Raw genomic sequence first — 54,969 nt, forward strand, 5'->3', positions numbered from 1 at the left:
GCCTACAAGCAGGGCCGCCCGATCATCGACGTCGCCCTGGAACACACCGAGCTGTCGCGTTCCCAGCTGGAAGTCCTGCTGGATCCGGAGAAGCTCACCGCCGGCGGTATCTGATACCGCCGCCTACCGCTTTGGAGGTTCGCCATGCAGCACTGGAAACGTACCACCGAGATTGCCAACCGCCTGTTCAACCAGGGCGACCTGGTCGATGCCCGCGAGTTGTACCTGCAGGCCCTGGCCCTGGCCCAGGTGCTGTTCGAGCGCTGGCATGACGCCGACGAAGCGGTAGCCGCCTGTGTGATTTCCCATCACAACCTGGCCGACCTCCACCTGCGCCTCAAGCAGCCCCAGGAAAGCGCCGAGTATCTCTGCGCGATCCACCAGCGGCTGCTCACGGCCAGCCAGGACCAGCGCCTGCCCGAGTCCTTGCGCCAGGCGGCGTTGCGCCAGAGTGGCAAGACCTACACCGAACTCTTGAGCTTCATCAGCGAGTACGGCCAATACCCGCGCACCGAGCGCCTGCTGTACCGGCAGGAGCCGCAACCCGGTGTGCTGGCCGGCCATGACCCCGTGATCACCCAAGCCATCCAACAAGGAATTCACTGATGCCACATACCTTGCCTGCATTGCCTTACGCCTACGATGCGCTGGAACCGCACATCGATACCCAGACCATGCAGATCCACCACACCAAGCACCACCAGACCTACATCAACAACCTCAATGCCGCCGTCGAGGGCACCGAGTGGGCCGAATGGCCGGTAGAGAAGCTGGTGGCAGCGGTCAAGCAACTGCCGCAGAACCTGCAGGCGGCGGTGATCAACCAGGGCGGCGGCCACGCCAACCACACCCTGTTCTGGACCGTCATGTCGCCAACCGGCGGCGGCGTGCCACAAGGTTCGGTGGCCAAGGCCATCGATGAGCAACTGGGTGGCTTCGAGGCCTTCAAGGACGCCTTTACCAAGGCGGCGCTGACCCGCTTCGGCAGCGGCTGGGCCTGGCTGAGCGTGACCCCGGAGAAAAAAGTCGTGGTGGAAAGCAGCGGCAACCAGGACAGCCCGCTGATGAACGGCAACACGCCGATCCTCGGCCTGGACGTCTGGGAGCACGCCTACTACCTGCTGTACCAGAACCGTCGTCCGGAATACATCAATGCGTTCTATAACGTCGTCGACTGGGCTGAAGTCGAGCGGCGCTACCTTGCCGCCGTGGCGTGAGTGACAAGCGAATGCGCTCGGATGTCTTGTCCGTAAGTAGCGTGCGCTTGTTTCGCCTGGCGCTGGGCACCCTGTTGCTGCTGGTGGGCACCGCCTTGCTGGTGGCCCAGGGCATCGCCTGGCTCGACCTGGAACCGCGGATGATGCGGGCGCTGGAGGGTGGGGCGCTGTGTGCCCTGGGTACGGCGCTTGGCGCGGTGCCAGTGCTGGTGATCCGCAGCATGCCGGTGGCGCTGGCCGATACCCTGCTCGGGTTTGGTGCTGGCGTAATGCTGGCGGCGACCGCGTTCTCGCTGATCATCCCGGGGCTGGATGCCGCGCAGGCGGTGGGCTTCGGCAAGTGGGGCGCGGGCGGGTTGATCAGCTTCGGCCTGCTGTTCGGGGCGATGTGCCTGTACCTGGTGGATCGCCAGGTGTCCGGTGCATCGCCCGAGGCGCTGGTGGCGTCCGGAACCCAGCCGGTGATTCCGGCGCGGATCTGGATCTTCGTCATCGCCATCATTGCCCACAACATTCCGGAAGGCATGGCCATCGGCGTGTCTGCGGGTGGTGGCATGGCGGATGCGGACAGCCTGGCGATGGGTATTGCCTTGCAGGATGTGCCGGAAGGCCTGGTGATCGCCCTGGTACTGGCCGGGGCCGGGATGGCGCGCTTCAAGGCGTTCCTGATCGGCGCCGCGTCGGGCCTGGTTGAGCCGGCAGCAGCGCTGGTCTGTGCCTGGCTGGTGAACGTGGCGGAGCTGCTGTTGCCGCTGGGCTTGGCCTTCGCGGCCGGGGCGATGCTGCTGGTGGTGACCCAGGAGATCATTCCCGAGTCCCGGGCCAATGGGCATCACCGGTTGGCCAGCCTGGGGCTGTGCGTCGGGTTCTGCCTGATGATGGTGATGGATACCGCGCTGTCCTGATAGAGGCTGCGAATAACCTTGTGGGCTGGCTTGCCAGCGATGGGCATGGGTATCTACACATCTCGGGCTGATGGCCGACGCAGTTCAGGTAGGAGCGTGGCTTGCCCGCGAAGGGCCGCAAAGCGGCCCCAAAACCATCCAGCACGAGCTATGTGGGGGACGCTTTTCTGGATTCAGCGCCTGCTTGGCCTTGGAGCCCCAGATGCTCGGCGTGGCAGGTTTTGGGGCCGCTTTGCGGCCCTTCGCGGGCAAGCCACGCTCCTACAAATCCGCCGCAAGCCCAGAGATACCTATGCAGCGATGAGGCCGGCAATGACAGCACCGTTGTCAGGTCCGGCCAATCGCTGGCAAGCCAGCTCCCACAGTGTCCGCGTGGTGCTTTGGAATTTTCCTACCTCAGTTTTCCTGGGGTAGGACAAATGAAGAGGAAGTCAGCGGCTTGTTCCATCCTATACAAAGGCACAGGATTCCCTGTCTGTAGCGCCAGCGAGTAGGGTGTTGTTGATGGAAGAGAATCTATTCAACCGTCTTGTTGAAAGCATGATCGAGATGGATAGGATTCACAGGGAAGAGCTTGTGTATTCCCGAAAACTCGCGGTCGACCCTGCCCTTGTAGGAGCTGGCTTGTCGGACCGCCGCACCGCTGCGATGGAGCGCGAAGCGGTCCCGAAATCATCCAGCGAGAATCTGCCATGAAAAAGCCCGCCTAATGGCGGGCTTTTTCATTGAAGGGTGGCGACTTCACTCACCCTCATCAAAGCGATTATTGATCAACTCCACCAACGCCTGAATCGCCTCCTTATCCTGCTCGCCTTCCGCAAACAGGTGCACCGTCGTCCCTTTGCCCGCAGCCAGCATCATCACCGCCATGATGCTCTTGCCGTCGACCAGCTTGTCCGGCGCGCGTCCAACCTTGACCGCACAGGGAAACTTGCCCGCCACGCCGACGAACTTGGCAGCCGCACGGGCATGCAGCCCCAGCTTGTTGATGATCTCGATTTCAATGGCGGGCATCGCGGGTGGGATCCTGTGGACTAGAGGTCGCGGTGGCGGACCTGGACGTTCTTCAATATGGGTTGCAGCAACTGGCCCAGGCGTTCGGTCAGGTAGACCGAACGATGGTGACCGCCCGTGCAGCCAATGGCAATGGTGACGTAGGCGCGATTGCTGGCAGCGAAGCGCGGCAACCATTTCAGCAGGTAGGACGAGATGTCCTGGAACATCTCTTCCACATCCGGCTGCGCAGCGAGGTATTCGATGACCGGCGCGTCCAGCCCGGAGTGCTCGCGCAGCTCAGGCTTCCAGTACGGATTCGGCAGGCAGCGCACGTCGAACACCACATCGGCATCCACCGGCATGCCCCGCTTGAAACCGAAGGACTCCACCAGGAAGGCGGTCCCGGGTTCCGGCTGGTTGAGCAGGCGCAGCTTGATCGAATCACGCAGCTGATACAGGTTCAGGCTGGTGGTGTCGATCTTCAGGTCGGCCAGGTCGGCGATAGGCCCCAGCAGCTCGCTTTCGACCCGGATCGCTTCGCCGAGGGAGCGGTCCTGATTGGTCAGCGGGTGACGCCGGCGGGTCTCGGAAAAACGCTTGAGCAGGGTGTCTTCGTCAGCGTCCAGGTACAGCACGTCGCACTGGATATGCCGGGAGCGGGCCTCTTCGAGCAACTCGGGGAAACGGCTCAGGTGGCTCGGCAGGTTGCGCGCGTCGATCGAGACCGCCACCCGCGGTTGCAGCAATTCGGTGTTGATCAGCGCGCTTTCCGCCAGTTGCGGAAGCAGACCGGCGGGGAGGTTGTCGATACAGTAGAAACCATTGTCTTCCAGGACATCGAGGGCGGTGCTTTTGCCGGATCCGGAACGGCCGCTGACAATGATCAGGCGCATGCTCAGGTCTCGTTCTGTGCGTCCAGGACAACCTGGTACAGGGCGGCACTGCTGTCGGCAGCCCGCAGCCTGTCGCGAACGTCCTTGCGGTCAAGCATGCTGGCAATCTGGCGCAGCAGCTCCAGGTGCGCATCGGTGGCGGCTTCCGGGACCAGCAGGACGAACAGCAGGTCGACCGGGGCGCCGTCGATGGCGTCGAAATCGATGGGGGCATCCAGGTGCAGCAGGGCGCTGACCGGGCTTGCGCAGCCCTTGAGGCGGCAGTGAGGAATGGCGATGCCGTTGCCGAAACCCGTGGAGCCGAGTTTTTCCCGGGCAATCAGGCTTTCGAACACTTCCTGTTTTTCCAGGCCGGGAACGTCCGTCCCGATCAGGTTGGCGATCTGTTCAAGTACGCGCTTTTTACTGCCGCCCGGCACGTTCACGAGGGAACGGCCGGGGGTCAGGATGGATTCAAGTCGGATCATGGATGAGGGGGATCAGCGGGCCGCTGCGCCTTGCAGCAGGCTTTGCTGTTTTTCCTTGTGTTTTTTCAGTTGGCGGTCGAGCTTGTCGGTCAAGGAGTCGATGGCGGCATACATGTCGGCGTCTTCGGCATTCGCCACCACCTCACCACCGGGGATCTGCAGGGTCGCCTCCACTTTCTGCTGGAGTTTCTCGACCTTCATGATGACCTGGACGTTGGTGATGCGATCGAAATGACCCTCCAGGCGCTTGAGCTTCTGCTCGACGTATTCACGAAGCGGAGGAGTGACTTCTACATGTTGTCCACTGATGTTGACTTGCATACTGCTTCTCCTTTATTGCCGTGCATAAAGAGGCAGGTGTTGCGCCTGCCACTGAATTGCGATGGCACATCTCAGGGAATGTCACATCAATCGCTTGCGTTCACTCGAAGGTGCAATGCCGAGGGACTCGCGGTACTTGGCGACGGTGCGACGTGCTACCTGGATGCCTTGTGCCTCCAGTAAACCAGCGATCTTGCTGTCACTCAATGGCTTTTTCTGATTTTCCGCAGCAACCAGTTTCTTGATGATCGCGCGAATGGCGGTGGAGGAGCATTCCCCTCCTTCGGAAGTGCTGACGTGGCTGGAGAAGAAGTACTTCAGCTCGTAGATTCCGCGAGGTGTGTGCATGTATTTCTGCGTGGTCACCCGGGAAATGGTCGACTCGTGCATGCCCACCGCTTCGGCGATGTCGTGCAGGACGAGCGGCTTCATGGCCTCGTCGCCATGGTCGAGGAAACCGCGCTGGTGCTCGACGATCTGGGTCGCCACCTTCATCAGGGTTTCATTGCGGCTTTGAAGGCTCTTGATGAACCAGCGCGCTTCCTGCAACTGGTTACGCATGAAGGTGTTGTCGGCGCTGGTGTCGGCGCGGCGGACGAAGCCGGCGTACTGCGGATTGACCCGCAGGCGTGGCACGGCTTCCTGGTTCAGCTCGACCAGCCAGCGCTCGTTGTCCTTGCGCACGATCACATCGGGCACCACGTACTCCGGCTCGCTGGATTCGATCTGCGAGCCAGGGCGCGGGTTGAGGCTCTGGACCAGTTCGATGACCTGGCGCAGTTCATCTTCCTTGAGCTTCATACGGCGCATCAGCTGGCTGTAGTCGCGGCTGCCGAGCAGGTCGATGTAGTCGCTGACCAGACGCTGCGCTTCGGTCATCCACGGCGTATTGCCAGGCAACTGGCGCAGTTGCAGCAACAGGCATTCGCCGAGGTTGCGTGCGCCGATGCCCGCGGGCTCGAACTGCTGGATGCGGTGCAGGACGGCTTCGATCTCGTCCAGTTCGATGTCCAGTTCGGGGTCGAAGGACTCGCAGATCTCTTCCAGGGTCTCGTCGAGATAGCCCTGGTTGTTGATGCAGTCGATCAGGGTGACGGCGATCAGCCGGTCGGTGTCCGACATCGGCGCCAGGTTGAGCTGCCAGAGCAGGTGGCTTTGCAGGCTCTCGCCGGCCGAAGTGCGGGTGGTGAAGTCCCACTCGTCGTCATCGTTGCTCGGCAGGCTGCTGGCGCTGGTCTGGTAGATGTCTTCCCAGGCGGTGTCGACTGGCAATTCGTTGGGGATGCGCTCGTTCCATTCGCCTTCCTCGAGGTTTTCCGCCGTCGGCGCGGATTGTTCGAAGCTGCTTTCCTGAGACTCGGCGACGGGCTTGCTCTCGGCGTTGTCGGCCATGGGGTCGCTGTTGTCGAAGTCGTCGCCGTCTTCCTGACGTTCGAGCATCGGATTGGACTCCAGGGCTTCCTGGATTTCCTGCTGCAGGTCCAGCGTGGAAAGCTGGAGCAGACGGATGGCCTGTTGCAACTGCGGGGTCATCGTCAGTTGCTGGCCCATTCTTAGGACGAGCGATGGTTTCATGGCTGGGGCTTTAGACCTTATTCGCCGGCGCGCATGCGCCATCTACTACACGGGCGCTGGGCGCCAATTTTAAGCAAGATATATGCCTGAAATTGTAGCGTTTGCCTAGAGCGCTGTAACAATTAAGCCGGGATAATGGCCTAACGCCAGCGCTCCGTCACTCCGGTATTGCGGCTTACAGGCGGAACTCGTGGCCGAGGTACACCTCTTTCACCAACTGGTTGGCCAGGATGGTTTCCGAGTCGCCTTCGGCGATCAGTTGGCCGTCGTTGACGATGTACGCGGTTTCGCAGATGTCCAAGGTTTCACGGACGTTGTGGTCGGTGATCAGGACGCCGATGCCCTTGGCCTTCAGATGATGGATGATCTGCTTGATGTCGCCGACCGAGATCGGGTCGACACCGGCGAAGGGTTCGTCGAGCAGGATGAACTTGGGCGCGGTGGCCAGGGCGCGGGCGATTTCAACGCGGCGGCGTTCACCACCGGACAGGCTCATGCCGAGGTTGTCGCGGATATGGCTGATGTGGAATTCCTGCAGCAGGCTTTCCAGCTCCTTGCGCCGGCCGTCGCTGTCCAGGTCCTTGCGGGTTTCCAGGATCGCCATGATGTTGTTGGCTACCGACAGCTTGCGGAAGATCGAGGCTTCCTGGGGCAGGTAGCCGATACCGGCACGGGCGCGGCCGTGCATCGGCTGGTTGCTGACATCCAGGTCGTCGATCAGCACGCGGCCCTGGTCGGCCTGGACCAGGCCGACGATCATGTAGAAGCAGGTGGTCTTGCCGGCGCCGTTGGGGCCGAGCAGGCCGACGATCTGCCCGCTGTCGATCGACAGGCTGACATCGCGCACGACTTGCCGGCTCTTGTAGCTCTTGGCCAGGTGCTGGGCTTTGAGGGTCGCCATTACTCGCCCTTCTTCTTCGGCTGGATCACCATGTCGATACGCTGGCGTGGCGTGGTGACGCCCGGTGCGCGACCGGCGGTAGCGACCTGGGTCTGGGTGTTGTAGACGATCTTCTCGCCTTCGGTGGTGTTGCCTTCGTTCACCACCTTGGCGTCATCGGTGAGGATGATGGTGTCTTTCTGGGCCTGGTACTGGATCTGCTTGGCCCAGCCTTGCATCTTGTCCGGCTTGGCGGCGGACTGCTGCTGCTCGAAGTAGGCGCGGGTACCCACCGACGTGACCACGTCGATATCGCCGTTGGCGGCGCGGGTCAGGGTCACGGTGTTGCCGGTGATCTTCATCGAACCTTGGGTGATGATCACGTCACCGGTGTAGGTGGCGATGCCTTTCTTGTCGTCCAGCTGGGCGTTGTCCGCCTGGATCCGGATAGGCTGCTCGCGATCGTTCGGCAGAGCCCAGGCGCTCGCGCTTCCCAGTGCCGCGCTCAGGCTGAGCAAATAGGGGAGGGTTTTAACGAGCCTCATACTGTCCTCTTACGTTGGACAGCAGGTCCATCCTGCCGTCTTTCAAATACGCTTTCATTCCCTTGCCCGTAGTCACGCCACCGGCGCCGTCGATTCTAACGTCTTGCTCGGTTTGCGCATATTGCTTCTGCGGGAATACCGTCATGCGGCTGGAGGTAATGATGGTGGTGCGATCCTTGTCGTCGGTGCGGGCGACCCGCACCGAATCGATCAGCTCCACCTCGGTACCGTCCGGATTGACTTCGCCGCGCTCGCTCTGCACGTGCCAGGGATACGCGGTGCCGCGATACATCTGCAGGTCCGGCTTGGTCAGCAGGGTGACCTCGCTGGCCTTGAGGTGCTCGACCTTGTCCGCAGTCATTTCATATTGCAGCTTGCCATCGGGCAGGAACTGCACACTGTGGGCATTGATCGCATAGTAGTCGATGGCACTTTCGTCGACCTGCGCCGCAGGCTGGTCGAGGAAGCGCTCGGGCACGATGTTCCAGTAGCCGATCGCCCCGAAAATCAGGGCGATCACGCCGAACAGCGCGATATTGCGGATCTTCTTGCTGAACATGACGTGCTCTACAGATAGTGGGCGTTTGCTGCTTCCAGGTTGCCCTGGGCTTGCAGGATCAGTTCGCAGAATTCACGGGCCGCGCCTTCACCGCCGCGGGCCTGGGTCACGCCATGGGCATGCTGGCGGACGAACGCCGCGGCATTGGCGACCGCCATGCCCAGGCCGACCCGGCGGATTACCGGCAGGTCGGGCAGGTCATCGCCCAGGTAGGCGACTTCTTCATAGCTTAGGCCGAGCTGGGCGAGCAGTTCGTCCAGCACCACCAGCTTGTCTTCACGACCCTGGTACAGGTGCGGGATACCGAGGTTCTTCGCCCGGCGCTCGACCACCGGGGTCTTGCGCCCGCTGATGATCGCCGTGGTCACCCCGGAGTTCATCAGCATCTTGATGCCCTGGCCGTCGAGGGTGTTGAAGGTCTTGAACTCGCTGCCGTCCTCGAGGAAGTACAGGCGCCCGTCGGTGAGCACGCCGTCCACATCGAAAACCGCCAGCTTGATCGCTTTGCCGCGTTGCAACAGGGTATTCATCACATCACTCCGGCGCGCAGCAGATCGTGCATGTTCAAGGCGCCGACCGGACGGTCGGCCTTGTCGACGACGACCAGCGCGCTGATCTTGTGGTCTTCCATGATTTTCAGGGCCTCGGCGGCGAGCATTTCGGCGCGGGCGGTCTTGCCGTGCACGGTCATGACCTCTTCGATCAGGGTCTTGTGCACGTCGATGTTGCGGTCCAGGCTGCGGCGCAGGTCACCGTCGGTGAAGATCCCGGCCAGGCTGCCGTCGGCCTCGGCGACCACGGTCATGCCCAGGCCCTTGCGCGACATTTCCAGCAGTGCGTCCTTGAGCAGGGTGCCGCGGGTCACTTGCGGCAGCTCGTCGCCGGCGTGCATCACGTTCTCCACCTTGAGCAGCAGACGGCGGCCGAGGGCACCGCCCGGGTGCGAGAAGGCGAAGTCTTCGGCAGTGAAACCGCGCGCTTCGAGCAGGGCGATGGCCAGGGCGTCGCCCAGTACCAGCGCGGCAGTGGTCGAGGAGGTCGGGGCCAGGTTCAGCGGGCAGGCTTCCTGGGCCACGCGGGCGTCCAGGTTGACTTCGGCGGCCTTGGCCAGCGGCGACTCAGGGTTGCCGGTCAGGCTGACGAGCTTGATGCCCAGGCGCTTGATCAACGGCAGCAGGGTGACGATTTCGGCGGTGGAACCAGAGTTGGACAGGGCCAGGATGATGTCGTCCCGGGTGATCATGCCCATGTCGCCGTGGCTGGCCTCGGCGGGGTGGACGAAGAACGCCGGGGTCCCGGTGCTGGCCAGGGTGGCGGCGATCTTGTTGCCGATGTGCCCGGATTTGCCCATGCCTACCACGACAACGCGGCCCTTGCTGCCCAGGATCAGTTCGCACGCCTTGACGAAATCGGCGTCGATATGGGCCAGCAGGCCTTCTACCGCTTCGATTTCGAGGCGGATGGTGCGCTGTGCGGATTGGATCAGGTCGGAAGATTGGCTCATGTCGGAAATCGGGTTGCCTGATGAAAAGGTCGCGATTATAGCGGTAATGCGCGAAAGCCTCACCTGCGGATTGGTCGCGGGCTGGCTGTTTGAGCGTTTTGTGCCATCGCGGTTCCCTTGGAGGATGTCATGAAAATGCCTGTACGAGGCCTGAACAGGCAGTGCGATGGCCTTGGGAAGCCCTTGCCAGCGGTGCTATAGTTCGCCACCAGTTCGGCCTGCTCGATACTTGCGTGCCTCCATGAAGGGGGCGTGCGTCTGAGGACAAGGCTGCATCGCAAGGAGTCTAGATGAGCGTGGATAACGCCTACGCGGTCGAGTTGAAGGGCGTGACCTTCAAGCGCGGCTCGCGCAGCATCTTCAATAATGTCGATATACGCATTCCCAAGGGCAAGGTCACCGGCATCATGGGGCCGTCCGGATGCGGCAAGACCACGCTGTTGCGCCTGATGGGCGCGCAGTTGCGGCCGGCCAGCGGCGAAGTCTGGGTGGCCGGGCAGAACCTGCCGGCGCTGTCGCGCAGCGACCTGTTCGACGCGCGCAAACAGATGGGCGTGCTGTTCCAGAGTGGCGCGCTGTTCACCGACCTCGATGTGTTCGAGAACGTCGCTTTCCCGCTGCGCGTCCATACCCAGCTTTCCGAAGAAATGATTCGTGACATTGTTCTGATGAAGCTCCAGGCCGTTGGCCTGCGCGGCGCCATCGAACTGATGCCGGATGAGCTGTCCGGTGGCATGAAGCGCCGCGTGGCGCTGGCCCGGGCGATCGCCCTGGACCCGCAGATCCTCATGTACGACGAGCCTTTCGTCGGCCAGGACCCGATCGCCATGGGCGTGCTGGTGCGCCTGATCCGCCTGCTCAACGATGCCCTCGGCATCACCAGCATCGTGGTCTCCCACGACCTGGCGGAAACCGCGAGCATCGCCGACTACATTTATGTGGTCGGCGACGGCCAGGTACTGGGGCAGGGCACCCCGGCGGAACTGATGGACTCGGACAACCCGCGTATCCGCCAATTCATGAAGGGCGACCCGGACGGACCGGTGCCTTTCCATTTTCCTGCGCCAGACTACCGCGCCGATCTGTTGGGGAAGCGTTAGATGCGCAGAAAATCCTTACTCGAACGTATCCGCCGTTTCGGCCGTTCGGCCATCGACGTGGTCGCGGTCATGGGGCGTTCCTGCCTGTTCCTGCTGCATGCGCTGGCGGGTCGCGGCGGTATCGGTGGCGGCTTCCAGTTGCTGGTGCGCCAGCTCTACTCGGTCGGCGTGCTGTCGCTGGCGATCATCGTCGTCTCCGGCATGTTCATCGGCATGGTCCTGGCCCTGCAGGGCTTCAGCATCCTGACCAAGTACGGTTCGGAGCAGGCGGTGGGGCAGATGGTCGCCCTGACCCTGCTGCGCGAACTGGGTCCGGTGGTGACCGCGCTGCTGTTCGCTGGCCGCGCCGGTTCCGCGCTGACCGCCGAGATCGGCAACATGAAATCCACCGAGCAGCTTTCCAGCCTGGAGATGATCGGTGTCGACCCGCTCAAGTACATCGTCGCGCCCCGCCTGTGGGCCGGCTTCATCTCCCTGCCACTGCTGGCGATGATCTTCAGTGTCGTCGGCATCTGGGGCGGGTCGTGGGTCGCGGTGGACTGGCTGGGGGTCTATGAAGGCTCGTTCTGGGCCAACATGCAGAACAGCGTGTCGTTCACCGATGACGTGCTCAACGGCGTGATCAAGAGCGTCGTCTTTGCCTTCGTCGTGACCTGGATTGCCGTTTTCCAAGGCTATGACTGCGAGCCCACTTCAGAGGGGATCAGTCGGGCCACCACCAGAACCGTGGTCTACGCCTCGCTGGCAGTCCTGGGACTGGACTTTATTCTGACCGCCTTGATGTTTGGAGATTTCTGATGCAAAACCGCACCCTGGAAATCGGTGTCGGCCTGTTCCTCCTGGCCGGGATCCTGGCGCTGATCCTGCTGGCCCTGCGCGTCAGTGGCCTGTCCGCCAGCCCTGGCAGCGACACCTATAAACTTTATGCGAATTTCGACAATATCGCCGGTTTGACTGTCAGAGCAAAAGTGACCATGGCCGGTGTGACCATCGGCAAGGTCACGGCCATCGATCTGGACCGCGATACCTACACCGGTCGGGTGACCCTGCAACTGGACAAGAGCGTGGATAACCTCCCGGTCGACTCCACTGCCTCGATCCTGACCGCCGGGTTGCTCGGCGAGAAGTACATCGGCATCAGCGTCGGCGGGGAAGATACCGTGCTCAAGGACGGCGGCGTGATCCATGACACGCAGTCGGCGCTGGTCCTGGAAGATCTGATTGGCAAGTTCCTGCTCAATACCGTAGGCAAAGAAGCTAAATAAGGAGTTTCCATGATTTCCATCCTGCGACGCGGCCTGCTGGTGTTGCTGGCGGCCCTGCCCATGCTGGCACTGGCGGCACCGGGTCAATCGGCCCATGACGTGATCCAAGGCACTACCTCCCAACTGCTCGCCGACCTCAAGGCGAACAAGGAGCAGTACAAGGCCAACCCGAGCCAGTTCTACGATGCGCTGAACAACATCCTCGGTCCGGTGGTGGATGCCGACGGCATCTCGAAAAGCATCATGACCGTGAAGTACTCGCGCCAGGCGAGCCCGGACCAGATGCAGCGCTTCCAGGAAAACTTCAAGCGCAGCCTGATGCAGTTCTATGGCAACGCCCTGCTGGAGTACAACAACCAGGGCATCACCGTTGATCCGGCCAAGGCCGAGGACGGCGATCGCGCGAGCGTCGGCATGAAGGTCACCGGTACCAACGGTGCGGTCTATCCGGTGCAGTACACCCTGCAGAAGCTTCAGGGTGAGTGGAAAGTACGCAACGTGATCGTCAACGGCATCAACATCGGCAAGCTGTTCCGTGATCAGTTCGCCGACGCCATGCAGCGCAACGGCAACGACCTCGACAAGACCATCGACAACTGGGCCGGCGAAGTGGCCAAGGCCAAGGCGGTCACCGAGGACGCGGCGGAGAAGCAGGCGCAATGAGCGTAGGCAGCGTGCAACTGGCCGAACCGGGTGTCCTGAGCCTGGCCGGCATCCTCGACTACCGCTCGGGCCCTGGCCTGCGCAAGCAGGGCGGGTCGTTGATCGCGTCGAGCAAGGCTGCGGCGCTGGTGCTCGATTTCAGCGCCGTGGAGCAGTCCAGCAGCGTCGGCCTGTCCTTGCTGCTGGCCTTCATCCGTGATGCCCAGGCGGCCGGCAAGTCGTGCGAAGTCCGCGGCATGCCCCACGGCATGCGGGAAATCGCCGAGGTCTACGGCCTGGACGACATCCTGAAGTTGCAGTGATTCGCTGAAAGAACCGAAGCCCCTCTGTCAGAGTCCTCGTTTACGGGGTTCGCAGGCGAGGGGCTTTTTTGTATGATGGCCGACCCGCGCGCACAGGGCGCCGATTGAGGTTGAGCATGCAGGCCGTAGAAGTTAAGAACTTCCTTGAAGAAAAGTTGCCGGGAACCCGGGTCGAAGTTGAGGGCGAAGGCTGCAACTTCCAGTTGAACGTGATCAGCGACGAGATCGCGGCCCTGAGCCCGGTCAAGCGTCAGCAGCAGATCTACGCTCACCTTAATCCGTGGATCACCGATGGCCGCATCCACGCGGTCACCATGAAATTTTTCAGCAGCGCAGCCTGGGCTGAGCGCACCTGAGCCACCTGTGGCGGCGAGAATCGAAATGGACAAACTGATTATTACTGGCGGCGCTCGTCTTGATGGCGAGATCCGCATTTCCGGTGCCAAGAACGCGGCCCTGCCGATTCTGTCGGCCACCCTGCTGTGCGATGGCCCGGTCACCGTCGGCAACCTGCCGCACCTGCACGACATCACCACCATGATCGAGCTGTTCGGGCGCATGGGCATCGAGCCGGTGATCGACGAGAAGCTCTCGGTGGAGATCGATCCACGCACCATCAAGACCCTGGTCGCGCCGTATGAGCTGGTCAAGACCATGCGCGCCTCGATCCTGGTGCTGGGCCCGATGGTCGCCCGTTTCGGCGAAGCCGAAGTGGCCCTGCCTGGCGGTTGCGCCATCGGTTCGCGTCCGGTCGACCTGCACATCCGCGGCCTCGAGGCCATGGGCGCGAAGATCGAAGTGGAAGGCGGCTACATCAAGGCCAAGGCGCCTGAAGGTGGCCTGCGCGGTGCGCAGTTCTTCTTCGACACCGTCAGTGTGACCGGTACCGAGAACATCATGATGGCCGCTGCCCTGGCCAAGGGCCGCAGCGTCTTGCAGAACGCCGCGCGCGAGCCGGAAGTGGTCGACCTGGCCAACTTCCTGATCGCCATGGGCGCGAAGATCCAGGGTGCCGGCACCGACACCATCACCATCGATGGCGTCGAGCGCCTGGGCTCGGCGACCTACCGCGTCATGCCTGACCGTATCGAGACCGGCACCTACCTGGTCGCCGCTGCCGTCACCGGCGGTCGCGTCAAGGTCAAGGACACCGATCCGACCATCCTCGAAGCCGTCCTCGAGAAGCTCAAGGAAGCCGGCGCCGAGATCAATACCGGTGAAGACTGGATCGAACTGGACATGCACGGCAAACGGCCGAAAGCCGTCAACCTGCGTACCGCTCCGTACCCGGCGTTCCCGACCGACATGCAAGCGCAGTTCATCTCCCTCAACGCCATTGCCGAAGGCACTGGCGCGGTGATCGAGACGATCTTTGAAAACCGCTTCATGCACGTCTACGAAATGCACCGCATGGGCGCGCAGATCCAGGTCGAAGGCAACACCGCCATCGTCACCGGGACCAAGGCCCTGAAAGGCGCGCCAGTCATGGCCACCGACCTGCGGGCTTCGGCCAGCCTGGTGCTGTCGGCCCTGGTTGCCGAAGGCGATACCCTGATCGACCGCATCTACCACATAGACCGTGGCTACGAGTGCATCGAGGAAAAACTGCAGATGCTGGGCGCGAAGATCCGCCGCGTACCGGGCTAGTCTGCCGACGGCGCAGGGACGCGCCACGAATTGAACAACGCCGCCGCTGGCCTTCGGGCCCCGGCGGCTTCAAGCCGCATAAGGACCGACGTTTCATGTTGACCATCGCGCTGTCCAAGGGCCGCATTCTCGACGATACCCTGCCGCTGTTGGCGGAAGCGGGCATCGTGCCCACCGAGAATCCGGACAAGAGCCGCAAACTGATCATCCCCACGACCCAGGACGACGTACGCCTGCTGATCGTGCGGGCCACCGACGTGCCGACCTATGTCGAGCATGGCGCCGCCGATCTGGGTGTGGCCGGCAAGGACGTGCTGATGGAATACGGCGGCCAGGGCATGTACGAGCCGCTGGACCTGAAAATCGCCTGCTGCAAGCTGATGACTGCCGGTGCCATCGGTGCGCCGGAGCCCAAGGGCCGCCTGCGCGTCGCCACCAAGTTCGTCAACGTCGCCAAGCGCTACTATGCCGAGCAGGGCCGTCAGGTCGATATCATCAAGCTCTATGGCTCGATGGAGCTGGCGCCATTGGTCAACCTCGCCGACAAGATCATCGACGTCGTCGACACCGGCAACACCCTGCGCGCCAATGGCCTGGAACCCCAGGAACTCATCGCTACCATCAGCTCCCGCCTGGTGGTCAACAAGGCATCGATGAAGATGCAGCACGCCCGCATCCAGAGCCTGATCGACACCCTGCGTCAGGCCGTGGAGTCTCGACACCGCGGCTGACCTTGCGCGCGGCATCTGAGCCGCGCCCGTCTATCCGCGTCATAGCCAATTTTCTCGGGTGCCCGCGCGGATGGTCTGGTAGCTTCAGGGCGCCTGAGCATTCGCCAAATAACCGAGGCCTTAGCTATGACCACGTCCACCGCAATTCGCCGACTCAATGCCGCTGACCCGGATTTCGCCCGACATCTGGATCATCTGCTGAGCTGGGAAAGCGTGTCCGATGACGCGGTCAACCAGCGGGTCCTCGACATCATCCAGGCCGTGCGCGAGCGCGGCGATGCAGCGCTGGTGGAGTTCACCCAGCGCTTCGACGGTGTCGACGCCAAGACCATCGATGACCTGATCCTCGGCCGCGAGCGCCTGGAACTGGCCCTGACCCGCATCACCGCGGAGCAGCGCCAGGCTCTGGAAAAAGCCGCCGAGCGCGTGCGCCTGTACCACGAGCGGCAGAAGCAGGACTCCTGGAGCTACACCGAAGCCGACGGTACCGTACTCGGCCAGAAAGTCACTCCGCTGGACCGCGCCGGCCTGTACGTGCCGGGCGGCAAGGCGTCGTACCCGTCTTCCGTGCTGATGAACGCCATTCCGGCCAAGGTTGCCGGCGTCGGCGAGGTGGTGATGGTGGTGCCGACCCCGCGTGGCGAGATCAACGAGATCGTCCTGGCAGCGGCCTGCATCGCCGGTGTCGACCGGGTCTTCACCATCGGTGGCGCCCAGGCCGTCGCGGCCCTGGCCTATGGCACCGAAAGCGTACCGCAGGTGGACAAGGTGGTCGGCCCGGGCAATATCTACGTGGCTACCGCAAAGCGGCACGTGTTCGGCCAGGTCGGTATCGACATGATCGCCGGCCCGTCGGAGATCCTCGTGGTCTGCGATGGTCAGACCGATCCGGACTGGATCGCCATGGACCTGTTCTCCCAGGCCGAGCACGACGAGGACGCGCAGTCGATCCTGGTCAGCCCGGACGCCGACTTCCTCGACCGTGTCGCCGCCAGCATCGACAAGCTGCTGCCGACCATGGACCGCGCCGAAATCATCCGTACTTCCATCGATGGCCGTGGCGCGCTGATCCATGTCCGCGACATGGAGCAGGCCATGGAAGTCGCCAACCGCATTGCCCCGGAGCACCTGGAACTGTCGGTTGCGGATCCGCAGGCCTGGCTGCCGAAGATCCGCCACGCCGGTGCGATCTTCATGGGCCGCCACACCAGCGAAGCCCTGGGCGACTACTGCGCCGGCCCCAACCACGTGCTGCCGACCTCCGGCACCGCGCGTTTCTCTTCGCCGCTGGGGGTCTACGACTTCCAGAAGCGTTCGTCGATCATCTTCTGCTCCGAGCAGGGCGCTTCCGAACTGGGCAAGACCGCGTCGGTCCTGGCCCGTGGCGAATCCCTCAGCGCCCACGCGCGCAGTGCCGAATACCGCATCCTTGCCGATCAAGAGGGCAACTGAACATGAGCAAATTCTGGAGCCCCTTCGTCAAGAACCTGGTGCCCTACGTACCGGGTGAGCAGCCGAAGCTGACCAAACTGGTCAAGCTCAACACCAACGAAAACCCCTATGGCCCTTCGCCGAAGGCGCTGGAAGCCATGCGTGGCGAACTGGGTGAAAACCTGCGTCTGTATCCGGATCCGAACAGCGACCTGCTCAAGCAGGCCGTCGCTCGCTACTACGGCGTGCAGACCAACCAGGTGTTCCTCGGCAACGGCTCGGACGAAGTGCTGGCGCACATCTTCCACGGCCTGTTCCAGCACGACGCGCCGCTGCTGTTCCCGGACATCAGCTACAGCTTCTATCCGGTCTACTGCGGCCTGTACGGCATCCAGTCGGCGCCGGTGGCGCTGGACGAGCAGTTCCAGATCCGCGTCGAGGACTATCAGCAGCCGAATGCCGGGATCATCTTCCCCAACCCGAATGCGCCGACCGGCTGCCTGCTGGCCCTTGAGGCCATCGAGCAACTGCTCAAGGCCAACACCGAATCGGTGGTGGTGGTGGATGAGGCGTACATCGACTTTGGCGGTGAAACCGCCATCAGCCTGGTGGACCGCTACCCGAACCTGCTGGTGACCCAGACCCTGTCCAAGTCGCGCTCCCTGGCGGGGCTGCGGGTTGGCCTGGCGGTGGGGCATCCGGACCTGATCGAGGCGCTGGAGCGGATCAAGAACAGCTTCAACTCCTATCCGCTGGACCGGGTCGCCATCGTCGGTGCCGCTGCGGCGTTCGAAGACAAGGCGTACTTCGAGGAGACCTGCAACAAGGTCATCGCCAGTCGCGAGAAGCTGGTGGCCGAACTGACTGGCCGTGGTTTCGAAGTCCTGCCCTCGGCAGCCAACTTCATCTTCGCCCGTCACCCGCAGAAGGATGCGGCCGGCATCGCCGCAGCGCTGCGCGAGCAGGGTGTGATCGTGCGGCACTTCAAGCTGCCGCGGATCGACCAGTTCCTGCGTATCAGCATCGGCACCGAAGAGCAGAACCAGGCGTTGCTCGACGCCCTGAACTGACCTGAAACTCCATCGCTGGCAAGCCCACAAGGTTTTGCGTGCACCGCGGACCCTGTGGGAGCTGGCTTGCCAGCGATGAGGCCCTGAAATTCACCACAAATCCCCCTGATGTTTGCATTTCCTTGAAACAACCCGTTACCCTTGCCCCTCCTGAATTCATCCGATGATTGGATGTAATAGCCCAATGCTCATCAAACGCTCCCTGGTCGAACAAGCCGTCGACCAACTCCGCCAGCGCATCAGCCAAGGCTTCTGGACCGTCGGCCAGCGCCTGCCCACCGAGCCCGAGCTCGCCGCCGAGCTCGGTATCAGCCGCAACACCGTGCGCGAGGCCATGCGCGTGCTGGCCTTCAGCGGCCAGGTGGAAATCCGCCAGGGCGATGGCAGCTACCTGCGCACCGCCTCCGATCCGCTCTCGGCGGTGCAGGTGCTGTCCACCTGCAGTCTGGAGCACGCCCGCGAAGCCCGGCACCTGCTGGAAGCCGAAGCCATCGGCCTGGCGGCTTTGCGTCGTACCGAGGCCGACCTTGCCGGACTGCACGAAGCCCTTACGCACAGCGGTAGCCATTTCCACGGCGAACTCGACGACTACATCCGCTGCGACCTGGTCTTCCACCAGCGCCTGGTCGACGCCGCGCACAACCCGGCACTCAGCGAGCTGTACCGCTATTTCTCCAGCGTGGTGGCGATGAAGCTGGAGCACAGCATGAGCCACACCCCGCGCAAGCAGGCGGTATTCGACCTGCATGAACAGATCCTCGACGCCGTCGAGCGCCAAGATCCGGAACGGGCCAAGGCCCTCAGCCGGACACTGATCAACGAACCCTGACTTTTCGAGACTGCCATGGGCCAAGACCTTCCCACCAAGCCGACGCCCCACGGGCCGGTGCTTGACGAACTGCTGATCGACGCCGAAGTCGACGATGCCGAATTGCAACCGCCAGCCCGCCAACCCAGCGCCTGGCTGCTTCTGCTGGGCCTGGTACTGGTGGCGCTGAACCTGCGTCCGGCGCTGTCGAGCATGGCCCCGGTGCTGGGCGATGTGTCCCGCGGCCTGGGCCTGAGTGGTTCCCAGGCCGGCCTGCTGACGACCTTGCCGGTGCTTTGCCTGGGCCTGTTCGCGCCACTGGCGCCGATGCTGGCGCGGCGTTTCGGCAGCGAGCGGGTGATCCTCGGCGTGCTGTTGTGCCTGGCCGGCGGTATCGCCTTGCGCAGCAACTTCGGCAGCTTCGGCATCTTCGCCGGCAGCCTGATCGCCGGGGCCAGCATCGGGGTGATCGGCGTGCTGCTGCCGGGCATCGTCAAGCGCGATTTCCCGGCCCACGCCGGCAGCCTGATGGGCGTCTACACCATGGCCCTGTGCCTCGGCGCGGCGCTGGCAGCAGGCGCGACGGTGCCGCTGAGCCATCACTTCGGTGACGACTGGCGCCTTGGGCTCGGTGTCTGGCTGATTCCGGCGGTGGTGGCGGCGCTGATCTGGCTGCCCCAGGCGCGTCAGGGCCACGGTGCCCACCATGCGGCTTTCCAGGTACGCGGCCTGTGGCGCGACCGCCTGGCCTGGCAGGTGACCCTGTACATGGGCCTGCAATCCTCGCTGGCCTATATCGTTTTCGGCTGGTTGCCGTCGATCCTCATCGGTCGCGGCCTGAGCCCGACCGAAGCGGGGCTGGTGCTGTCCGGCTCGGTGATCGTGCAACTGCTCAGCGCCCTGACCGCACCGATGCTGGCGACCCGCGGCAAGGACCAGCGCCTGGCGATCGTGATCGTCATGGTCCTGACCCTGGCCGGTCTGTTCGGTTGCCTGTATGCGCCGCTGGGCGGGCTGTGGGGCTGGGCGGTGGTGCTCGGCATCGGCCAGGGCGGCACCTTCGCCCTGGCCCTGACCCTGATCGTCCTGCGTTCAAGGGATGCTCATGTTGCGGCGCACCTGTCGAGCATGGCTCAGGGCGTCGGTTACACCCTGGCCTCGGCCGGGCCGTTCGCGGTGGGCCTGGTGCACGATCTTTCCGGCGGCTGGGGCGCGGTAGGCTGGATTTTCGCCGTGATCGGCGCCGCTGCCATCGTCTTCGGGCTGAAGGCCGGGCGCACGCAGTATGTCCAGGCGAGCAGCGAGCGGATTTGAGGACGCCTTATAAGTCCGGTTGATGGCGCTGGCCTTGTGCCGCCAGCCGGACTATCGTGCATCCCTTGATCTTCCCGGTGATGGAACCCGTCATGAGCGATGCCAACAGTGCCCTGATCAACCGCTTCTACCAGGCCTTCCAGCGCCTGGATGCCGAGGCGATGGTCGCTTGCTACAGCCCCGATATCGTCTTCAGCGACCCGGCCTTCGGCATCCTGCGCGGCAAGGACGCCGGCGATATGTGGCGCATGCTAACCAGCCGCGCCAAGGACTTCTCCCTGACCTTCGACAGCGTCCGTGCGGACGAGCGTGGTGGTTCGGCGCATTGGGTGGCGACCTACCTGTTCAGCCAGACGGGCAGGGTAGTGGTCAACGATATCCGCGCGACATTCGTCATCCGCGACGGGCTGATCGTCGAGCACCATGATGTCTTCGATTTCTGGCGCTGGTCCCGCCAGGCGCTGGGTACTCCGGGGCTGTTGCTGGGCTGGACGCCTTTCCTGCGCAACAAGGTGGGCCAGCAGGCGCTCAAGGGGCTGCGCGCGTTCCAGAGCGGGCGCTGAGAGGGTAAGCTGTCACCTCCTGCCACCATCCGTTTCTTGCGCCCGTGACCGAAGCCTCCGCACCCGATAAACCCTGGTACGTCTACCTGGTGCGCGCCGCCAATGGCTCGCTGTACTGCGGTATCAGCGACAATCCCGAACGGCGCTTCGCGGCTCACCAGAAGGGGCGCGGGGCCCGTTATTTCAGCACCAGCCCCGCAGTGGCGCTGGTCTATGTCGAGGCCTGGCCGGACAAGTCCCAGGCACTGCGTCATGAGCGCCTGATCAAGGCCTTGCGCAAAAAAGCGAAGGAGGCACTGGTCGCCTCCTTCGCGGGACAGGCCGGGGCCGTCACGGGGTGTTGCAGTTCATCTTCTTGAAGGCATCCAGAGACACCCCCTGGCGCCTCGGTTCGAGGGTGATCGGGTCGGGGATTGGTGACTTGCTCAGTTGGCACTCCAGCTGAAACCTGACGCTGTCGCGCATCTGCTGGGCGGTCAGTTTGGGGCTGTTCCATTCAGGGTCTTGTTCGTGTTCCCCGACGATCAGCTCAAGCAGCGCCTCGGTGTCCTCCGGTCCGTACGTGCATTCGGCGTGGTTCAGCCTGATCTGCACGCTGGGGTAGGTGCCTTTGGTGAAATAGCTGGTGCCGACCGCTTCTTCGCCCCACTCCCCTGAGAGGACGGGTTCGGAACAATTCATGGCCGCGCTGGCGCGTTCCAGGGGAATTGCGGCAATGACTAGGCTCAGGGCAATCCATGAGAGGTTGCTGGTGTTCATATTGACCTCCTGCTGAAGGGATACTGAACCGGATCGCTCCCTGGTGAGCGGTTCAGTTGTCGCACTGTCTGGCACCTGATTCCTGGATACCGATCAGGGCCCGATGGGGCTCCAGCGTCCATTCCGGGGCGTAGCGTCGATAGACGAAATAGCAGGTCAGTTGCCGACGCATGCTCAAGATGTTCTGCGGATTGTGGGTCGATGTGCCTTGCCAGGCCGTATCGCGGTAGTAGCGGGCGACCAGTTCGTTGAAGAAGTTGTTGGTCTGGTCGTCCCGCACCTCGCGGCCGCAGGCGCTTGGCACCAGCTTCAGGCTTTTCATCGCGGGGGAGGTGGCTGTTGCCGGGATGTCCTCGAAGCGGGCGCTATCGAAGAAGCTGGCACAGGCATTGGCCGCGGTGGTGGGCTGGATGGCCTGGTCCTCGGCTTTGTAGCTGAACCTGGCGTCGGCGCTCAGGGTTTGTGGCAGATCCAGCCTGACCAGCGGCAGGTAGCGTCTGGCGGCGATCCACCACTCGATCTGGTTGGCCCTCGCGTTTTCCAGGCCCGGGCTGTCGGAGGAGGGCGGCACGGTGTAGAAGGTGCTCTCCACCGGCGGGTCGTTGGGCGGGGTGTTGCCCCAGGTGGCGACGCGCAATTCGTTCTGCACCGCGAAGAGCGTTTCACCCCCCAGGTTACGCGCTTCGATACTGGCCATGAAGGCCGGGCCGGCGTGGTCGTTGCGCCGGTCACGCACGTCGAAACTGCAGATCTCGCTGTACCTGACCTTGTCCGCAGGGAAACGATTGATGAAATCCTGTCCGGTCCGTATGCCGATCACGTCGCAATTGCTTTCCACCGCAGGCGTTTGCACGTGGTCCGTACAGCCCCGGTCCTTGCGGTTGTCCGTGCCGCCGTCGTTGGGGAAGGCGCAGAGCACTTCGTAGCTCTTGCTTCTCGGGTTGTTGAACACCGGGAACAGGGTGAAGCCGCTATTGCGGCGATAGACCAGGGTCTTGAACTTCGCGTCCTTGCGCAGGTAGGACACGGATATAGCGCCGGACTGGAGGTTTTTTTCCTGGGGTACCCAGAATTTCGGCTCTGCGGTGGCCCGCACGATGACACCTTCACACAGGAACGCCGGCTGCGACGTGCTGCCGCAATTGCGCGAGGTCTTGGCGTAGCGCGCATTCAGCGCGTTGGCCGTGTCCTCGCCGGGGCCTGCGAGCGCCGCGCCTGAAGCCAGTGATAGGCAAACCAGCGTTGCGAGTATGCGCATGTCGCGTCCCCTCCAGCGTGCCGGCCCTCACAGGATGCGGGGCGCGGCGCAGCTTTCAGGCTATACAGGCGGATCCGTCCATCGCTACTGACAAAAATATCAGTTCGGACCAGCGGCTCAGTCCTTGCGACGCTTCAACTGATCGGTCAACTGGGTCGGCAGGCCCTTGATGATCAGGGTCCCGGCTTCTTCGTCATACTCGATCTTCGAGCCCAGCAGATGGGCCTCGAAGCTGATCGACAGGCCTTCGGCGCGGCCGGTGAAGCGGCGGAATTGATTGAGGGTACGCTTGTCCGCCGGGATCTCCGGCGACAGGCCGTAGTCCTTGTTGCGGATATGGTCGTAGAAGGCTTTCGGCCGGTCTTCGTCGATCAGGCCGGAGAGTTCTTCGAGGGTCACCGGCTCGCCGGCGCGGGTCTGGCTGGTGGCGTAGTCGACCAGGGTCTGGGTCTTCTCGCGGGCGGCCTCCTCGGGCAGGTCCTCGCTCTCGACGAAGTCGCTGAAGGCCTTGAGCAGGGTGCGGGTCTCGCCCGGGCCGTCGACCCCTTCCTGGCAACCGATGAAGTCGCGGAAGTAGTCCGAGACCTTCTTGCCGTTCTTGCCCTTGATAAAGGAGATGTACTGCTTGGAGTTGGCGTTGTTGCGCCACTCGGAAATGTTGATCCGAGCCGCCAGGTGCAACTGGCTCAGGTCCAGGTGGCGCGACGGGGTCACATCCAGCTCGGCGTTCACCGCCACGCCTTCGCTGTGGTGCAGGAGGGCGATGGCCAGGTAGTCGGTCATGCCTTGCTGGTAGTGGGCGAACAGCACGTGGCCGCCGACCGACAGGTTCGACTCTTCCATCAGCTTCTGCAGATGTTCCACCGCGATGCGGCTGAATTCGGTGAAGGTCTTTTCGCTGTCCAGGTATTCCTTCAGCCAGCCGCTGAACGGATGGGCGCCGGACTCGGCGTGGAACAGGCCCCAGGCTTTGCCCTGCTTGGCGTTGTAGCTGTCGTTCAGGTCGGCGAGGAGGTTCTCGATAGCCGTCGACTCGGCCAGTTCGGAATCGCGCGCATGCAGCACCGCAGGGCTGCCATCGGGTTTCTTGTCGATCAGGTGGACGATGCAATGACGGATCGGCATGGAATTCTCGGCTCGGTGAGGGCGCGGCGCGGGGCCGGGCAAAGTTGCCAAGTGTAACCCAGCTGCAGGGCCGGGCGCTGTTCTGCGGCCGACCTTGGCGAGCCAGGTTCGTTTTTCGTTCTGTTTTTTGCGATATTTTGTGTAAACCCCCGAAAAACCAGCACTTTTGCCGTGGGCGAAGCGGATATTTATCTATTCCTGTGGTAGTTTTGCCCGGTCTTGCGCCCCCCTTAAGGCGCATAGCTGGCAGACCGTTGGCGTCACGTCGAACCAATCGCATTTTTATGTATCTACATACGCGATTGGCAAATGGAAGTACCCCGGCCGCCCGCACGACGGAGCCGGAACCGATGGCTGACGCGGCACTCTGCAAACTCACTGAATTTGATTAGGGAAGGAACACCACCATGGCATTGACCAAAGACCAACTGATCGCCGATATCGCTGAAGCTATCGACGCGCCAAAAACCACCGCGCGTAACGCACTGGAGCAACTGGGCCAGATCGTTGCTGATCAACTGGAAAACGGCAGCGAAATCACCCTGCCAGGCATTGGCAAGCTGAAAATCACCGAGCGTCCTGCCCGTACCGGCCGCAACCCTTCGACTGGCGCTGCCATCGAAATCGCTGCCAAGAAAGTCGTCAAGTTCGTGCCAGCCAAAGTGCTGACCGACGCTGTTAACAAGTAATTGTAAGCAGCAATAAAAAACCGCATCCGGCGCGAGCCTGATGCGGTTTTTCTTTTTTTTGAGCTTTAAGTTTCAAGCGGCAAGTCATAAGTAAAAGCGACGCGGTGCGCTTTTACTTGCGGCTTGCAGCTTAAGGCTTGTGGCTGGAAGTCCAGCGTTGCTGGCGCCACAGCTGGCGAGCGCTGGCGTCCTGGAAGGTCCAGGCCACCAGGCGGCTCTGTTTCTGTCCCTGGCCCATTTCCATCACCCGCTGTTCCACGGCGCCGGCTTTCTTCAGCGCGGCTTCGATGCCGGGCAGGTTCGAAGCCTTCGACACCAGGCTGCTGAACCACAGCACCTGCTGGCCCAGGGCCTTGCTCTCCTGCACCAGTTGGGTGACGAAACGAATCTCGCCGCCCTCGCACCACAGCTCATTGTTCTGCCCGCCAAAGTTCAGCACCGGCAGCTTGCGCTTGGGATCGGCCTTGCCCAGGGCTCGCCATTTACGCTGGCTGCCGCGGGTGGCTTCCTCGCGGGAGGCGTGGAAGGGCGGGTTGCACAGGGTCAGGTCGAAGCGTTCCTCGGCGGCCAGCAGGCCGGTGAGGATGTGCTTGCGATTGCCCTGCTGGCGCAGGCTGATGAACTTGTCGAGGCGGTTGGCCTGGACGATGGCGCTGGCCGCCGCCAGGGCCACCGGGTCGATGTCCGAGCCGCTGAAGCGCCAGCGGTAATCGGCATTGCCCAGCAGCGGGTAGATGCAGTTGGCGCCGACGCCGATGTCCAGCGCCTGGACCTGCGCACCATGAGGGATCTCCCCGGCGTTCTCCTCGGCCAGCAGATCGGCCAGGGCGTGCAGGTAGTCGGCACGGCCCGGAATCGGCGGACACAGGTAATCGGCAGGAATATCCCAGAACTGGATGCTGTACTGGGCCTTGAGCAGCGCCCGGTTGAACACCCGCACCGCCTCCGGGTCGGCGAAGTCGATGCTTGGCTTGCCGTAGGGATTGGTGATGGTGAAGCGCGCCAGTTCCGGGCTGCTCTTGATCAGCTGGGGGAAGTCGTAGCGGCCTTGATGGCGGTTACGGGGGTGCAGGGTGGGTTTGTTCATGGTCATGAATACAAAAGCGGGCCAGGCCCGCTCTCAAGGATTACCGCATGATTTGTTGGCTTGCCGCAGACCTGTGGGAGCTGGCTTGCCAGCGATTGCGATGTTGAATTCACTATCGTCATCGCTGGCAAGCCAGCTCCCACAGGGTTCGCGTCGCTGTCAGCCTTTATTTAAAGGGCCGCGATCCGCGCGTGCTGCTCGGTGAAGTTGGCCAATGCCTGCTCGGCCTCGGCCAGCTTGGCGCGCTCCTTGTCGATCACCGCAGGCGGTGCCTTGTCGACGAAGGCGGCGTTGGACAGCTTGCCGCCTACACGCTGGACTTCGCCTTGCAGACGCTGGATTTCCTTGTTCAGGCGCGCCAGTTCCGCATCCTTGTCGATCAGGCCGGCCATCGGCACCAGCACTTGCAGGTCACCGACCAGCGCGGTAGCGCTCAGCGGTGCTTCGTCCTGCTCGCCGAGCACGGTGAACGACTCGATCTTCGCCAGCTTCTTCAGCAGCGCTTCGTTCTCGACGAGGCGACGCTGGTCGTCGGCACTGGCGTTCTTCAGGAACAGTTGCAGCGGCTTGCCCGGGCCGATGTTCATCTCGCCACGGATGTTGCGCACGCCGAGCATCAGCTCCTTGACCCACTCGATGTCGCTTTCGGCGGCGGCATCGATGCGGCTCTCGTTCGCTTCAGGCCATGGCTGCAGCATGATGGTCTTGCCGTCGATACCGGCCAGCGGCGCCAGGCGCTGCCAGATTTCCTCGGTGATGAACGGCATGAACGGATGCGCCAGGCGCAGGGCCACTTCCAGCACGCGCACCAGGGTGCGACGGGTGCCGCGGGCGCGCTCGACCGGGGCGTTCTCGTCCCACAGTACCGGCTTGGACAGCTCCAGGTACCAGTCGCAGTACTGGTTCCAGATGAACTCGTACAGCGCCTGGGCGGCCAGGTCGAAGCGGAACTGCTCCAGCTGGCGGGTCACTTCGGCTTCGGTACGCTGCAGTTGCGAGATGATCCAGCGGTCGGCCAGGGACAGCTCGTAGGCCTCGCCGTTCTGGCCGCAGTCCTCGCCCTTGTCCAGCACATAGCGGGCGGCGTTCCAGATCTTGTTGCAGAAGTTGCGGTAGCCCTCGACGCGGCCCATGTCGAACTTGATGTCGCGACCGGTGGATGCCAGCGAGCAGAAGGTGAAACGCAGGGCGTCGGTGCCGTAGCTGGCGATACCTTCGGGGAACTCGGCCTTGGTCTGCTTGGCGATCTTCTCGGCCAGCTTGGGCTGCATCATGCCGCTGGTGCGTTTTTCCAGCAGGGCATCGAGAGTGATGCCGTCGACGATGTCCAGCGGGTCAAGGACGTTGCCCTTGGACTTGGACATCTTCTGGCCCTGGCCATCGCGGACCAGGCCGTGGACGTAGACGGTCTTGAACGGTACCTGCGGGGTGCCGTCCTCGTTCTTCACCAGGTGCATGGTCAGCATGATCATCCGGGCGACCCAGAAGAAGATGATGTCGAAGCCGGTGACCAGCACGTCGGTGGAGTGGAAGGTCTTGAGGAATTCGGTCTGCTGCGGCCAGCCGAGGGTGGAGAAGGTCCACAGGCCGGAGCTGAACCAGGTGTCGAGCACGTCGTTGTCCTGGTTCAGGATCACGTCGGCGCCGAGGTTGTTCTTCGCCCGGACTTCTTCTTCGCTGCGGCCGACGTAGACCTTGCCGGAAGCGTCGTACCAGGCCGGGATGCGGTGCCCCCACCACAGCTGGCGGCTGATGCACCAGTCCTGGATATCGCGCATCCAGGAGAAGTACATGTTCTCGTACTGCTTCGGCACGAACTGGATGCGGCCATCTTCCACGGCAGCGATCGCAGGCTCGGCCAGCGGCTTGGTGGAGACGTACCACTGGTCGGTCAGCCAAGGCTCGATGACGGTGCCGGAGCGGTCGCCCTTCGGCACTTTCAGGGCGTGGTCGTCGACGCTGACCAGCAGGCCCAGGGCTTCGAAGTCGGCAACGATCTGCTTGCGCGCGACGAAGCGGTCGAGGCCGGCGTACTGGGCTGGCAGGCTGCCATCGATGGCTTCGTTGAGGCTGCCGTCGAGGTTGAACACCTGCGCGGTCGCGAGGACGGCGGCGTTCTTGTCGAAGATGTTCAGCAGCGGCAGGTTGTGGCGCTTGCCGACTTCGTAGTCGTTGAAATCGTGGGCCGGGGTGATCTTCACGCAGCCGGTGCCGAATTCAGGGTCGCAGTAGTCGTCGGCGATGATCGGGATGCGGCGGCCGATCAGCGGCAGCTCGACGAACTTGCCGATCAGCGCCTGGTAGCGCTCGTCGTTCGGGTTCACGGCCACGGCGGCGTCGCCGAGCATGGTTTCCGGACGGGTGGTGGCGACTACCAGGTAATCGTTGCCTTCAGCGGTTTTCGCGCCGTCGGCCAGCGGGTAGCGCAGGTTCCACAGGTGGCCCTTCTCGTCGTGGTTTTCCACTTCGAGGTCGGAGATCGCCGTGTGCAGCTTGGTGTCCCAGTTGACCAGGCGCTTGCCGCGGTAGATCAGGCCGTCTTCATGCAGGCGCACGAAGGCTTCCTTGACCGCTTCGGACAGGCCGTCGTCCATGGTGAAGCGCTCGCGGCTCCAGTCCACGGAGGAGCCCAGGCGGCGGATCTGGCGGCTGATGTTGCCACCGGACTGATCCTTCCACTCCCAGACCTTTTCCAGGAACTTCTCGCGGCCCAGGTCGTGACGGTTCTGGCCCTTGGCTTCGAGCTGACGCTCTACCAGCATCTGGGTGGCGATACCGGCGTGGTCGGTGCCCGGCTGCCACAGGGTGTTGCGCCCCTGCATGCGGCGGAAACGGATCAGGGCGTCCATGATCGCGTTGTTGAAGCCGTGGCCCATGTGCAGGCTGCCGGTCACGTTCGGCGGCGGGATCATGATGGTGTACGACTCACCCGCGCCTTGCGGGGCGAAGTAATTCTCGGACTCCCAGGTGTTGTACCAGGAGGTTTCGATGGCGTGCGGCTGGTAGGTCTTATCCATTGCGCGGGGGGACCCTATGGCATTTATTCGGGAAAGCCGGGAAGTATAACGGAGGCGGGGGGTTGAGGCGATAAGCAGGAAGGGGAAGGGCTGAGCGACGCTGATCCCTGTGGGAGCTGGCTTGCCAGCGATGAGGCCGGCAAGGGCAATGATGTTGCCAGGTCTGGCCAAATCGCTGGCAAGCCAGCTCCCACAGGGTTATGAGTCAACTGTGGGATTGGCGTACGTCAGGAAGACTGGTTGAGCAGGCGCTCGAGGCGCGCATCCAGGCGGCGCTTGATCTCGTTCTCGATATGCGGGGCGAAATCGTCGATCACGTCCTGCATGATCAACTGTGCGGCAGCACGCAGTTCTGCGTCCAGGTGCAGCAAGGTGTCCTGGCGGCGGGTCTGCGGATCGACTTCCTCCGCCGGCGCAGCAGCAGGCGCTGGCTTGGCCAACTCTTCGGCCGGCTCCAGCAGCAACGGGATCTGTTCTTCCACGGTGTCGGTCAGCAACGGCGGTTGCAGGGTTTCATCGCCGAGCAACTGGCGAATCGATTCCAGGTCGTCCAGCAGGTGGGCGGATTGAGGCAGGGGCGGGCGTTTGTCCATCGTCGTCAGAATCGCTGTAAGCGGTGATCTTGCAGAGCATAGCCCTGTTCGCGGTAGAAGCGGAAACTCTCTCGGGTGGCCTGGCGGATCGCCGGATCCTCCACCACGATCTCGGCGATACGGGCGAAGCGGCCGGCGAACGGCGGGACTTTCAGGTCGAGATTGACCAGCAGGTCCTGGTGCTCGCCGGCATCGTCGCCGATGCCCAGCGCCACCGCAGCCGTCGCATCTTCCTCGGCATGGCTGTGGGGCACGAAGGCCTCGCCCTTGAACGCCCAGAGGCGTGCATCCAGCTCGTCGCGCTGGGCGGTGTCGCTGCAATGGAGGTAGACCCGATGCCCCAGGCGCCAGGCCTTTTCGCAGAGCTTGCAGGCGAAATCCAGGCGCACGGCGGGTGAGGGACTGGGCAGGATATAAAAGTCGACTTTGCTCATGAGGCAGTCGCCGACCGGTCAGCGGACCGGTCGGCATCCGGGTCAGGCGCTGGCGCGGTCGAGCAGGTACTGGGTCAGCAGCGGGACCGGACGGCCAGTGGCGCCCTTGTCCTTGCCGCCGCTGACCCAGGCGGTGCCGGCGATGTCCAGGTGTGCCCAGTGGTAGGCCTTGGCGAAGCGCGAGAGGAAGCAGCCGGCGGTGATGGTGCCGGCCTTCGGCCCGCCGATGTTGGCGATGTCGGCGAACGGGCTGTCCAGTTGCTCCTGATACTCGTCGAACAGCGGCAGTTGCCAGGCGCGGTCGTCGGCACGCTTGCCGGCGCTGAGCAGTTGCTCGACCAGTTCGTCGTTGTTGCCCATCAGGCCCGATGTGTGGCTGCCCAGGGCGACGATGCAGGCGCCGGTCAGGGTGGCGATGTCGATCACCGCCTGCGGCTTGAAGCGCTCGGCGTAGGTCAGGGTGTCGCACAGCACCAAGCGGCCTTCGGCGTCGGTGTTGAGGATCTCCACGGTCTGCCCGCTCATGGTGGTGACGATGTCGCCCGGACGGGTGGCGCCGCCGCTCGGCATGTTCTCGGCGCAGGCCAGCAGGCACACCAGGTTGATCGGTAACTGCAGTTCGAGCACGGCGCGCAGGGTGCCGAACACGCTGGCGGCGCCGCACATGTCGTACTTCATCTCGTCCATGCCGGCGCCCGGCTTCAGGCTGATGCCGCCGGTGTCGAAGGTGATGCCCTTGCCCACCAGCACGAACGGCTTGTCGCTCTTCTTGCCGCCCTGGTAGTTCATCACGATCAGGCGTGGCGGCTGGTCGCTGCCCTGGCCGACGGCGTAGAAGGCGCCCATGCCGAGGTCCTTGATCTTCTTGTCGTCGAGGACTTCGACCTTGAGGCCCTTGAAGGCCTTGCCGAGGGTCTTCGCTTCTTCGGCGAGGAAGGTCGGGTGGCACAGGTTCGGCGGCAGGTTGCCCAGGTCACGGGTGAAACGCATGCCGTTGGTGATGGCCACGGCGTGCTTGACCGCGCGCTCGGTATCGGCCAGGCCGGCCTTGTCGGCGAGCAGGGTGATTTTCTTCAGGGCACGGGGTTCGGCCTTCTGGCTCTTGAAACGGTCGAAGACGTATTCGCCGTCGAGCAGGGTTTCCGCCAGCAGGCGGGCCTTGCCGTAGTGCGCATCGCGGCCACTGACGGCGATGTCTTCCAGGGCCAGCACCGCGTCGGCACCGTTCAGGCCCTTGAGCACGCCGAGGATGGCGTTGGCGACCTTGCGCCAGCTGCGATCACCCAGGCCCTCGTCCTTGCCGGTGCCGACCAGCAGCACGCGCTCGGCCTTGAGCCCGGCGATGCCTTGCAGCAGCAGGGTCTGGCCGACCTTGCCGGCGATGTCGCCGCGCTTGAGCACCGCGCTCAGGGCGCCCTTGCTGGCGTCATCGACGGCCTTGGCGCTGGCGCCCAGCTTGCGGCCTTCGCCGACGGGCAGGACCAGGGTGGCGGTTTTCAAGGATGCTGCGGCTACGCTTTTTACAACCAATTCCATGTCAGGGTCCCCGAATGAACTGTCAGTGCGCGGCTTGCCGTGGAAGTATCGTGGCGAGCGCTGGATGCGACCTGGCCGCCAGTGGCGGGCCAGACGGAAAGCCGCCAGTGTGAGCCCGGTGCGGCGCCGATGACAACCCCGTTTTCAAGCATTGCGCGGTGCCAAGTGACAGGCAGGGTCAATCACAGGATAATGCGCGCACTTCGAAGTCCGGGTGCATTGACGCACCGGCAACTATCTTGTTGGTTGCAACGTTTTCCTTGTTTGGCTGTCCGAGCCTGACAACCCAGGAGTGGCTGGTTTGATCGTCTTCCGTTATCTGTCCCGCGAGGTCCTGGTGACCTTGAGTGCCGTCAGCGCCGTGCTGCTGGTCATCATCATGAGCGGGCGCTTCATCAAATACCTGGCCCAGGCCGCGCAGGGCATGCTCGATCCGGGCGTGCTGTTCCTTATCATGGGCTATCGCCTGCCGGGCTTCCTGCAGCTGATCCTGCCGCTGGGCCTGTTCCTCGGGATCCTGCTGGCCTACGGGCGCCTGTACCTGGAAAGCGAGATGACCGTGCTTTCCGCGACCGGCATGAGCCAGCAACGCCTGCTGCGCATGACCATGGCCCCGGCGGCACTGGTGGCGCTGATCGTTGCCTGGCTGAGCCTGAGCCTGGCGCCCCAGGGCGTGGCGCAGGTTGCGCAGATCATCAACCAGCAGGACGCCATGACCGAGTTCGATACCCTGGTCCCGGGTCGTTTCCAGACCCTGCGCGATGGCACCCGGGTCACCTACACCGAGCAGCTGTCCGATGACCGTTCCGACCTGGCCGGGGTGTTCATTTCCGAGAAGCGCTTCTCCGGCGACAAGAGCAAGGATCGCGGGATCAGCGTGCTGGTCGCCGAGAAAGGCCGCCAGGAGGTCCAGGCCGACGGTAACCGCTACCTGATCCTGGAAAACGGCTACCGCTACGACGGCAACCCGGGCCAGGCCGACTACCGGGCGATCAAGTACGACACCTACGGCGTGCTGCTGCCCAAGCCGGAAGTCAGCCAGGACATCACCGAGCGCGAGGCCATCCCGACCTCCGAGCTGTTCAAGAGCGATGCCCCGCGCGAGCGGGCCGAGCTGGAGTGGCGCCTGTCGCTGCCGCTGCTGGTGTTCATCGTGACCCTGATGGCGGTGCCGCTGTCGCGGGTCAACCCGCGCCAGGGCCGCTTCCTCAAGCTGCTGCCGGCGATTCTTCTGTATATGGCCTACCTGACGATCCTGATTGCCGCCCGTGGCGCCCTGGAAAAGGGCAAGATCCCGCTTTCCGTGGGGCTGTGGCCGGTGCACCTGCTGTTCCTGCTGATCGGCCTCGGCCTGATGTACTGGGAGCCGCTGCGCCTGAAGATGCGCGCGCGCGCTGCGGAGGTGCCGCATGCGTAAGCTCGACGGTTACATCGGCAGCAGCGTGTTCCTGGCGATCCTCGCCGTGCTCGGGATCATCCTCGGCCTCGCCTCGCTGTTCGCCTTCATCGACGAAATGGGCGATATCAGCGACACCTACACCTTGTGGGATGCCAGCCAGTTCGTGCTGCTCACCGCGCCGCGCCGGCTCTACGACATGCTGCCGATGGCCGGCCTGATCGGTTGCCTGATCGGCCTTGGCAGCCTGGCCAGCAACAGCGAGCTGACCATCATGCGTGCCGCCGGCGTGTCCATTGGCCGGATCGTCTGGGCGGTGATGAAGCCGATGCTGGTCCTCATGCTCGCGGGCGTGCTGATCGGCGAGTACGTGGCCCCGGTCACCGAGAACAAGGCCCAGGCCGATCGTTCCCTGGCCCAGGGCGGTGGCGAGGCACAGACCTCCAAGCGTGGCCTGTGGCATCGCGAGGGCGAAGAGTTCGTACACATCAACACCGTGCAGCCCAATGGCCTGATGCTCGGTGTCACCCGCTACCGCTTCGATGCCGAGCGGCACATGCAGTCGTCCAGCTTCGCCCGTCGCGCGCAGTACCAGCAGGATCACTGGTTGCTCACCGACGTCACCACCACGCTGTTCCGTGGCGATCACACCGAAGTCGTGAAAACCCCGGAAGAGCGCTGGGACGTGGCACTGACCCCGCAACTGCTGAATACCGTGGTCATGGCGCCGGAATCGCTGTCGATCACCGGGCTGTGGGACTACATCCACTACCTGTCCGACCAGGGCCTGAACAACGACCGCTACTGGCTGGCGTTCTGGACCAAGGTCCTGCAGCCGCTGGTGACGGCGGCGCTGGTGCTGATGGCGATTTCCTTCATCTTCGGCCCGCTGCGCTCGGTGACCCTCGGCCAGCGGGTGTTCACCGGCGTGCTGGTGGGCTTCGTGTTCCGCATTGCCCAGGACCTGCTTGGGCCGTCCAGCCAGGTGTTCGGCTTCCCGCCGTTGCTGGCGGTGCTGTTGCCAGCGGCGATCTGTGCGCTGGCGGGGGTGTGGTTGTTGCGCAGGGCGGGTTGAACCGTTTCCTGTAGAGGTGAAAAAGCCGACCCTTTGAGGTCGGCTTTTTCATTTCTGTTGTCTGTGCGGGCCTCATCGCTGGCAAGCCAGCTCCCACAGGGTTTTGTAGCGCCGCGGACATTGTGGGAGCTGGCTTGCCAGCGATGAGGCCAGTGAGAACAACATCACTTCTTGCGCTTGGGAACCCGCACCAACTGCGTTTCCGAATACATGTCATGCCAACTGCGCTTCTGCTTGTCGAACAGCACCCAGAAGAAGCCCAGCCCCACGCACAGCCACGAGGCGATCGAGACGATGAAGCGCAGCAGCGCTTGCCACAGGCTGATCGCAGTGCCGTCGGGGTTCTGCACGCGGATGCCCCAGACCTGCATGCCCAGGGTCTGGCCACCATGGGTCCAGAACTTGGCGAAGAAGCCGAACAGGGCGAACAGCAGGATGGTCGAGAGCAAGGGATCGCCATCCAGTGCGCCGGCTTCGGTCATGGCGCGCATCTGCGTTTCACCGATGATCGCCATCTGGATCATCTTGTAGACCAGCGTGGTGACCATCAGCAATGCGGTGCACAGCAGGAAGTCATAGAACATCGCCGCGAAACGGCGGCCCAGTCCGGCAACCGGGAAGTCGCCCTGTGGCTGGAGCAGTGGTTTGGACATGCGAATGAAGCTCCTGGCGCAAAAGCCTGCATTCTACGGAATTGCGCGCAAAAAAAAGCCCCTGTGATCAACAGGGGCTTTTTTCGTATCGCGAAGACTTAGGCTTCAGCGATAACCTCATCAGCTTGCATGCCTTTCTGGCCTTGCACAGCGATGAAGGTCACTTTCTGGCCTTCTTTCAGGCTTTTGAAGCCGTTGCCCTGAATGGCGCGGAAGTGTACGAACAGATCCGGACCGCTCTCAGGAGTGATGAAACCGAAACCTTTCTCGTCGTTAAACCACTTGACGGTACCGCTCTGACGTTGAGACATGTCTTATTCCCTTTGAAACTCTGAATTGTGATTACAGTTTCTTTCATCGGTTTGTAATGAAAGAGCACTGGGCTGGGTTGCAGGAAAGTAAGAGACGTCGAACGGTTGTAGCGAATCTCAGCCTACTGTTCCAGGTCACTAACCACGCGACCCATGCAAACACAGTGCAATGACTCTACGCTAACTTCCGAGGGAAAAACAAGCCCTGGAGACCGCAGGTTTTAGGCTTTTTAGGCGGTTATCGGCAGTTCCTTAACGCCCTTTTTTCGGGCGTTGCGGCGCGTCATGTTCGAAAGTTTGCCGGTGCGTTCGAAATCGAATATCCCGAACGCATCATGACACCTGTTGTCCTCGGCTTAGCCTCGGTAGTAGCGCTGAGCCACGAACGGCATCCGGGCGACCTTCATCGCCACCCGCTTGCCGCGCACGATGGCCCAGACCGGGGTGTCCAGTGCTGCGTGAGCGCTATCCAGATAGCCCATGGCAACCGGTGCGCCCAGGGTCGGACCGAAGCCGCCGCTGCACACCTGGCCGATCACGGTGCCGGCCTCGTCGACGATCTCCGCGCCTTCACGCACCGGGGTGCGTTCCTGCGGCAGCAGGCCGACGCGCTTGCGGGCGACGCCGGACTGCTGCTGGGCGAAGACCTGCGCCGCACCCGGGAATCCACCGGCTCGGGCACCATCGGCACGCCGTGGCTTGGACACGGCCCAGAGCAGGCTGGCCTCGACCGGGGTGGTTTCGGTGTTCATGTCATGGCCATACAGGCACAGGCCGGCTTCCAGGCGCAGCGAGTCGCGGGCACCCAGGCCGATGGCGGCCACTTCCGGTTCTTCCAGCAGGCGCCGGGCCAGGGCTTCGGCCTTGTGTGCCGGCACGGAAATCTCGTAGCCGTCCTCGCCGGTGTAGCCGGAACGGCTGACATAGCAGTCTTCGCCCAGCAACTGCACCGGCGCGAACTGCATGAAGGTCATCTTCGCCACCTGCGGCGCCAGGCGCTCCAGCACCCTCACCGCCGCCGGGCCCTGCAGGGCGAGCAGGGCACGTTCCTCGAACAGCGGCTCGATCTCGCACTGTCCGCCGATATGCTGGCGCAGATGGGCCAGGTCCTGCTCCTTGCAGGCAGCGTTGACAACCAGGAACAACTCGCCGTCACCCAGGTTGGCGACCATCAGGTCATCGAGGATGCCGCCCTGTTCGTTGGTGAACATGGCGTAGCGCTGCATGCCCACCGGCAGGTCGATGATGTCCACCGGTACCAGGGTTTCCAGGGCCTTGGCCGCTTCGGCGCCGCGCAGGCGGATCTGGCCCATGTGCGAGACATCGAACAGGCCGGCCTGCTCACGGGTATGCAGGTGTTCCTTCATCACCCCCAGCGGGTACTGCACCGGCATGTCGTAGCCGGCGAACGGCACCATGCGCGCGCCCAGTTCCAGGTGCAGGGCATGCAGCGGGGTTTTCAGCAGTGTTTCGGTGGACATGTAGGACTCCTGGGTTGCAAAGGGATGTCAGCATTCGATGATGTTGACGGCCAGACCGCCGCGGGCGGTCTCCTTGTATTTGCTTTTCATATCTGCGCCGGTCTGGCGCATGGTGCGGATGACCTTGTCGAGGGAGACGAAGTGCTGCCCGTCGCCGCGCAAGGCCATGCGTACCGCATTGATCGCCTTCACCGAGCCCATGGCATTGCGCTCGATGCAGGGCACCTGGACCAGACCGCCGATGGGGTCGCAGGTCAGGCCGAGGTTGTGTTCCATGCCGATTTCCGCGGCGTTCTCCACTTGCTGCACGCTGCCGCCCATGACTTCGCACAGGGCCCCGGCGGCCATCGAACAGGCCACGCCCACCTCGCCCTGGCAGCCGACTTCGGCACCGGAGATGGAGGCGTTTTCCTTGTAGAGGATGCCGATGGCCGCAGCGGTGAGCAGGAAGCGCACCACCCCGTCTTCGTTGGCGCCGGGGATAAAGCGCATGTAGTAGTGCAGGACGGCCGGGACGATCCCGGCGGCGCCGTTGGTCGGGGCGGTGACGACGCGTCCGCCGAAGGCGTTTTCTTCGTTCACCGCCAGGGCGTAGAGGTTGACCCAGTCGAGCACCGACAGGGCGTCGCGCAGGCTGGCTTCCGGGCTGGCGCAGAGCTGGCGGTACAGCGCTGCGGCACGGCGGCGGACCTTCAGGCCTCCAGGCAGGATGCCTTCGTTGCGACAGCCAGCGCTGACGCAGTCCTGCATCACCTGCCAGATCTTCAGCAGACCGGCACGGGTTTCGCTTTCCGGGCGCCAGGCGGCTTCGTTGGCCAGCATCACCTGGCTGATCGACAGGTGTTGTGCGCTGCAGTGGGCCAGCAGTTCCTTGGCGGTCTTGAACGGATAGGCCAGGGGCGTCTTGTCCTCGACGATACGGTTGGCCCCGGCGGCATCCTCGTCGACCACGAAACCGCCGCCCACCGAGTAGTACTCGCGGCTGCGCAGTTGCAGGCCGGCGCTGTCGAAGGCGCGGAAGATCATGCCGTTGGGGTGGTAGTCGAGGGGTTTGCGGATCATCGCCAGGTGTTGTTTTTCCTGGAAGTCGATGGGGTGCTCGCCGAGCAGGTCGAGACGGCCGCTGTCGCGGATCGCCTGCAGACGGGCGGGAATGCTCTTGGTGTCGACGCTGTCGGGGTGCTCGCCTTCCAGCCCGAGGAGCACGGCCTTGTCGCTGCCGTGGCCCTTGCCGGTGGCGCCGAGCGAGCCGTACAGCTCGACCTTGACGCTGTGGGTGGCGGCCAGCAGGCCGTCACGTCGCAGCCCCTCGGCGAAGCGCGCAGCCGCGCGCATCGGGCCGACGGTGTGGGAGCTGGAGGGGCCGATGCCGATCTTGAACAGGTCGAAGACGCTTAGTGACATCAGACTTCCTCCGGGTGTGGGATTTTGGGGCCGCTTTGCGGCCCTTCGCGGGCAAGCCACGCTCCTACAAGAACACCGCGTACCTCTGTAGGAGCGTGGCTTGCCCGCGAAGGACCGCAAAGCGGTCCCCGAATACACCTCAAACCTCCTGGTAACTCTCGATCGACGGGCAAGCGCACACCAGGTTGCGGTCACCGAACACGTTGTCGACCCGACCCACCGGCGGCCAGTACTTGCCTTCAACCAGCGATGGCAGCGGGTACACCGCCTGCTCGCGGCTATAAGCATGCGGCCATTCGCCCGCCAGTTCGGCCGCGGTGTGCGGGGCGTTCTTCAGCGGGTTGTCGTCCTTGTCCAGGCTGCCGTTCTCCACCGCGCGAATCTCTTCGCGGATGCGGATCATCGCTTCGCAGAAGCGGTCCAGTTCTTCCTTGGACTCGCTTTCGGTCGGTTCGATCATCAGGGTGCCGGCGACCGGGAAGGACATGGTCGGGGCATGGAAGCCGAAATCGATCAGGCGCTTGGCCACGTCGTCGACGCTGATGCCGCTGGTGTCCTTGAGCGGACGCAGGTCGAGGATGCATTCATGGGCAACCAGGCCGTTGCTGCCGGTGTACAGCACAGGATAGTGCTCTTCCAGGCGACGGGCGATGTAGTTGGCGTTGAGGATCGCCATCTGCGAGGCACGCTTGAGGCCGGCGCCACCCATCATGCGGATGTACATCCAGGTGATCGGCAGGATGCTGGCGCTGCCGAACGGCGCCGCACAGACCGCGCCCTGCTTGTTCTCCATGTGCGCGTGACCCGGCAGGAATGGCGCCAGGTGCGCCTTGACGCCGATCGGGCCGACGCCCGGGCCGCCACCGCCGTGAGGGATGCAGAAGGTCTTGTGCAGGTTCAGGTGCGAGACGTCGCCGCCGAACTTGCCCGGGGCGCAGAGGCCGACCATGGCATTCATGTTGGCGCCGTCGATGTACACCTGGCCGCCGTTGTCATGGATGATCGCGCAGATCTCGCCGATGGCTTCCTCGAACACGCCGTGGGTCGACGGGTAGGTGATCATCAGCGCGGCGAGGTGCTCGCGGTGCTCGATGGCCTTGGCCCGCAGGTCGTCGATGTCCACGTTGCCGCGGGCGTCACAGGCGGTCACCACCACGCGCATGCCGGCCATATGGGCGGTGGCCGGGTTGGTGCCGTGGGCCGAGGACGGAATCAGGCAGATATCGCGGCGCTCGTCGCCACGGCTCTGGTGGTAAGCGCGGATCGCCAGCAGGCCGGCGTACTCGCCCTGGGAGCCGGCGTTCGGCTGCAGCGACACGGCGTCGTAGCCGGTGGCGGCGCAGAGCATGGCTTCCAGTTCGGACGTCAGTTGCTGGTAGCCCTGGCTTTGTTCAGCCGGAGCGAAGGGGTGCAGGCTGCCGAATTCGGCCCAGGTCACGGGGATCATCTCGCTGGCAGCGTTGAGCTTCATGGTGCAGGAGCCCAGCGGGATCATGGTGCGATCCAGCGCCAGGTCCTTGTCGGCCAGGCGGCGCAGGTAGCGCATCAGCTCGGTTTCGCTGTGGTAGCGGTTGAACACCGGGTGCTCGAGGATCGCCGACTGGCGCAGCAGGGCCACCGGCAGTTGCGCGGCGGTGCTGGCGGCCAGGGCGGCGAAGTCCGGGGCGGTCTTGCCTTGGGCGAACAGTGCCCACAGCGCTTCGACATCGGCCTGGGTGCTGGTTTCGTCGAGGGACAGGCCCACGCGCTGGTCATCGATCTGGCGCAGGTTGAAGCCGGCGGCGCGGGCTTGTGCGTGCAGCTCGGCAGTGGCCGCGCCGGTCGCCAGGGTCAGGGTGTCGAAGAAGGCGCTGGTTTCCACGGTCACGCCCAGGCCGTTGAGGCCGGCGGCGAGGATCGCGGTCAGTTGGTGGGTGCGTGCAGCGATCTGCTTGAGGCCCTGCGGACCGTGGTAGACGGCGTACATGCTGGCGATATTGGCCAGCAGCACCTGGGCGGTGCAGATGTTGCTGGTGGCCTTCTCGCGGCGGATATGCTGCTCGCGGGTCTGCATGGCCAGGCGCAGGGCGGTCTTGCCGAAGCGGTCGATGGACACGCCGACCAGGCGGCCCGGCATATCACGCTTGAACGCATCGCGGGTGGAGAAGTAGGCCGCGTGCGGGCCGCCGAAGCCCAGCGGGACACCGAAGCGCTGGGCGCTGCCGATGGCCACGTCGGCGCCGAATTCGCCCGGCGGGGTCAGCAGGGTCAGGGCCAGCAGGTCGGCGGCGACCGCGACCAGGGCATTGGCAGCATGGAAGCGCTCGACCAGCTCGCGGTAGTCGAAGACTTCACCATGGCTCGCCGGGTATTGCAGTACGGCGCCGAAGAAGCGGCTGACATCGCTCAGTTCGCGCTCGTCGCCGACCACCACGTCGATGCCCAGCGGCTCGGCACGGGTACGCAGCACGTCGAGGGTTTGCGGGTGGCAATGCACGGAGGCGAAGAAGGCGTGGCTGCCCTTGTTCTTGCTCAGGCGCTTGCAGAAGGTCATGGCTTCGGCGACGGCGGTGGCTTCGTCGAGCAGCGAGGCGTTGGCGATCGGCAGGCCGGTGAGGTCGCTGACCAGGGTCTGGAAGTTCAGCAGGGCTTCCAGGCGACCCTGGGAAATCTCCGGCTGGTACGGGGTATAGGCGGTGTACCAGGCCGGGTTTTCCAGGAGGTTGCGCAGGATTGGCGCCGGGGTGTGGCAGTTGTAGTAGCCCTGGCCGATAACGCTTTTCAGCAGCTGGTTCTTGCCGGCGATGGCTTTCAGCGTGGCGAGGGCATCGGCCTCGCTCTGGCCCTGGCCCATGTCCAGCACGCTGGTGCCCTTGATGCTGTCGGGGATGACCGCGGCGCTCATGGCGTCCAGCGAGTCGAAGCCGAGGGTGGCGAGCATGGCCTGCTCATCGGCCTGGCGCGGGCCGATATGGCGGGCGATGAATTCGTTGGCGGTGCCGAGATTGATGGTCATGGCAGGTTCCTCAGGCGTCGGCGTTGGCTTTGATCAGGCGGTCGTAGGCGTCCTGGTCGAGCAGTTGCGCGACGGCGCCGGCGTCGGCCGGAACGAAGCGGAAGAACCAGCCTTCGCCCAGCGGGTCTTCGTTGACCAGTTCCGGGCTGTCTTCCAGTTGCGGATTGACCTCGACCACTTCACCGTCCAGCGGCATGTACACGCCGCTGGCGGCTTTCACCGATTCCACGGTGGAGGCTTCGGCGCCCTTGGCGTACGCCTGCAGCTCCGGCAGTTGCACATAGACCACGTCGCCCAGGGCGTTCTGCGCGAAGGCGGTGATGCCCACGGTCACACTGCCGTCGGCTTCGGCACGCAGCCACTCGTGATCTTCGGTAAAACGCAACTCGCTCATGGAAACTCCTCGAAGGCCGTCGTCGCGGCCGGATGCGGTAGTGGCCCGCCGGATGAACACGGCAGGCCGGGGCTGGAATCTCCATAGCAAGTTTGCGGCCATATCCGCGAAAGCCCCGTAAATCGGGAGTTTCACGGATATTTCCTGACCGTTTTCAGAAAATGGTGTAACGAAATCGCTACGTGCGGGGAGGGCGAAAAAAGCTTTGAGGGATCAACACCTTGCTACAGCGTTGTTACAAGAGGTTGTAGCGAAATCACTACGCTGTAGTGATTTCGCTACGCTTGCTCAGTTTTTCGCTGAAATTCCGTACTTGCGCAGGCGATGGGCGATCGCCGTATGGGAAGTCTGCAGGCGGCTGGCCAATTGGCGAGTCGAGGGGTAGTCGGCGTAGAGCTTTTCCAGCAGGTTCTTTTCGAAGTCCTCGACCGCCTGTTCCAGGCTGGCGACTTCGCCGTCGTGCCCACGGGCCACCGAGGTGCCGGCGATATCCAGGTCGCCGATATCCACCAGGCTGCTTTCGCTGATGGCGGCGGCGCGGAAGATCACGTTCTGTAACTGCCGCACATTGCCCGGCCAGCGGTTGCCGAGCAGGGCGGGGAAGGTATCCGGGGCCAGGCGGCACAGCGGGCGCTGGATCTGGGTGCAGGCCTGCTGCATGAAATAGCGCGCCAGCAGGAGGATGTCCTGGCCGCGTTCGCGCAGCGGCGGCACTTCCAGGTTGAGGACGTTGAGGCGGTAGAACAGGTCTTCGCGGAAGCTGCCTTCGGCGACCATCTTTTCCAGGTCGCGGTGGGTGGCGCTGAGGATCCGCACATTGACCTTGACCTCGCGGTCGCCGCCGACCCGGCGGAAGCTGCCGTCATTGAGAAAGCGCAGCAGCTTGGCCTGCAGGTACGGCGACATCTCACCGATCTCGTCGAGAAACACCGTGCCCTGGTTGGCCAGCTCCATCAGCCCCGGCTTGCCGCCGCGCTGCGCGCCGGTAAAGGCGCCAGGGGCGTAGCCGAACAGTTCGCTCTCGGCCAGGTTTTCCGGCAGCGCCGCGCAGTTGAGGGCGAGGAAGGGCGCAGCATGCCGGCTGCTGATGGCATGGCAGGCGCGGGCCACCAGTTCCTTGCCGGTGCCGGTCTCACCGTGGATCAGCAGCGGCGCATCGAGGGCCGCGACGCGCAGGGCGCGGCTTTTCAGGGTGCGGATCGCCGGGGACTCGCCTAGCAGGGCGTCGAAGCCTTCGGCGTGGTCGTGGTGCAGGGCCGACAGGCGCTCGCCGATGCGGTTTGGCGGGTACAGGGTGACCAGCGCGCCGGCATCGGTGATCGGTGTCGAGTCGAGCAACAACGTCTGGCCGTTGAGCACCACTTCGCGCATCGGCAGGTGGAAGCCCTGTTCGATCAGGGTGGCGAGCAGTTCCGGCGCGTCGAACAGCTCGGCGATGCTGCGCCCCGCCGGCTCCTGGCCGCACAGGGCGATCAGCGCCGGGTTGGCCAGCAACACGTTGCCGGCGCTGTCGAGGGCCAGCACCGGGTCGCTCATGGCGGCGAGCAGGGCATCCAGTTGCAGGTGGCGACGCTGCCCGGGAAGGATGTCGACCACGCGCACGGTCTGCACGCCATGCACGTTGAGCAGGGCGTCGTGGAGCTCCTCGAGGACGAAGGGGTTCAGCGTCGGCGCATCGATATAGACGTTCGGCGGCACCATCTCCACGGCGTCCAGGTTGAGGTTGCGCGCGCCCAGCAGGGCAAGCACTTCCTGGGTGATACCGACGCGGTCGATGAAGCTGACATGGATGCGCATGGGAGGGAGATGGGTTCACGGCTGGCGAAGCGTGCAAGTATGCCTTGCGGCTGCGTGGTGGTCGAATGGCTTGCCAGCAGTGAGGGCCTGGGGGGTTATTCCAGGTGGGCCGGATCGATCGGGTCGCCGGACTTCACATTCAGCTTGCTGCGGATGTCTTCGAACATCTCGTCGAAGTGCATCCGGTGCGCCGAGGTGGCCAAGGCCTTGACCGGCATGCCATGGGCCTGGGTGATGCGGTCGATGGAGCGGGCGAAGTCGAAGGCCTGGTCCTTGGCGAGAAAGAACTTCTCGTCCACCGGTTTTTCCTGGATGGTCCCGTGCAGGCGGAACTCGATGCCTTTTCCTTCCCTGGGATCCTGGGCCACGTCGTAATCGACGCAGTAGTTGTAGCTGTGGTCGTCCTTGTTCAGCGCATGGCGCTCGATATGCAGATGGCCTGGGGTGAACTGTGCCATGTGGTCTCCTTGTACGGTTGAAACAGGCGGGCCTGCCAGCAGGCCCGCCGAGGCGTTTCAACGATAGCTGAGGCCTGGGGATGCCGTGCTGACCCGGGTACCGGCGGTGCCTTTGACGATATCCTCGATATCGCTCAGCGAGCCGATCACCGCGACTTTGCCTGTGTGACGGGCGAAATCGCAAGCTGCTTGCACCTTCGGCCCCATGGAGCCGGCGGCAAAGCCCAGGCGCTCCAGTTCATCCGGATGGGCCTGGGCGATGGCTTTCTGGGTCGGCTTGTTGAAGTCGACATAGGCCGCGTTGACGTCGGTGGCGATCACCAGCAGGTCGGCCTCCAGCTGTTCGGCCAGGAGTGCCGAGCACAGGTCCTTGTCGATCACGGCCTCGATGCCCTGCAGCTTGCCGTCGGCACCATACATCGTTGGAATGCCGCCACCACCGGCACAGATCACGATACTGCTCTTTTCCAGCAGCCATTTGATCGGACGGATCTCGAAGATGCGCTTGGGTTTCGGGCTGGCGACCACGCGGCGGTATTTGTCGCCGTCGGGGGCGATGGCCCAGCCTTTCTCCTTCGCCAGGCGCTCGGCGTCTTCCTTGGAGTAGACCGGGCCGATGGGCTTGGTCGGGTTCTGGAAGGCCGGGTCCTTGGCGTCGACTTCGACCTGGGTGAGCAGGGTGGCGAAGGGCACCTCGAAGTCCAGCAGGTTGCCCAGTTCCTGTTCGATCATGTAGCCGATCATGCCTTCGGTCTCGGCACCGAGCACGTCCAGCGGGTAGGGGGTGACCGAGGTATAGGCCGCCGCCTGCAGCGACAGCAGGCCGACCTGCGGGCCATTGCCGTGGGCGATGACCAGCTGGTTGCCGGGATGGATCTTGGCGATCTGCTCGGTGGCGATGCGGATATTGGCGCGCTGATTGTCAGCGGTCATGGGCTCGCCACGGCGCAGCAGCGCGTTACCGCCTAGTGCTACAACGATACGCATGGGGAATGTCCTTCGAATCTCGTTGAACGGGAGGCCGCCATCGCTGGCAAGCCAGCTCCCACAGGGGACGGCGTACACCGGACCTGTGGGAGCTGGCTTGCCAGCGATTGGGGTTACAGATCAGCCAGGGTCGAAACCAGGATCGCCTTGATCGTGTGCATGCGGTTTTCCGCCTGCTCGAAGGCGATGCAGGCCGGCGACTCGAAGACGTCATCCGTCACTTCGATGCCATTGGCCAGGTGCGGATACTGCTCGGCGATCTGCTTGCCGACCTTGGTTTCCGAGTTGTGGAACGCCGGCAGGCAGTGCATGAACTTCGAGCGAGGGTTACCTGTGGCCTTCATCAGCTCGGCATTGACCTGGTACGGCAGCAGTTGCTGGATGCGCTCGCCCCAGGCTTCTACCGGTTCGCCCATGGACACCCAGACGTCGGTGTGCACGAAGTCCACGCCCTTGACCGCGGCTTTCGGGGCCTCGGTCAGGGTGATGCGCGCACCACTGTCTTCCGCGTATTTCTTGCAGCGCGCTACCAGATCGTCATGGGGCCACAGGGCCTTCGGTGCGGCGATGCGCACGTCCATGCCGAGCTTGGCGCCGATCAGCAGCAGCGAGTTGCCCATGTTGTTGCGCGCATCGCCCAGGTAGGCGTAGCTGATGTCGTGCAGCGGCTTGTCGGCGTGCTCGCGCATGGTCAGCACGTCGGCGATCATCTGGGTCGGGTGGTATTCGTCGGTCAGGCCGTTGAACACCGGGACCCCGGCGAACTTCGCCAGCTCTTCCACCACCTCCTGCTTGAAGCCGCGGTATTCGATGGCGTCGTACATGCGCCCGAGCACCCGGGCGGTGTCCTTCATGCTTTCCTTGTGGCCGATCTGCGAGGAGTTCGGATCGATGTAGGTGACGTTGGCGCCCTGGTCATAGGCCGCCACTTCGAAGGCGCAACGGGTGCGGGTCGAGGTTTTTTCGAAGATCAGGGCGATGTTGTTGCCCTTCAGGTGTTGCTGCTCGGTACCGGTGTACTTGGCGCGCTTGAGGTCGCGGGACAGGTCGAGCAGGTAGCGCAACTCGCGCTCGGAGTGGTGTTCGAGGCTGAGCAGGTTGCGGTTGTGGATGTTGAACGCCATTTGGATGCTCCTTGGATTCGGTGATCGAGCCCAGCAGGGCCGGGTAGGCCCTGCTGGGGTGATGGGCGTTTAGTAATCGATAGGGTCACGGACGATCGGGCAGGTCATGCAGTGGCCACCGCCGCGACCGCGGCCGAGTTCGCCGGCGCTGATGGTGATGACCTCCACGCCCGCCTTGCGCAGCAGGGTGTTGGTGTAGGTGTTGCGGTCGTAGCCAATGACCACGCCCGGTTCCAGGGCCACCACGTTGTTGCCGTCATCCCATTGCTCGCGCTCGGCAGCGAAGCTGTTGCCGCCGGTTTCCACCACGCGCAGGGCCTTCAGACCGAGCACGTCGGCGACCACTTCGAGGAACGACTTGTTCTCGCGGCGCACATCCATGCCGTAGGGCTTGCTGCTGTCCGGACGGATCACGAACGGCACGATCTCCTTCACCACTTCCGGGAAGATCGTTACCAGGTCGCGGTCGCAGAAGCTGAACACGGTGTCCAGGTGCATCGCCGCGCGGGATTTCGGCAGGCCGGCGACCACTACTTTCTCCACCGCGCCCTTGGCGAACAGCGACTGCGCCAGTTGGCCGATGGCCTGGCGGGACGAGCGTTCGCCCATGCCGATCAGCACCACGCCATTGCCGATCGGCATGACGTCGCCACCTTCCAGGGTGGCCTGGCCGTGGTCCTTGTCCGGGTCGCCGTACCAGACGTCGAAATCAGCGTTGGTGAACTCGGGGTGGAACTTGTAGATGGCGCTGGCCAGCAGGGTTTCCTGGCGTCGCGCCGGCCAGTACATCGGGTTCAGGGTCACGCCGCCGTAGATCCAGCAGGTGGTGTCGCGGGTGAACTGGGTGTTCGGCAGTGGCGGCAGCAGGAAGCTGGAGTGGCCCAGGTAGTCGCGGTACATCTTGATCACGCTGGCGCCTTCGCTGTCGGGCAGGTCCTCGCCGGCCACGCCGCCAATCAGGAATTCGGCCAGGTGGCGCGGCTCCAGGCCTTCGAGCCAGCTGCGCACTTCATTGGTCAGGCCGACGCCGACGGTGTCGGGGGTGATCTTGCGATCGAGGATCCACTTCAGCGCTTCGGGGTTCTGGATGGTCTCGGTCAGCAGGTTGTGCATTTCCAGGACTTCGACCCCGCGCTCGCGCATCTTGGTGACGAAGTCGAAGTGGTCGCGTTTGGCCTGGTTGACCCAGATGACGTCGTCGAACAGCAGTTCGTCGCAGTTGCTCGGGGTCAGGCGCTGGTGCGCGAGGCCCGGGGAGCAAACCATCACTTTGCGCAGTTTGCCCGCCTCGGAATGAACGCCGTACTTAACTTTATCCGTGGACATGATCATTTCCTCCAAAGGTGTGAAATACGGGGGTTACAGCGTAAGGAAGCCGTCATACAGGCCATAGGCCGCCACCAGGGCGCCGACGACCACGGCGGCGAATATCAACTTCTCCACGTGGGTAAAAACAGGTTGGCCGACCTCGCGCTTGGCCTTGGCGAACAGGATCGCGCCAGGGGCATAGAGCAGGGCGGAGAGCAGCAGGTACTTGACGCCACCGGCGTACAGCAGCCAGATCGCGTAGATCAGCGCGATGCCGCCGATGATCAGGTCTTTCTTGCGCTCGGCCAGGGCGTTCTCGTAGGTCTCGCTACGGAAGGCGAGGAGGAACGCGTAGGCCGCCGACCACAGGTAAGGCACCAGGATCATCGAGGTGGCGAGGTAGATCAGCGACAGGTAGGTGCTGGCCGAGAACAGGGTGATGATCAGGAAGATCTGCACCATGGCGTTGGTCAGCCACAGGGCGTTGGCCGGCACATGGTTGGCGTTCTCGCGGCGCAGGAACTCCGGCATGGTGTGGTCCTTGGCGGCGGCGAACATGATCTCCGCACACAGCAGTACCCACGACAGCAGGGCCCCCAGCAGCGAGATGATCAGGCCGACGCTGATCAGCACCGCGCCCCAGTGGCCGACCACGTGTTCGAGTACGGCAGCCATCGACGGGTTCTGCAGCTTGGCCAGTTCAGGCTGGGTCATGATGCCCAGCGACAGCACGTTGACCAGGACCAGGAACAGCAGCACGGTGATGAAACCGATGACCGTGGCCTTGCCGACGTCCGAGCGTTTTTCCGCGCGGGCCGAGAAGATGCTCGCGCCCTCGATGCCGATGAACACCCACACGGTGACCAGCATCATGTTGCGCACCTGGTTCATCACGCTGCCCAGGTCCGGGTTCATGCTGCCCCAGATGTCGGCGGTGAAGATGTCCAGCTTGAAGGCGAACAGGGCGATCAGCACGAACAGGGCCAGCGGCACCACCTTGGCCACGGTGGTGACCAGGTTGATGAAGGCCGCTTCCTTGATCCCGCGCAGCACCAGGAAGTGCACGGCCCAGAGCAGCACCGAGGCGCCGATCACCGCCGCCGGGGTATTACCCTCGCCGAAGATCGGGAAGAAGTAGCCGAGGGTGCTGAACAGCAGGACGAAGTAGCCAACGTTGCCGAGCCAGGCACTGATCCAGTAGCCCCAGGCCGACGAAAAGCCCATGTAATCACCGAACCCGGCCTTGGCGTAGGCATACACCCCGCCATCCAGATCGGGTTTGCGGTTGGCCAGGGTCTGGAAGACGAAGGCCAGGGTGAGCATGCCGACGGCGGTGATCGCCCAGCCGATCAGTACCGCGCCGACGTCGGCGCTGGCCGCCATGTTTTGCGGCAGAGAAAAGATCCCGCCACCAATCATCGATCCCACTACAAGTGCGACGAGCGCACCGAGTCGAAGTTTTCCGGAAGCCTCTGACATGGTTAAGCTCCATTTCAGAAAAGAGAGACTTGAAGGTAAAACGGATGTAATGAAGGGAAGCTGATACAGGTCAGTTCATTGCTACATTCCATTGTTAACAAATGACTGGAAGAGCTTGCGAAAGATCGGCTGTATGCCGCGCAGGCCTTGTAGAATGGTGCTTTGCGAGAAATGAGAGGGGTTCTCGAAAGCACCTGAGAACTTTGAAGCTAGTCCGTTTCAAGGTTTTCGCAAATTTTTCACGAAAAAATCCGGATTAGACTTGTCGAAGCGGAATTAGTGCACAAAACTCTGACAGGATTGTGCCGTTATTAGAGTTCTTTGTTATTAAATATAAAGGCTTATAACCTTCGATTTGCACCTCGTGAAGATCAGGATCATTGACTGAAAAACAGGGAATAAAAAGGGGAATTTCATGTCCGAGCCTGGTCAGAAACTGCGCCTTGGGGCGCTGATCGCCTTGGTGGTTGGCTCGATGATCGGCGGGGGGATTTTCTCCCTGCCACAGAATATGGCGGCGCGCGCCGATGTAGGTGCAGTACTGATTGGTTGGGGGATCACCGCGATCGGCATGCTGGCCCTGGCGTTTGTTTTCCAGAGCCTGGCCAATCGCAAACCGCAACTGGACTCCGGGGTGTATGCCTACGCCAAGGCCGGGTTCGGCGAGTACATGGGGTTCTCCTCGGCCTGGGGCTACTGGATCAGCGCCTGGCTGGGCAACGTCGGCTACTTCGTCCTGCTGTTCAGTACCCTCGGCCTGTACTTCCCGGTGTTCGGCGAGGGCAATACGCCACTGGCGATCGGCTGCGCCTCGCTGCTGCTGTGGTCGGTGCACTTCCTGGTGCTGCGCGGGATCAAGGAAGCGGCTTTCATCAACCAGGTCACCACGGTGGCCAAGGTGGTGCCGCTGATCCTGTTCATCGTGATTGCCGCGGCGGCGTTTCGCCTGGACATCTTCACCCGCGATATCTGGGGCCTGGCCAACCCGAGCTTCGGCAGCGTGCTGGATCAGGTGCGCAACATGATGCTGGTGACGGTGTTCGTGTTTATCGGCATCGAAGGCGCGAGCATCTATTCCGGACGGGCGCAGAAGCGCTCGGACGTGGGCAAGGCCACGGTGATCGGTTTTCTCGGGGTGCTTGCCTTGCTGGTGCTGGTCAACGTGCTGTCGCTGGGGGTGATGACCCAGCCGGAGCTGGCGGCGCTGCACAACCCGTCGCTGGCTTCGGTGCTGGAGCATATCGTCGGGCCTTGGGGCGCGTTGCTGATCAGTATCGGGCTGGCGGTGTCGCTGATCGGCGCCTTGCTGTCGTGGGCCTTGCTGTGTGCCGAGATTCTCTACGCCACGGCGCGGGACAAGACCATGCCGCGGTTCCTGGCCAAGGAAAATGCCAACCAGGTGCCGGCCAATGCGCTGTGGCTGACCAACTGCATGATCCAGGTGTTTCTGCTGATCACACTGGTTTCGGCGGGGACTTACACCAGCCTGATCTACCTGGCGTCGTCGATGATCCTGGTGCCGTACCTGTGGTCGGCGGCCTATGCAGTGTCGCTGGCGGTGCGTGGGGAAACCTATGAAGGGTTCGCCGGGGCGCGGCGCAAGGACCTGCTGGTCGGGCTGGTGGCGCTGCTGTATGCGGTGTGGTTGCTGTATGCGGGCGGGCTGAAGTACCTGCTGCTCTCGGCATTGCTGTATGCGCCGGGGGTGATCCTGTTTGCAAGGGCCAAGCGGGAGCAGGGGAAGCAGTTGTTTACCGGTTGGGAGAAGCTGATTTTTGCGGCTGTTGTGGCAGGTGCGGCGCTGGCGGCCTTCAGTCTGTATAGCGGCGTGCTAACTCTGTAGGAGCGTGGCTTGCCCGCGAAGGACCGCGCAGCGGTCCCAAATTTTCACTGGCAACACCCATTTTGGGAGTGCTTCGCACTCCTTCGCGGGCAAGCCACGCTCCTACAAAGCGGGAGCGTGGCGTCTGGGAGTGATCAGATATCCCAGACCACATTCACCGAGAAGTTGCGCCCCGGCATGGTCAGGCGATCCAGGTTGGCCGGCGCGGTCGCACCCGCTTCACCGATGCCGTCGTAGCCGCGCACGTCATCCCACTGCCAGTACTTCTTGTCGGTCAGGTTGTACAGGCCGGCATTGACCGTCACGTCGTCGGTCACCTTGTAGAACCCGCTCAGGTCCAGCACGCCATAACCCGGGGTGCGGAACTGCTTGCTGGTGCCGTCCGGAGCATAGAAGGTGGTGTCGTCGACGCGGTTCTTGCGCTTGACCAGGGTCCAGCTGAGCAAGCCACCGTACTGCTCCTGCTCGTAGCCCAGGCCCATCACCGCAGTCAGCGGATTGACGCTGTTGATCGGCTTGCCGGTGTCTTCGTTCTTGCCCCAGGCATAGGCCAGCGAGCCCTGGGTGTAGAGGCCGTTCGGCGCGCCAAAGGCGTCCAGGTTCAGGCGGCCCTTGAACTCGGCACCCTTGATGGTGGCGTGCTTGATGTTGTTGGCTTCGAAGTTCTGCCCGATGTTGGTGCCCTTGACCGCATCTTCGTTGATGAAGTCGCGGTACTTGTTATAGAACACCGCCACGTCGAAGTTGCCCGCGTCGAAGTTGCCGCGCAGGCCGGTTTCATAGCTCTTGCTGGTTTCCGGTTCGAGGTTCGGGTTGCCCTGCACGTTGTAGCCGACCGCCGGGTTTTCGAAGCGCCCGTACATGGCCTTGGCGGTCGGGGTGCGGAAGCCCTCGGCGTACTGGCCGTACCAGGTGTAGTTGTCGTTGAAGGCATAGGTCACGCCGAACTTCGGCGAAACGCGGTGCCATTTCTTCTCGTCCAGGTTGACCGGATCATTGGTGCCTTCCACTGCGCGCAGGAACTCGTCGGTGGCGTGTGGCTGCATGCGGGTCTGGTCGTAGCGCAGGGCCGGCAGGAAGGTCCACTGGTTCCAGCGGATTTCGTCCTGGGCGAAGACGCTGTAGGTCTTCACGACTGGATCCGGGAAGTCGCTGACTTTGACCAGGGTGCCCGCAGCGTTTGGCCTGCCTGTGACGCAACCGAAACCGGTGGTCAGGCAGGTGGCGGTACCACTGCGCGAGCCGGTGACCTCGTTACGCTTGAAGGTCGCGCCATAGGTCACCAGGTGCTCGGTAGGGCCGAGGCTGAAAGCCTTGTCTGCCTGGGCGTCGAGGACCCACTGGCGGTCCTTGTAGGTGGTCTTGCGCTGGCGGTCGACGGTGTAGATCGGCCGATAGATCTCGGCAACACGCTGGTCGGTCTTGCCAATCTGGTAGTTCAGGCTCCACTTCACGTTGTCGGCCAGCAGGCTGTCGAGGGCGAAGTCGTGGGCGATGCCGAAGCGCTCGCGGGTGACCACGTCGCTGCCGGTGCGGTTCTGGTAGAAATTCAGCGGGCTCGGGGTGAACGGGCCACCCACCGAGCTCTTCTCGTCGAAGTCGCGATCATCCTTGTAGTGCTCGTAGGTCACGGCCAGGCGCGCGTCGTCGGCGTAGTTCCAGCCGAGCTTGGCGAGGACATTGGTGGTCTGCACGTCCGCCGGGTTGGCCTCGGTGCGGCTCAGGCCCGTGCCGCCGTGCTCGCCGTAGGATTCGGTCTCGTGGCCATCACGCCGGCTCAGGTGCAGCAGGCCGTCGAACTCGCCCGCGCGGCCGGCGACGGTGGCGGACTTCAGCCAGCTGTCGTCCGCCGAGCTGTAGCCGGTCTTCAGGCGGGCGCCGACGTCCTGGCCCGGCTTGATGATGTCGTCCGGATCGAGGGTGAAGTAGCTCACCGCGCCGCCGATGGCGTTGCTGCCGTAGAGCACCGAGGCCGGGCCGCGGAGGATTTCCACGCGCTTGACGATTTCCGGGTCGACGTAGTTGCGCTGGGTCTGGGCGTAGGGGCCGAAGAAGTAGCTGTCGGGGATCGCCACGCCGTCGATCTGGGTCAGCACCCGCTCGCCGTCGATGCCGCGGATGTTGTAGCCGTTCAGGCCGCTGCGCTGGCCGGTGCCGCTGACCGAGACGCCCGGTTCGTAGCGCACCAGGTCCTTGATGTCGTTGACGTTGTTGCGGTCCAGTTGTTCGCGGGTCTGCACGCTCACGGTGCTTGGCACCTGGCTGACGTCCTGGGCGCTGCGGGTGGCGCTGATGGTCACCTGTTGCAGGGCAATGGACTGGGACTGGCTGCGCTCGATGGCGACGTTGTTGTCGCCCAGCTTGCGATAGGTCAGGCCGGTGCCCAGCAGCAGGCGTTGCAGGGCCTGCTCCGGCGGCAGCGAGCCGCGCACGCCCGGCGACACCACGTTCTGCCCCAGCTCGGCGGAAAGGCCAACCTGCCAGCCGGTCACCGAGGTGAAGGCGTTCAGCGCTGCCACCAGCGGCTGCTGGGCGATGCTGAAGCGGTAGTCACCCATGCGCTGCGCGGGGGCCTGGGCCGGCTCGGCGGCCAGGGCCGGCAGGCTGGCGGCGCCACTGGCGAGCATGGCCAGGGTCAACAGGGAGAGCGTGCAACGTTGCAGGCCCGGCGTGCGGGCTGGGCTGGAAACTCGGCGGGTGGATCCGGTAGACATCGAAAGGCGCTCCCTGTCGCGCGTTGTTGTAGGATGCGTCTGACTCAAAAATAAGAATCAGTTGCATTGGCTATAACGAGACGTATGGCGTCAGGGGATCGCGTAAAAAAACTTTTGGCTCAGTTGAGGATGACCACGGCGGGGAATTCCCGGACCTGGGCCGAGGTGATGTGGGCCAGGGAGCGCACCGCTTCCAGCGGCTGGTCGAGGCGGTAGTTGCCGGTCACCGCGACCTGTTCCAGCTTGTCGTTGGTGTTGATGATCCAGCCCGGGTAGTAGCGGCGCAGTTCGGCCAGCACTTCGCTGAGCGGGCAGTTCTCGAAGATCAGCCGGCCCTTGACCCAGGCCAGGTCCTTTTGCAGGTCGGCGCGCTCGCGCTCGCTGAAACCATTGGGGCCGATGCGGATGCTTTCGCCGCTGCTCAGGCGGATGCGCTGGTCCTTGCTGGCGAGCACATCGACATCGCCACGCTGCACCCTCACCAACGCTTCGCCATCGAGGTAACGCACGGCGAAATCGCTGTCGCGCACGCTGGCGCGCAACGGTCCGGCTTGCAGTTCGAGCGGTTGGTTGCGCCCGCCAGGCACTTCGAAATAGGCCTCGCCCTGGTACAGGCGGGCGACCCGCTGGCGGCTATCGACATCGCTGGAGAACGCCGAATTGGTGTTGAGCAGGACCTTGGAGCCGTCGTCCAGCTCGACCCGCTGGCGCTCGCCAACCACGGTTAGATGATCGGCCTGCAGGCGCACCGGCAGATTGCCGACGGTGAAGATCCCCACCAGCAGCACTGCGGCGGCGGACAGCGGTTTCCAATGCGGACGCAGGCGTTGCAGGCGGGTGGGTTTGCGTTGTTCATGCAGCACGCCGGCAGCCTGACGCACGCTGCCACCATTCCACAGCGCTTCGGCATCGACATAGGCCTGGGCATTGGCCGGGTCGGCTTCCAGCCAGGCTTCGAAGGCGCGGGTGTCGTCGTCGCTGGGGCATTGCAGGCGGATCAGCCAGTCCAGCGCCTCGTCCATGGCCTGGTCGCGGGCAGCTGCGGGCGGCGCGGGGCGCGGGTGGGCGGGATCTGTCACGGGAAGTCCTTGCGGTGCGGCGGCGGTCTTGTAGTGGGCGTCATGATCGGGGCAAACGAAGGATCAGGCAAGAAACCATCAGTTACCGTTGAGCCGATCGGCGACTCCCATGCAGATCGCCATGATCAGTTTCAGTTCCTTCTGTACCGTGCTGGCGGAGACTTTCAGCTGTTCGGCGATCTCCAGGTAGCTGGCGCCGTGCAGCCGGCTGAGGATGAAGATCCGCTGCTGGCGCGGGGTCAGCTGTGCCAGCGAACTGCTCAGGCGCTTGAGCAGCTTCTCCGCATGGGCCGCGTCTTCCGCGCTGCTGACCGGCGCCGCGACGTTGTGCAGGACCTGCTCCGGCACATCGTCGACCACCGTGCGCGCCTGCACCCGGCGCGCGCGCAGATGATCCAGCGCGAGGTTGCGTGCCGTCTGGAAAACGAAAGGCTCGAGGTGCTCGATGGGCCGCTCGCCGAGAGCGCGGGTGACCCGCAGATAAGTTTCCTGCAGCAGGTCCTCGGCGGTGCTGGGGTTGTCCACCATGCGCTGCAGCGTGCGCAGCAGGGTGACCCGCTGGGCGAGGAAAACGGAGTTGAAGTGAGAGTGGCTCACGGGGATACCCGACCGAAATTTGCCAATGATATTGATTGTCATTAACAGCATTGGTCAAGCATTAAGTAGGACGCTGGTGCCGGACGTTGATCGAAACGTCCGACACCAAATCGCTGCAAGCCCCGTCTAGCGGGCGTTCCACAGCGCCAGGCAGTTATCCAGCATGCGGTTGGAAAAGCCCCACTCGTTGTCGTACCAGGCCATGACCTTGAGCAATTTGCCGCTGGCCTTGGTGTGGTTGGCATCGAAGATCGACGACAGCGGGTTATGGTTGAAGTCGCAGGACACCAGCGGCAGGTCGTTGTAGCCGAGGACCTTCGAGCCGCGGCTGGCCTCCTTGAACAGCGCGTTGACCTCTTCGGCGGTGGTCTCCCGGGCCAGGGTTACGGTCAGGTCCACCAGCGACACGTTGATCACCGGCACGCGCACCGCCATGCCGGTCAGCTTGCCGGCCAGTTCCGGCAGCACCAGGCCCACCGCCTCGGCGGCGCCGGTCTTGCTCGGGATCATCGACTGGGTCGCGGCGCGGGCGCGGTACGGGTCGCTGTGGTAGCCGTCGGTCAGGCTCTGGTCATTGGTGTAGGCGTGGATGGTGGTCATCAGGCCCTGTTCGATGCCCA

Annotated in this window: 57 protein-coding genes (2 of these 57 cut by a window edge); 23 read left to right on the forward strand and 34 right to left on the reverse strand. The window is 63.5% G+C overall.

The annotated features are described in order from the left end of the window. The 5 genes from PSEMO_RS30680 to PSEMO_RS30700 form a co-directional block, all read left to right on the forward strand. On the forward strand, positions 1-114 hold the final stretch of the coding sequence (locus PSEMO_RS30680) for a class II fumarate hydratase (protein ID WP_075806610.1). It extends 1,263 nt beyond the left edge of the window; the window shows 114 of its 1,377 coding nt (coding positions 1,264-1,377); its start codon lies off the left edge, out of view; it ends in the stop codon at positions 112-114. Positions 115-144: 30 nt separating this feature from the next. Then, a complete protein-coding gene (locus tag PSEMO_RS30685) occupies positions 145-606 on the forward strand; it encodes a tetratricopeptide repeat protein (RefSeq protein ID WP_075806611.1) in 462 nt (153 codons plus the stop codon). Next, a complete protein-coding gene (locus PSEMO_RS30690; protein WP_075806612.1) occupies positions 606-1,217 on the forward strand; it encodes a superoxide dismutase in 612 nt (203 codons plus the stop codon). Before PSEMO_RS30685 ends, PSEMO_RS30690 begins: the two co-directional genes overlap by 1 nt. Positions 1,218-1,228: 11 nt before the next feature. Then, a complete protein-coding gene (locus tag PSEMO_RS30695) occupies positions 1,229-2,122 on the forward strand; it encodes a ZIP family metal transporter (RefSeq protein WP_075806613.1) in 894 nt (297 codons plus the stop codon). 504 nt (positions 2,123-2,626) lie between these two features. Continuing rightward, entirely contained in the window at positions 2,627-2,818 is a 192-nt protein-coding gene (locus PSEMO_RS30700; protein WP_144443654.1) for a hypothetical protein, read from the forward strand. Between the two features lie 45 nt (positions 2,819-2,863). Here the strand turns inward: PSEMO_RS30700 and PSEMO_RS30705 are convergent, their stop codons facing one another. The 10 genes from PSEMO_RS30705 to PSEMO_RS30750 form a co-directional block, all read right to left on the reverse strand. After that, positions 2,864-3,136, reverse strand: coding sequence for an HPr family phosphocarrier protein (locus PSEMO_RS30705; RefSeq protein WP_075806615.1), 273 nt, complete (start codon positions 3,134-3,136; stop codon positions 2,864-2,866). Between the two features lie 20 nt (positions 3,137-3,156). Next, the gene (rapZ, locus tag PSEMO_RS30710) at positions 3,157-4,011 is read right to left on the reverse strand and encodes an RNase adapter RapZ (protein WP_075806616.1); all 855 of its coding nucleotides are present in this window, start codon (positions 4,009-4,011) and stop codon (positions 3,157-3,159) included. Between the two features lie 2 nt (positions 4,012-4,013). Beyond that, the gene (gene ptsN, locus PSEMO_RS30715) at positions 4,014-4,478 is read right to left on the reverse strand and encodes a PTS IIA-like nitrogen regulatory protein PtsN (protein ID WP_075806617.1); all 465 of its coding nucleotides are present in this window, start codon (positions 4,476-4,478) and stop codon (positions 4,014-4,016) included. 12 nt (positions 4,479-4,490) lie between these two features. Beyond that, positions 4,491-4,799, reverse strand: a complete 309-nt coding sequence (hpf, locus tag PSEMO_RS30720) for a ribosome hibernation-promoting factor, HPF/YfiA family (protein ID WP_075806618.1) — start codon at positions 4,797-4,799, stop codon at positions 4,491-4,493. Positions 4,800-4,880: 81 nt separating this feature from the next. Continuing rightward, positions 4,881-6,374, reverse strand: a complete 1,494-nt coding sequence (locus tag PSEMO_RS30725; protein WP_075806619.1) for an RNA polymerase factor sigma-54 — start codon at positions 6,372-6,374, stop codon at positions 4,881-4,883. A gap of 175 nt (positions 6,375-6,549) precedes the next feature. Further along, positions 6,550-7,275, reverse strand: a complete 726-nt coding sequence (gene lptB / locus PSEMO_RS30730) for an LPS export ABC transporter ATP-binding protein (RefSeq protein WP_075806620.1) — start codon at positions 7,273-7,275, stop codon at positions 6,550-6,552. Further along, the gene (gene lptA / locus PSEMO_RS30735; protein ID WP_075806621.1) at positions 7,275-7,799 is read right to left on the reverse strand and encodes a lipopolysaccharide transport periplasmic protein LptA; all 525 of its coding nucleotides are present in this window, start codon (positions 7,797-7,799) and stop codon (positions 7,275-7,277) included. The genes lptB and lptA overlap by 1 nt, the downstream gene beginning before the upstream one ends. Beyond that, positions 7,786-8,358, reverse strand: coding sequence for an LPS export ABC transporter periplasmic protein LptC (lptC, locus tag PSEMO_RS30740; protein WP_075806622.1), 573 nt, complete (start codon positions 8,356-8,358; stop codon positions 7,786-7,788). The genes lptA and lptC overlap by 14 nt, the downstream gene beginning before the upstream one ends. A gap of 8 nt (positions 8,359-8,366) precedes the next feature. After that, on the reverse strand, positions 8,367-8,888 hold the full coding sequence (locus tag PSEMO_RS30745) for a KdsC family phosphatase (RefSeq protein ID WP_009398228.1): 522 nt from the start codon (positions 8,886-8,888) through the stop codon (positions 8,367-8,369). Then, positions 8,888-9,862, reverse strand: a complete 975-nt coding sequence (locus PSEMO_RS30750; protein WP_075806623.1) for a KpsF/GutQ family sugar-phosphate isomerase — start codon at positions 9,860-9,862, stop codon at positions 8,888-8,890. The genes PSEMO_RS30745 and PSEMO_RS30750 overlap by 1 nt, the downstream gene beginning before the upstream one ends. Positions 9,863-10,152: 290 nt before the next feature. Here PSEMO_RS30750 and PSEMO_RS30755 point away from each other — a divergent pair, with 290 nt between their 5' ends. From PSEMO_RS30755 to PSEMO_RS30820, 14 genes are all read left to right on the forward strand, one after another. Next, positions 10,153-10,962, forward strand: a complete 810-nt coding sequence (locus PSEMO_RS30755) for an ATP-binding cassette domain-containing protein (RefSeq protein ID WP_075806624.1) — start codon at positions 10,153-10,155, stop codon at positions 10,960-10,962. Continuing rightward, entirely contained in the window at positions 10,963-11,760 is a 798-nt protein-coding gene (gene mlaE, locus PSEMO_RS30760) for a lipid asymmetry maintenance ABC transporter permease subunit MlaE (RefSeq protein WP_075806625.1), read from the forward strand. Further along, positions 11,760-12,227 (forward strand): outer membrane lipid asymmetry maintenance protein MlaD, encoded by a 468-nt coding sequence (gene mlaD / locus PSEMO_RS30765; RefSeq protein ID WP_075806626.1) that lies wholly within the window; start codon positions 11,760-11,762, stop codon positions 12,225-12,227. The genes mlaE and mlaD overlap by 1 nt, the downstream gene beginning before the upstream one ends. Positions 12,228-12,236: 9 nt before the next feature. Then, a complete protein-coding gene (locus PSEMO_RS30770; protein WP_075806627.1) occupies positions 12,237-12,890 on the forward strand; it encodes an MlaC/ttg2D family ABC transporter substrate-binding protein in 654 nt (217 codons plus the stop codon). Then, a complete protein-coding gene (locus tag PSEMO_RS30775) occupies positions 12,887-13,192 on the forward strand; it encodes an STAS domain-containing protein (RefSeq protein ID WP_075806628.1) in 306 nt (101 codons plus the stop codon). The genes PSEMO_RS30770 and PSEMO_RS30775 overlap by 4 nt, the downstream gene beginning before the upstream one ends. A 116-nt stretch (positions 13,193-13,308) precedes the next feature. Continuing rightward, positions 13,309-13,548: a BolA family protein gene (locus tag PSEMO_RS30780; protein WP_009398240.1), complete on the forward strand. Its 240-nt coding sequence runs from the start codon at positions 13,309-13,311 to the stop codon at positions 13,546-13,548. 25 nt (positions 13,549-13,573) lie between these two features. Next, complete coding sequence (murA, locus tag PSEMO_RS30785; RefSeq protein ID WP_075806629.1) at positions 13,574-14,839, forward strand: UDP-N-acetylglucosamine 1-carboxyvinyltransferase; 1,266 nt, start codon at positions 13,574-13,576, stop codon at positions 14,837-14,839. Between the two features lie 95 nt (positions 14,840-14,934). After that, positions 14,935-15,570 carry an ATP phosphoribosyltransferase gene (gene hisG, locus PSEMO_RS30790; RefSeq protein ID WP_075806630.1) on the forward strand — a complete coding sequence of 212 codons (636 nt, stop codon included), beginning with the start codon at positions 14,935-14,937 and terminating at the stop codon, positions 15,568-15,570. Between the two features lie 126 nt (positions 15,571-15,696). Then, positions 15,697-17,022, forward strand: a complete 1,326-nt coding sequence (gene hisD / locus PSEMO_RS30795) for a histidinol dehydrogenase (RefSeq protein WP_075806631.1) — start codon at positions 15,697-15,699, stop codon at positions 17,020-17,022. Positions 17,023-17,024: 2 nt separating this feature from the next. Beyond that, complete coding sequence (gene hisC / locus PSEMO_RS30800; RefSeq protein ID WP_075806632.1) at positions 17,025-18,071, forward strand: histidinol-phosphate transaminase; 1,047 nt, start codon at positions 17,025-17,027, stop codon at positions 18,069-18,071. Between the two features lie 184 nt (positions 18,072-18,255). After that, positions 18,256-18,900 carry a FadR/GntR family transcriptional regulator gene (locus tag PSEMO_RS30805; RefSeq protein WP_372239152.1) on the forward strand — a complete coding sequence of 215 codons (645 nt, stop codon included), beginning with the start codon at positions 18,256-18,258 and terminating at the stop codon, positions 18,898-18,900. Between the two features lie 15 nt (positions 18,901-18,915). Next, positions 18,916-20,193 (forward strand): CynX/NimT family MFS transporter, encoded by a 1,278-nt coding sequence (locus PSEMO_RS30810; RefSeq protein WP_075806634.1) that lies wholly within the window; start codon positions 18,916-18,918, stop codon positions 20,191-20,193. 92 nt (positions 20,194-20,285) lie between these two features. Further along, positions 20,286-20,756 (forward strand): nuclear transport factor 2 family protein, encoded by a 471-nt coding sequence (locus PSEMO_RS30815; protein ID WP_075806635.1) that lies wholly within the window; start codon positions 20,286-20,288, stop codon positions 20,754-20,756. A gap of 44 nt (positions 20,757-20,800) precedes the next feature. Next, positions 20,801-21,115 (forward strand): GIY-YIG nuclease family protein, encoded by a 315-nt coding sequence (locus PSEMO_RS30820; RefSeq protein ID WP_075806636.1) that lies wholly within the window; start codon positions 20,801-20,803, stop codon positions 21,113-21,115. Here PSEMO_RS30820 and PSEMO_RS30825 read toward each other — a convergent pair. The 3 genes from PSEMO_RS30825 to yejK form a co-directional block, all read right to left on the reverse strand. Next, positions 21,087-21,515 carry a hypothetical protein gene (locus tag PSEMO_RS30825; RefSeq protein WP_075806637.1) on the reverse strand — a complete coding sequence of 143 codons (429 nt, stop codon included), beginning with the start codon at positions 21,513-21,515 and terminating at the stop codon, positions 21,087-21,089. The two genes, PSEMO_RS30820 and PSEMO_RS30825, sit on opposite strands and share 29 nt — an antisense overlap. Positions 21,516-21,567: 52 nt before the next feature. Further along, a complete protein-coding gene (locus tag PSEMO_RS30830; protein ID WP_075806638.1) occupies positions 21,568-22,773 on the reverse strand; it encodes a DUF2599 domain-containing protein in 1,206 nt (401 codons plus the stop codon). A gap of 117 nt (positions 22,774-22,890) precedes the next feature. Next, on the reverse strand, positions 22,891-23,898 hold the full coding sequence (gene yejK / locus PSEMO_RS30835; RefSeq protein WP_075806639.1) for a nucleoid-associated protein YejK: 1,008 nt from the start codon (positions 23,896-23,898) through the stop codon (positions 22,891-22,893). A gap of 407 nt (positions 23,899-24,305) precedes the next feature. Here yejK and PSEMO_RS30840 point away from each other — a divergent pair, with 407 nt between their 5' ends. After that, positions 24,306-24,587 carry an HU family DNA-binding protein gene (locus PSEMO_RS30840; protein ID WP_009398256.1) on the forward strand — a complete coding sequence of 94 codons (282 nt, stop codon included), beginning with the start codon at positions 24,306-24,308 and terminating at the stop codon, positions 24,585-24,587. A gap of 130 nt (positions 24,588-24,717) precedes the next feature. Here PSEMO_RS30840 and rlmF read toward each other — a convergent pair whose 3' ends face one another. The 5 genes from rlmF to PSEMO_RS30865 all read right to left on the reverse strand — a co-directional run bounded on the left by rlmF (position 24,718) and on the right by PSEMO_RS30865 (position 31,254). Continuing rightward, positions 24,718-25,680 carry a 23S rRNA (adenine(1618)-N(6))-methyltransferase RlmF gene (gene rlmF / locus PSEMO_RS30845; protein WP_075806640.1) on the reverse strand — a complete coding sequence of 321 codons (963 nt, stop codon included), beginning with the start codon at positions 25,678-25,680 and terminating at the stop codon, positions 24,718-24,720. 164 nt (positions 25,681-25,844) lie between these two features. Beyond that, positions 25,845-28,691 (reverse strand): valine--tRNA ligase, encoded by a 2,847-nt coding sequence (locus PSEMO_RS30850; RefSeq protein ID WP_075806641.1) that lies wholly within the window; start codon positions 28,689-28,691, stop codon positions 25,845-25,847. Between the two features lie 227 nt (positions 28,692-28,918). Beyond that, on the reverse strand, positions 28,919-29,284 hold the full coding sequence (locus PSEMO_RS30855) for a DNA polymerase III subunit chi (RefSeq protein ID WP_075806642.1): 366 nt from the start codon (positions 29,282-29,284) through the stop codon (positions 28,919-28,921). 5 nt (positions 29,285-29,289) lie between these two features. After that, complete coding sequence (locus PSEMO_RS30860; RefSeq protein WP_075806643.1) at positions 29,290-29,718, reverse strand: DNA polymerase III subunit chi; 429 nt, start codon at positions 29,716-29,718, stop codon at positions 29,290-29,292. Positions 29,719-29,760: 42 nt separating this feature from the next. Then, positions 29,761-31,254 carry a leucyl aminopeptidase gene (locus PSEMO_RS30865; RefSeq protein ID WP_075806644.1) on the reverse strand — a complete coding sequence of 498 codons (1,494 nt, stop codon included), beginning with the start codon at positions 31,252-31,254 and terminating at the stop codon, positions 29,761-29,763. A gap of 301 nt (positions 31,255-31,555) precedes the next feature. Here PSEMO_RS30865 and lptF point away from each other — a divergent pair, with 301 nt between their 5' ends. Both lptF and lptG read left to right on the forward strand, forming a co-directional pair. After that, a complete protein-coding gene (lptF, locus tag PSEMO_RS30870) occupies positions 31,556-32,671 on the forward strand; it encodes an LPS export ABC transporter permease LptF (protein ID WP_075806645.1) in 1,116 nt (371 codons plus the stop codon). Further along, a complete protein-coding gene (gene lptG / locus PSEMO_RS30875) occupies positions 32,664-33,725 on the forward strand; it encodes an LPS export ABC transporter permease LptG (RefSeq protein WP_075806646.1) in 1,062 nt (353 codons plus the stop codon). Before lptF ends, lptG begins: the two co-directional genes overlap by 8 nt. A 164-nt stretch (positions 33,726-33,889) precedes the next feature. On the opposite strand, the gene PSEMO_RS30880 is transcribed toward lptG, so the two are convergent. From PSEMO_RS30880 to arcD (PSEMO_RS30935), 12 genes are all read right to left on the reverse strand, one after another. Next, on the reverse strand, positions 33,890-34,378 hold the full coding sequence (locus tag PSEMO_RS30880) for an RDD family protein (protein WP_075806647.1): 489 nt from the start codon (positions 34,376-34,378) through the stop codon (positions 33,890-33,892). A gap of 98 nt (positions 34,379-34,476) precedes the next feature. Then, on the reverse strand, positions 34,477-34,689 hold the full coding sequence (locus PSEMO_RS30885) for a cold-shock protein (protein WP_010220199.1): 213 nt from the start codon (positions 34,687-34,689) through the stop codon (positions 34,477-34,479). A 356-nt stretch (positions 34,690-35,045) separates the two neighbouring features. Beyond that, positions 35,046-36,170, reverse strand: coding sequence for a glycine cleavage system aminomethyltransferase GcvT (gcvT, locus tag PSEMO_RS30890; protein ID WP_075806648.1), 1,125 nt, complete (start codon positions 36,168-36,170; stop codon positions 35,046-35,048). 27 nt (positions 36,171-36,197) lie between these two features. Further along, complete coding sequence (locus tag PSEMO_RS30895) at positions 36,198-37,574, reverse strand: L-serine ammonia-lyase (RefSeq protein WP_075806649.1); 1,377 nt, start codon at positions 37,572-37,574, stop codon at positions 36,198-36,200. 139 nt (positions 37,575-37,713) lie between these two features. After that, positions 37,714-40,569: an aminomethyl-transferring glycine dehydrogenase gene (gcvP, locus tag PSEMO_RS30900; RefSeq protein WP_075806650.1), complete on the reverse strand. Its 2,856-nt coding sequence runs from the start codon at positions 40,567-40,569 to the stop codon at positions 37,714-37,716. A gap of 10 nt (positions 40,570-40,579) precedes the next feature. Beyond that, complete coding sequence (gene gcvH, locus PSEMO_RS30905) at positions 40,580-40,963, reverse strand: glycine cleavage system protein GcvH (RefSeq protein WP_075806651.1); 384 nt, start codon at positions 40,961-40,963, stop codon at positions 40,580-40,582. 288 nt (positions 40,964-41,251) lie between these two features. Further along, positions 41,252-42,760 (reverse strand): sigma-54-dependent transcriptional regulator, encoded by a 1,509-nt coding sequence (locus PSEMO_RS30910; RefSeq protein WP_075806652.1) that lies wholly within the window; start codon positions 42,758-42,760, stop codon positions 41,252-41,254. 95 nt (positions 42,761-42,855) lie between these two features. Beyond that, positions 42,856-43,218: a DUF5064 family protein gene (locus PSEMO_RS30915; protein ID WP_075806653.1), complete on the reverse strand. Its 363-nt coding sequence runs from the start codon at positions 43,216-43,218 to the stop codon at positions 42,856-42,858. Positions 43,219-43,275: 57 nt separating this feature from the next. Next, positions 43,276-44,205 carry a carbamate kinase gene (gene arcC / locus PSEMO_RS30920; RefSeq protein ID WP_075806654.1) on the reverse strand — a complete coding sequence of 310 codons (930 nt, stop codon included), beginning with the start codon at positions 44,203-44,205 and terminating at the stop codon, positions 43,276-43,278. Between the two features lie 113 nt (positions 44,206-44,318). Then, entirely contained in the window at positions 44,319-45,329 is a 1,011-nt protein-coding gene (locus tag PSEMO_RS30925; RefSeq protein ID WP_075806655.1) for an ornithine carbamoyltransferase, read from the reverse strand. A 69-nt stretch (positions 45,330-45,398) separates the two neighbouring features. Further along, a complete protein-coding gene (gene arcA, locus PSEMO_RS30930) occupies positions 45,399-46,655 on the reverse strand; it encodes an arginine deiminase (RefSeq protein ID WP_075806656.1) in 1,257 nt (418 codons plus the stop codon). A gap of 33 nt (positions 46,656-46,688) precedes the next feature. Then, positions 46,689-48,116 (reverse strand): arginine-ornithine antiporter, encoded by a 1,428-nt coding sequence (arcD, locus tag PSEMO_RS30935; protein WP_075806657.1) that lies wholly within the window; start codon positions 48,114-48,116, stop codon positions 46,689-46,691. Between the two features lie 415 nt (positions 48,117-48,531). On the opposite strand from arcD (PSEMO_RS30935), the gene arcD (PSEMO_RS30940) reads away from it, so the two are divergent. Beyond that, positions 48,532-49,959 carry an arginine-ornithine antiporter gene (gene arcD / locus PSEMO_RS30940; RefSeq protein ID WP_075806658.1) on the forward strand — a complete coding sequence of 476 codons (1,428 nt, stop codon included), beginning with the start codon at positions 48,532-48,534 and terminating at the stop codon, positions 49,957-49,959. A 134-nt stretch (positions 49,960-50,093) separates the two neighbouring features. Here arcD (PSEMO_RS30940) and PSEMO_RS30945 read toward each other — a convergent pair whose 3' ends face one another. The 4 genes from PSEMO_RS30945 to gap form a co-directional block, all read right to left on the reverse strand. Beyond that, entirely contained in the window at positions 50,094-52,673 is a 2,580-nt protein-coding gene (locus PSEMO_RS30945; protein WP_075806659.1) for a TonB-dependent receptor, read from the reverse strand. Between the two features lie 119 nt (positions 52,674-52,792). Further along, positions 52,793-53,752 (reverse strand): FecR family protein, encoded by a 960-nt coding sequence (locus PSEMO_RS30950; protein ID WP_075806660.1) that lies wholly within the window; start codon positions 53,750-53,752, stop codon positions 52,793-52,795. Between the two features lie 78 nt (positions 53,753-53,830). After that, positions 53,831-54,349, reverse strand: a complete 519-nt coding sequence (locus PSEMO_RS30955; protein WP_075806723.1) for an RNA polymerase sigma factor — start codon at positions 54,347-54,349, stop codon at positions 53,831-53,833. A gap of 126 nt (positions 54,350-54,475) precedes the next feature. Beyond that, on the reverse strand, positions 54,476-54,969 hold the final stretch of the coding sequence (gene gap / locus PSEMO_RS30960) for a type I glyceraldehyde-3-phosphate dehydrogenase (protein ID WP_075806661.1). Its footprint extends 508 nt past the window's final position; the window shows 494 of its 1,002 coding nt (coding positions 509-1,002); the start codon falls outside the window, past its right edge; the stop codon is at positions 54,476-54,478.

This window comes from Pseudomonas putida (assembly GCF_001941965.1).
Taxonomy (GTDB): domain Bacteria; phylum Pseudomonadota; class Gammaproteobacteria; order Pseudomonadales; family Pseudomonadaceae; genus Aquipseudomonas; species Aquipseudomonas putida_L.

Coding starts and splice junctions, on each gene's coding strand:
- PSEMO_RS30685 (WP_075806611.1), top strand. CDS start 145: ATGCAGCACTGGAAACGTACCACCGAGATTGCCAACCGCCTGTTCAAC.
- PSEMO_RS30690 (WP_075806612.1), top strand. CDS start 606: ATGCCACATACCTTGCCTGCATTGCCTTACGCCTACGATGCGCTGGAA.
- PSEMO_RS30695 (WP_075806613.1), top strand. CDS start 1,229: ATGCGCTCGGATGTCTTGTCCGTAAGTAGCGTGCGCTTGTTTCGCCTG.
- PSEMO_RS30700 (WP_144443654.1), top strand. CDS start 2,627: ATGGAAGAGAATCTATTCAACCGTCTTGTTGAAAGCATGATCGAGATG.
- PSEMO_RS30705 (WP_075806615.1), bottom strand. CDS start 3,136: ATGCCCGCCATTGAAATCGAGATCATCAACAAGCTGGGGCTGCATGCC.
- rapZ (WP_075806616.1), bottom strand. CDS start 4,011: ATGCGCCTGATCATTGTCAGCGGCCGTTCCGGATCCGGCAAAAGCACC.
- ptsN (WP_075806617.1), bottom strand. CDS start 4,478: ATGATCCGACTTGAATCCATCCTGACCCCCGGCCGTTCCCTCGTGAAC.
- hpf (WP_075806618.1), bottom strand. CDS start 4,799: ATGCAAGTCAACATCAGTGGACAACATGTAGAAGTCACTCCTCCGCTT.
- PSEMO_RS30725 (WP_075806619.1), bottom strand. CDS start 6,374: ATGAAACCATCGCTCGTCCTAAGAATGGGCCAGCAACTGACGATGACC.
- lptB (WP_075806620.1), bottom strand. CDS start 7,275: ATGGCGACCCTCAAAGCCCAGCACCTGGCCAAGAGCTACAAGAGCCGG.
- lptA (WP_075806621.1), bottom strand. CDS start 7,799: ATGAGGCTCGTTAAAACCCTCCCCTATTTGCTCAGCCTGAGCGCGGCA.
- lptC (WP_075806622.1), bottom strand. CDS start 8,358: ATGTTCAGCAAGAAGATCCGCAATATCGCGCTGTTCGGCGTGATCGCC.
- PSEMO_RS30745 (WP_009398228.1), bottom strand. CDS start 8,888: ATGAATACCCTGTTGCAACGCGGCAAAGCGATCAAGCTGGCGGTTTTC.
- PSEMO_RS30750 (WP_075806623.1), bottom strand. CDS start 9,862: ATGAGCCAATCTTCCGACCTGATCCAATCCGCACAGCGCACCATCCGC.
- PSEMO_RS30755 (WP_075806624.1), top strand. CDS start 10,153: ATGAGCGTGGATAACGCCTACGCGGTCGAGTTGAAGGGCGTGACCTTC.
- mlaE (WP_075806625.1), top strand. CDS start 10,963: ATGCGCAGAAAATCCTTACTCGAACGTATCCGCCGTTTCGGCCGTTCG.
- mlaD (WP_075806626.1), top strand. CDS start 11,760: ATGCAAAACCGCACCCTGGAAATCGGTGTCGGCCTGTTCCTCCTGGCC.
- PSEMO_RS30770 (WP_075806627.1), top strand. CDS start 12,237: ATGATTTCCATCCTGCGACGCGGCCTGCTGGTGTTGCTGGCGGCCCTG.
- PSEMO_RS30775 (WP_075806628.1), top strand. CDS start 12,887: ATGAGCGTAGGCAGCGTGCAACTGGCCGAACCGGGTGTCCTGAGCCTG.
- PSEMO_RS30780 (WP_009398240.1), top strand. CDS start 13,309: ATGCAGGCCGTAGAAGTTAAGAACTTCCTTGAAGAAAAGTTGCCGGGA.
- murA (WP_075806629.1), top strand. CDS start 13,574: ATGGACAAACTGATTATTACTGGCGGCGCTCGTCTTGATGGCGAGATC.
- hisG (WP_075806630.1), top strand. CDS start 14,935: ATGTTGACCATCGCGCTGTCCAAGGGCCGCATTCTCGACGATACCCTG.
- hisD (WP_075806631.1), top strand. CDS start 15,697: ATGACCACGTCCACCGCAATTCGCCGACTCAATGCCGCTGACCCGGAT.
- hisC (WP_075806632.1), top strand. CDS start 17,025: ATGAGCAAATTCTGGAGCCCCTTCGTCAAGAACCTGGTGCCCTACGTA.
- PSEMO_RS30805 (WP_372239152.1), top strand. CDS start 18,256: ATGCTCATCAAACGCTCCCTGGTCGAACAAGCCGTCGACCAACTCCGC.
- PSEMO_RS30810 (WP_075806634.1), top strand. CDS start 18,916: ATGGGCCAAGACCTTCCCACCAAGCCGACGCCCCACGGGCCGGTGCTT.
- PSEMO_RS30815 (WP_075806635.1), top strand. CDS start 20,286: ATGAGCGATGCCAACAGTGCCCTGATCAACCGCTTCTACCAGGCCTTC.
- PSEMO_RS30825 (WP_075806637.1), bottom strand. CDS start 21,515: ATGAACACCAGCAACCTCTCATGGATTGCCCTGAGCCTAGTCATTGCC.
- PSEMO_RS30830 (WP_075806638.1), bottom strand. CDS start 22,773: ATGCGCATACTCGCAACGCTGGTTTGCCTATCACTGGCTTCAGGCGCG.
- yejK (WP_075806639.1), bottom strand. CDS start 23,898: ATGCCGATCCGTCATTGCATCGTCCACCTGATCGACAAGAAACCCGAT.
- PSEMO_RS30840 (WP_009398256.1), top strand. CDS start 24,306: ATGGCATTGACCAAAGACCAACTGATCGCCGATATCGCTGAAGCTATC.
- rlmF (WP_075806640.1), bottom strand. CDS start 25,680: ATGACCATGAACAAACCCACCCTGCACCCCCGTAACCGCCATCAAGGC.
- PSEMO_RS30850 (WP_075806641.1), bottom strand. CDS start 28,691: ATGGATAAGACCTACCAGCCGCACGCCATCGAAACCTCCTGGTACAAC.
- PSEMO_RS30855 (WP_075806642.1), bottom strand. CDS start 29,284: ATGGACAAACGCCCGCCCCTGCCTCAATCCGCCCACCTGCTGGACGAC.
- PSEMO_RS30860 (WP_075806643.1), bottom strand. CDS start 29,718: ATGAGCAAAGTCGACTTTTATATCCTGCCCAGTCCCTCACCCGCCGTG.
- PSEMO_RS30865 (WP_075806644.1), bottom strand. CDS start 31,254: ATGGAATTGGTTGTAAAAAGCGTAGCCGCAGCATCCTTGAAAACCGCC.
- lptG (WP_075806646.1), top strand. CDS start 32,664: ATGCGTAAGCTCGACGGTTACATCGGCAGCAGCGTGTTCCTGGCGATC.
- PSEMO_RS30880 (WP_075806647.1), bottom strand. CDS start 34,378: ATGTCCAAACCACTGCTCCAGCCACAGGGCGACTTCCCGGTTGCCGGA.
- PSEMO_RS30885 (WP_010220199.1), bottom strand. CDS start 34,689: ATGTCTCAACGTCAGAGCGGTACCGTCAAGTGGTTTAACGACGAGAAA.
- gcvT (WP_075806648.1), bottom strand. CDS start 36,170: ATGTCCACCGAAACACTGCTGAAAACCCCGCTGCATGCCCTGCACCTG.
- PSEMO_RS30895 (WP_075806649.1), bottom strand. CDS start 37,574: ATGTCACTAAGCGTCTTCGACCTGTTCAAGATCGGCATCGGCCCCTCC.
- gcvP (WP_075806650.1), bottom strand. CDS start 40,569: ATGACCATCAATCTCGGCACCGCCAACGAATTCATCGCCCGCCATATC.
- gcvH (WP_075806651.1), bottom strand. CDS start 40,963: ATGAGCGAGTTGCGTTTTACCGAAGATCACGAGTGGCTGCGTGCCGAA.
- PSEMO_RS30910 (WP_075806652.1), bottom strand. CDS start 42,760: ATGCGCATCCATGTCAGCTTCATCGACCGCGTCGGTATCACCCAGGAA.
- PSEMO_RS30915 (WP_075806653.1), bottom strand. CDS start 43,218: ATGGCACAGTTCACCCCAGGCCATCTGCATATCGAGCGCCATGCGCTG.
- arcC (WP_075806654.1), bottom strand. CDS start 44,205: ATGCGTATCGTTGTAGCACTAGGCGGTAACGCGCTGCTGCGCCGTGGC.
- PSEMO_RS30925 (WP_075806655.1), bottom strand. CDS start 45,329: ATGGCGTTCAACATCCACAACCGCAACCTGCTCAGCCTCGAACACCAC.
- arcA (WP_075806656.1), bottom strand. CDS start 46,655: ATGTCCACGGATAAAGTTAAGTACGGCGTTCATTCCGAGGCGGGCAAA.
- arcD (WP_075806657.1), bottom strand. CDS start 48,116: ATGTCAGAGGCTTCCGGAAAACTTCGACTCGGTGCGCTCGTCGCACTT.
- arcD (WP_075806658.1), top strand. CDS start 48,532: ATGTCCGAGCCTGGTCAGAAACTGCGCCTTGGGGCGCTGATCGCCTTG.
- PSEMO_RS30945 (WP_075806659.1), bottom strand. CDS start 52,673: ATGTCTACCGGATCCACCCGCCGAGTTTCCAGCCCAGCCCGCACGCCG.